This window comes from Plantactinospora sp. CA-294935 (assembly GCF_050936445.1).
Classification (GTDB): domain Bacteria; phylum Actinomycetota; class Actinomycetes; order Mycobacteriales; family Micromonosporaceae; genus Plantactinospora.
The window spans coordinates 4399644-4457314 of record NZ_JBNJMU010000001.1; the positions used below are offsets into that span (position 1 = coordinate 4399644).

46 protein-coding genes (1 of these 46 only partly in view) are annotated in these 57671 nt (G+C 73.6%); 29 read left to right on the forward strand and 17 right to left on the reverse strand.

What is annotated here, in order from left to right:
• Positions 1-108: the 5' portion of an EamA family transporter gene (locus ACQEVC_RS19695; RefSeq protein ID WP_432879518.1), read on the reverse strand. Its footprint begins 864 nt before the window's first position; only the first 108 of its 972 coding nucleotides appear in the window; its start codon is at positions 106-108; its stop codon lies beyond the left edge, outside the window.
• Between the two features lie 330 nt (positions 109-438).
• Here ACQEVC_RS19695 and ACQEVC_RS19700 point away from each other — a divergent pair, with 330 nt between their 5' ends.
• The 5 genes from ACQEVC_RS19700 (at position 439) to ACQEVC_RS19720 (ending at position 8682) form a co-directional block, all read left to right on the forward strand.
• On the forward strand, positions 439-1698 hold the full coding sequence (locus ACQEVC_RS19700) for a hypothetical protein (protein ID WP_432879520.1): 1260 nt from the start codon (positions 439-441) through the stop codon (positions 1696-1698).
• A 476-nt stretch (positions 1699-2174) separates the two neighbouring features.
• Positions 2175-2624, forward strand: coding sequence for an SAV_6107 family HEPN domain-containing protein (locus ACQEVC_RS19705; RefSeq protein WP_318394409.1), 450 nt, complete (start codon positions 2175-2177; stop codon positions 2622-2624).
• A 161-nt stretch (positions 2625-2785) separates the two neighbouring features.
• Positions 2786-3535: a hypothetical protein gene (locus ACQEVC_RS19710; protein ID WP_432879523.1), complete on the forward strand. Its 750-nt coding sequence runs from the start codon at positions 2786-2788 to the stop codon at positions 3533-3535.
• Between the two features lie 65 nt (positions 3536-3600).
• Positions 3601-5265: a DNA polymerase Y family protein gene (locus ACQEVC_RS19715; RefSeq protein ID WP_432879525.1), complete on the forward strand. Its 1665-nt coding sequence runs from the start codon at positions 3601-3603 to the stop codon at positions 5263-5265.
• A 57-nt stretch (positions 5266-5322) separates the two neighbouring features.
• Positions 5323-8682, forward strand: coding sequence for an error-prone DNA polymerase (locus ACQEVC_RS19720; RefSeq protein WP_432879527.1), 3360 nt, complete (start codon positions 5323-5325; stop codon positions 8680-8682).
• A 16-nt stretch (positions 8683-8698) separates the two neighbouring features.
• Here ACQEVC_RS19720 and ACQEVC_RS19725 read toward each other — a convergent pair whose 3' ends face one another.
• The 5 genes from ACQEVC_RS19725 to ACQEVC_RS19745 all read right to left on the reverse strand — a co-directional run bounded on the left by ACQEVC_RS19725 (position 8699) and on the right by ACQEVC_RS19745 (position 12791).
• Entirely contained in the window at positions 8699-9316 is a 618-nt protein-coding gene (locus ACQEVC_RS19725; RefSeq protein WP_432879529.1) for a hypothetical protein, read from the reverse strand.
• A complete protein-coding gene (locus ACQEVC_RS19730) occupies positions 9313-10581 on the reverse strand; it encodes a hypothetical protein (RefSeq protein WP_432879532.1) in 1269 nt (422 codons plus the stop codon). Before ACQEVC_RS19730 ends, ACQEVC_RS19725 begins: the two co-directional genes overlap by 4 nt.
• Positions 10578-11330, reverse strand: coding sequence for an ABC transporter ATP-binding protein (locus ACQEVC_RS19735; protein WP_432879534.1), 753 nt, complete (start codon positions 11328-11330; stop codon positions 10578-10580). Before ACQEVC_RS19735 ends, ACQEVC_RS19730 begins: the two co-directional genes overlap by 4 nt.
• Before the next feature lie 115 nt (positions 11331-11445).
• Positions 11446-12261, reverse strand: coding sequence for a zf-HC2 domain-containing protein (locus tag ACQEVC_RS19740; RefSeq protein WP_432879537.1), 816 nt, complete (start codon positions 12259-12261; stop codon positions 11446-11448).
• Entirely contained in the window at positions 12258-12791 is a 534-nt protein-coding gene (locus ACQEVC_RS19745; protein WP_432879540.1) for an RNA polymerase sigma factor, read from the reverse strand. The genes ACQEVC_RS19740 and ACQEVC_RS19745 overlap by 4 nt, the downstream gene beginning before the upstream one ends.
• 269 nt (positions 12792-13060) lie before the next feature.
• Here ACQEVC_RS19745 and ACQEVC_RS19750 point away from each other — a divergent pair, with 269 nt between their 5' ends.
• From ACQEVC_RS19750 to ACQEVC_RS19785, 8 genes are all read left to right on the forward strand, one after another.
• On the forward strand, positions 13061-13810 hold the full coding sequence (locus ACQEVC_RS19750; RefSeq protein ID WP_432879542.1) for a methyltransferase domain-containing protein: 750 nt from the start codon (positions 13061-13063) through the stop codon (positions 13808-13810).
• A complete protein-coding gene (locus ACQEVC_RS19755) occupies positions 13807-15180 on the forward strand; it encodes an alkaline phosphatase family protein (RefSeq protein WP_432879545.1) in 1374 nt (457 codons plus the stop codon). The genes ACQEVC_RS19750 and ACQEVC_RS19755 overlap by 4 nt, the downstream gene beginning before the upstream one ends.
• Before the next feature lie 121 nt (positions 15181-15301).
• Complete coding sequence (locus ACQEVC_RS19760; RefSeq protein WP_432879547.1) at positions 15302-15838, forward strand: MauE/DoxX family redox-associated membrane protein; 537 nt, start codon at positions 15302-15304, stop codon at positions 15836-15838.
• 9 nt (positions 15839-15847) lie between these two features.
• Positions 15848-16417, forward strand: coding sequence for a hypothetical protein (locus ACQEVC_RS19765; protein WP_432879549.1), 570 nt, complete (start codon positions 15848-15850; stop codon positions 16415-16417).
• The gene (locus tag ACQEVC_RS19770) at positions 16414-16719 is read left to right on the forward strand and encodes a hypothetical protein (protein ID WP_432879552.1); all 306 of its coding nucleotides are present in this window, start codon (positions 16414-16416) and stop codon (positions 16717-16719) included. Before ACQEVC_RS19765 ends, ACQEVC_RS19770 begins: the two co-directional genes overlap by 4 nt.
• 88 nt (positions 16720-16807) lie before the next feature.
• Positions 16808-17380 carry a hypothetical protein gene (locus tag ACQEVC_RS19775; RefSeq protein WP_432879554.1) on the forward strand — a complete coding sequence of 191 codons (573 nt, stop codon included), beginning with the start codon at positions 16808-16810 and terminating at the stop codon, positions 17378-17380.
• Between the two features lie 14 nt (positions 17381-17394).
• A complete protein-coding gene (locus ACQEVC_RS19780) occupies positions 17395-17763 on the forward strand; it encodes a hypothetical protein (protein ID WP_432879557.1) in 369 nt (122 codons plus the stop codon).
• Positions 17764-17833: 70 nt separating this feature from the next.
• Positions 17834-18100 (forward strand): hypothetical protein, encoded by a 267-nt coding sequence (locus tag ACQEVC_RS19785; protein ID WP_432879560.1) that lies wholly within the window; start codon positions 17834-17836, stop codon positions 18098-18100.
• A gap of 39 nt (positions 18101-18139) precedes the next feature.
• Here the strand turns inward: ACQEVC_RS19785 and ACQEVC_RS19790 are convergent, their stop codons facing one another.
• The gene (locus ACQEVC_RS19790; RefSeq protein ID WP_432879563.1) at positions 18140-18721 is read right to left on the reverse strand and encodes a hypothetical protein; all 582 of its coding nucleotides are present in this window, start codon (positions 18719-18721) and stop codon (positions 18140-18142) included.
• A gap of 59 nt (positions 18722-18780) precedes the next feature.
• Complete coding sequence (locus ACQEVC_RS19795; RefSeq protein WP_432879565.1) at positions 18781-19785, reverse strand: aldo/keto reductase; 1005 nt, start codon at positions 19783-19785, stop codon at positions 18781-18783.
• 119 nt (positions 19786-19904) lie between these two features.
• On the opposite strand from ACQEVC_RS19795, the gene ACQEVC_RS19800 reads away from it, so the two are divergent.
• Together ACQEVC_RS19800 and ACQEVC_RS19805 are read left to right on the forward strand one after the other, a co-directional pair.
• Positions 19905-21164, forward strand: a complete 1260-nt coding sequence (locus tag ACQEVC_RS19800) for a DNA polymerase IV (RefSeq protein WP_432879568.1) — start codon at positions 19905-19907, stop codon at positions 21162-21164.
• A gap of 115 nt (positions 21165-21279) precedes the next feature.
• On the forward strand, positions 21280-21666 hold the full coding sequence (locus ACQEVC_RS19805) for a DUF3040 domain-containing protein (protein ID WP_101367165.1): 387 nt from the start codon (positions 21280-21282) through the stop codon (positions 21664-21666).
• A 454-nt stretch (positions 21667-22120) separates the two neighbouring features.
• Here ACQEVC_RS19805 and ACQEVC_RS19810 read toward each other — a convergent pair whose 3' ends face one another.
• From ACQEVC_RS19810 to ACQEVC_RS19820, 3 genes are all read right to left on the reverse strand, one after another.
• Positions 22121-24601 (reverse strand): transglutaminase TgpA family protein, encoded by a 2481-nt coding sequence (locus tag ACQEVC_RS19810; RefSeq protein ID WP_432879571.1) that lies wholly within the window; start codon positions 24599-24601, stop codon positions 22121-22123.
• 86 nt (positions 24602-24687) lie between these two features.
• The gene (locus tag ACQEVC_RS19815) at positions 24688-25986 is read right to left on the reverse strand and encodes a DUF58 domain-containing protein (RefSeq protein WP_432891560.1); all 1299 of its coding nucleotides are present in this window, start codon (positions 25984-25986) and stop codon (positions 24688-24690) included.
• Between the two features lie 2 nt (positions 25987-25988).
• Positions 25989-27047, reverse strand: coding sequence for an AAA family ATPase (locus ACQEVC_RS19820; protein ID WP_318394423.1), 1059 nt, complete (start codon positions 27045-27047; stop codon positions 25989-25991).
• A gap of 410 nt (positions 27048-27457) precedes the next feature.
• Between ACQEVC_RS19820 and leuS the strand changes: the two genes are divergently transcribed.
• Positions 27458-30301 carry a leucine--tRNA ligase gene (gene leuS, locus ACQEVC_RS19825; RefSeq protein ID WP_432879574.1) on the forward strand — a complete coding sequence of 948 codons (2844 nt, stop codon included), beginning with the start codon at positions 27458-27460 and terminating at the stop codon, positions 30299-30301.
• A gap of 306 nt (positions 30302-30607) precedes the next feature.
• Positions 30608-32089 carry a pentapeptide repeat-containing protein gene (locus ACQEVC_RS19830; protein WP_432879576.1) on the forward strand — a complete coding sequence of 494 codons (1482 nt, stop codon included), beginning with the start codon at positions 30608-30610 and terminating at the stop codon, positions 32087-32089.
• A 168-nt stretch (positions 32090-32257) separates the two neighbouring features.
• On the opposite strand, the gene ACQEVC_RS19835 is transcribed toward ACQEVC_RS19830, so the two are convergent.
• The 6 genes from ACQEVC_RS19835 to ACQEVC_RS19860 form a co-directional block, all read right to left on the reverse strand.
• Complete coding sequence (locus ACQEVC_RS19835) at positions 32258-34501, reverse strand: xanthine dehydrogenase family protein molybdopterin-binding subunit (RefSeq protein WP_432879578.1); 2244 nt, start codon at positions 34499-34501, stop codon at positions 32258-32260.
• Between the two features lie 13 nt (positions 34502-34514).
• Positions 34515-35531, reverse strand: a complete 1017-nt coding sequence (locus tag ACQEVC_RS19840) for an FAD binding domain-containing protein (protein ID WP_432879580.1) — start codon at positions 35529-35531, stop codon at positions 34515-34517.
• Positions 35518-35973: a (2Fe-2S)-binding protein gene (locus ACQEVC_RS19845; protein ID WP_432891563.1), complete on the reverse strand. Its 456-nt coding sequence runs from the start codon at positions 35971-35973 to the stop codon at positions 35518-35520. The genes ACQEVC_RS19840 and ACQEVC_RS19845 overlap by 14 nt, the downstream gene beginning before the upstream one ends.
• A 335-nt stretch (positions 35974-36308) precedes the next feature.
• Positions 36309-37055: a TVP38/TMEM64 family protein gene (locus tag ACQEVC_RS19850; RefSeq protein ID WP_432879582.1), complete on the reverse strand. Its 747-nt coding sequence runs from the start codon at positions 37053-37055 to the stop codon at positions 36309-36311.
• 120 nt (positions 37056-37175) lie between these two features.
• Positions 37176-37910, reverse strand: a complete 735-nt coding sequence (locus ACQEVC_RS19855; RefSeq protein WP_432891565.1) for a type 1 glutamine amidotransferase — start codon at positions 37908-37910, stop codon at positions 37176-37178.
• 13 nt (positions 37911-37923) lie between these two features.
• A complete protein-coding gene (locus tag ACQEVC_RS19860; RefSeq protein ID WP_432891567.1) occupies positions 37924-39171 on the reverse strand; it encodes a MurT ligase domain-containing protein in 1248 nt (415 codons plus the stop codon).
• A 278-nt stretch (positions 39172-39449) separates the two neighbouring features.
• On the opposite strand from ACQEVC_RS19860, the gene ACQEVC_RS19865 reads away from it, so the two are divergent.
• The 12 genes from ACQEVC_RS19865 to ACQEVC_RS19920 all read left to right on the forward strand — a co-directional run bounded on the left by ACQEVC_RS19865 (position 39450) and on the right by ACQEVC_RS19920 (position 57542).
• Positions 39450-42377: a DEAD/DEAH box helicase gene (locus ACQEVC_RS19865; RefSeq protein WP_432879584.1), complete on the forward strand. Its 2928-nt coding sequence runs from the start codon at positions 39450-39452 to the stop codon at positions 42375-42377.
• Positions 42378-42773: 396 nt separating this feature from the next.
• Positions 42774-43205, forward strand: a complete 432-nt coding sequence (gene mraZ / locus ACQEVC_RS19870) for a division/cell wall cluster transcriptional repressor MraZ (protein ID WP_318394432.1) — start codon at positions 42774-42776, stop codon at positions 43203-43205.
• Positions 43206-43406: 201 nt separating this feature from the next.
• Complete coding sequence (gene rsmH, locus ACQEVC_RS19875; RefSeq protein ID WP_432879587.1) at positions 43407-44543, forward strand: 16S rRNA (cytosine(1402)-N(4))-methyltransferase RsmH; 1137 nt, start codon at positions 43407-43409, stop codon at positions 44541-44543.
• Positions 44540-45214 carry a hypothetical protein gene (locus ACQEVC_RS19880; RefSeq protein WP_432879589.1) on the forward strand — a complete coding sequence of 225 codons (675 nt, stop codon included), beginning with the start codon at positions 44540-44542 and terminating at the stop codon, positions 45212-45214. The genes rsmH and ACQEVC_RS19880 overlap by 4 nt, the downstream gene beginning before the upstream one ends.
• Before the next feature lie 4 nt (positions 45215-45218).
• Positions 45219-47453 carry a peptidoglycan D,D-transpeptidase FtsI family protein gene (locus ACQEVC_RS19885; protein WP_432879592.1) on the forward strand — a complete coding sequence of 745 codons (2235 nt, stop codon included), beginning with the start codon at positions 45219-45221 and terminating at the stop codon, positions 47451-47453.
• A 52-nt stretch (positions 47454-47505) separates the two neighbouring features.
• On the forward strand, positions 47506-49077 hold the full coding sequence (locus ACQEVC_RS19890; RefSeq protein WP_432879594.1) for a UDP-N-acetylmuramoyl-L-alanyl-D-glutamate--2,6-diaminopimelate ligase: 1572 nt from the start codon (positions 47506-47508) through the stop codon (positions 49075-49077).
• Positions 49074-50480, forward strand: a complete 1407-nt coding sequence (locus tag ACQEVC_RS19895) for a UDP-N-acetylmuramoyl-tripeptide--D-alanyl-D-alanine ligase (protein ID WP_432879596.1) — start codon at positions 49074-49076, stop codon at positions 50478-50480. The genes ACQEVC_RS19890 and ACQEVC_RS19895 overlap by 4 nt, the downstream gene beginning before the upstream one ends.
• A gap of 49 nt (positions 50481-50529) precedes the next feature.
• Entirely contained in the window at positions 50530-51660 is a 1131-nt protein-coding gene (gene mraY, locus ACQEVC_RS19900; RefSeq protein ID WP_432879599.1) for a phospho-N-acetylmuramoyl-pentapeptide-transferase, read from the forward strand.
• Between the two features lie 564 nt (positions 51661-52224).
• Positions 52225-53703 (forward strand): FtsW/RodA/SpoVE family cell cycle protein, encoded by a 1479-nt coding sequence (locus ACQEVC_RS19905; RefSeq protein ID WP_432891570.1) that lies wholly within the window; start codon positions 52225-52227, stop codon positions 53701-53703.
• Positions 53703-54809, forward strand: a complete 1107-nt coding sequence (gene murG / locus ACQEVC_RS19910) for an undecaprenyldiphospho-muramoylpentapeptide beta-N-acetylglucosaminyltransferase (protein WP_432879601.1) — start codon at positions 53703-53705, stop codon at positions 54807-54809. Before ACQEVC_RS19905 ends, murG begins: the two co-directional genes overlap by 1 nt.
• A 277-nt stretch (positions 54810-55086) precedes the next feature.
• A complete protein-coding gene (gene murC / locus ACQEVC_RS19915; RefSeq protein WP_432879604.1) occupies positions 55087-56598 on the forward strand; it encodes a UDP-N-acetylmuramate--L-alanine ligase in 1512 nt (503 codons plus the stop codon).
• Positions 56595-57542, forward strand: a complete 948-nt coding sequence (locus tag ACQEVC_RS19920; protein WP_432879607.1) for a cell division protein FtsQ/DivIB — start codon at positions 56595-56597, stop codon at positions 57540-57542. Before murC ends, ACQEVC_RS19920 begins: the two co-directional genes overlap by 4 nt.
• Positions 57543-57671 lie beyond the last annotated feature (129 nt).

A 57671-nucleotide genomic window follows, 5' to 3' on the forward strand; every position in this document is an offset into this window, starting at 1 on the left:
CTCGATGCCGGCCCGGAGTACCAGCTTGGAGGCGGTGCCGTTGACGGCGAACAGCACGCCCGAGGAGAGCACCATGGCCACGCCGAGGGCAGGTCTGCGAGTCGTCACCGGGAGAGGGTAGCCGGATACCGGTCAGGAGCCGAATAGCTTTTGGTCATTACCACGCCGGTCCCCCTCGACGCCGGGCCGCACTACGGGCCGGTCGGGGAGGACGTCGACCTCGACGTGTCGGCCGGGCAGTCTCATCCATCGATGACATTGACTTAATTGAAACGATTCGATACGTTGCCGACGTCGGGAAAGGCCTTTCCGATCCGGCCCTGTCCTGCCGGCGCGTCACCTCGGCGTACCGGCTCCGGTGGTTGTCCTGGCGGGCCCTTTCGGACCGTCGTCGACACGGGCTTTCCCGGCCACCGTTCCCCCAGCTCAGGAGGACCAATGACGCTCACCACCACCACCGACCGGAGACCACCCGACCGCCGGTCACGACGGCGCGGCTGGCAAACCGGCCTGGTGCTGGCGCTCACGACCACGCTGGCCGGCGCCGGCACCGCGGTCGGGCTGCCCCCCGCGGCGGCGGCCACCGGCGACCACCACGTCTCCCGGCACAGCGGCGAGGCGCCCGACCTCTACGATCTCGCCGACTGCGGCAGCGGCTCGTACAACGCCGAGGCGGTGCTGAACGGCAGCACCTGGACCGCCCGCAACGGCAGCAGCACGGTCTACACCGGCAGTGACATGCGCTCCGCGGTGCAGGCCGCGGTGAACAGCCTGTCGTCGGGGCGTACCTCGAAGCAGCGGGTGGTCGTCCGGGGGTCGGGTTCGGTGAGTGCCAACTCCCGGATCTCGCTGCCGAGCTACACGATCCTGGACGTCTGCGGCACGATCAACGTGACCGGCTCCGGCTCCGGCGACCAGGCCCCGGTGTACGCCCGGGGCGCCACCGACATCGAGGTGCAGCACCTCAACCTGACCGGGGCGCCGCTCTACGGCATCTTCATGCGCAACGTGAACAACCTGACGCTGGGTCAGATCGACATGCGGCTCTCCGGCGGTCTCGGGGTGCGGATCGACAACCACGGCGGCGACCGGGCGGTGAAGGTCCGCAACATCCGGATCGACAACGTGTACGTGCAGGGCACCCGCAGTCAGGGCGTGGAGACGTACGGGGTGGACGGGCTGACCGTCGGCACCGTCACCGCCCGCAGTGTCGGCGAGTCCGGACTGCTGCTCAACGACACCATCAACGCCACCATCGGTACGGTCGACGCGGACAACGCCGGCGCCGGCACCGGGTACGCGGCGTTCCGGATGGCCAACCGCAACGGCCGGGTGGGCAGCAGCTACCCGACGAACATCCGGGTCGGCAACGTGATCGCCCGGGGCGGCGGGCGCGGCATCTTCTGCGTCTCGGAGAGCGGCGGCGCGGTGATCGACCGGGTGACCATCTCGAACACCGGCAACAACTCGATCCTGATCGAGAACTGCTACAACGTCACCATCGCCGGGCAGTCCGGGACGGTGACCGGCGGTGGCGAGGTCCGGATCGCGGCGCGTACCGAGTTCCCGCTCTCCTCGAACATCACCTTCCAGAACCTGACGGTGACCAACACCAACATCCGGCAGAGCCCCTGCGGCGGCGCCAACAACGTGATCCGGAACGTCACCCGGAACAACTCCACGCTGACCTGGTGCTGACCCGTACCCGTCAACTGCGCCGACGGATCGCGTTCGCTTGCGTTTTTGTCGGTGCCGGGGTGTACTCTCTCCAGTAGTTAGAACGAGTGTTCGATTGGGCGGGGATCGATGCGAGTCGGTCCGCCGGCCGGATGCTCGGGCTGATGCCGGGGGTGGCGTTCGCGGCGTAACCCCCGAGTGCGGTTTCGCGGACCGCACGGGATCCGGATCCGCGAGTCCGGACCCACCAGGCAGGATCGTCGTTCGCCGCCCACGACCCCCGGGCGGCGGACGACGAACCCGCCGGTTCGGCCGGCCGGGTGTGGTGTGGGGAAGCGTCCACATCCGGCCGGCTACACACCGGTGCGTCTTCCTCCGCAGCCGGCTAGTTCGACGTGGTGCGTCGCCCTCGGCCGCCGCGCTGGCGCTGACCAGCGTGGTCGTTCCGGCCGGCAACGGTGACGCGGTGAATGGGTTGACGCGGAGGAGACAGTCCCATGCCGACCAGCCAGGCTCAGGCGCCGACGGTGCCGTCGCACGTGCTGCCGCACCGCACCCCGGCCCAACTACTGACGATCGCCCGGATGGGGCTGGCGGAGGCCGCCGAGACCCGCCCCGACGGCCTGCGATACGCCGCCGCGCACCTGGCCGCGCTGCGCGCGGCAGCGGCGATGCTCGCCGCCCGGGCCCGTCCCGCACCCACCCGCCGAAACCGGGTCACCAGTGTCTGGGCGCTGCTGGTGGTCGTCGCCCCGGAGTTGGGGGAGTGGGCCAACTACTTCGCCACCGGCGCCACCAAGCGGGCCGCCGCCGAGGCGGGCATCCCCCGGGTGGTGAGCGCCCGGGAGGCCGACGACCTGCTCCGCGCGGCCGAACAGTTCGTCGCGGTGATCGAGGTGGCACTCGGGGTGGCGCACCAGCCCGTCCTCGACGGGATCGCCGCCTGACCGCTGTCGCACCGATCGGTAGGGCACACGGCTCGATAGGGCACACGACGTAGCAGCCGGGGCGCCCGGTCCGCAGGGCCGGAGGACCGGTCCGGCCGAGGCTGCGCACGGTACGACGGGTCGCAGACAGCAACGGAAACGCGCGGGGGGCAGGGGTCGAGATGGCGGGGCGGATGGTGGTCGGTTCCGCCGCCCTGACGGAGCTGGTACGCCCGGCGAGCGGCTCCGACCCGGCCGGCGCACATCGACTGCTGCCGGTGCTGCCCGAGTTGGCCGGACTGCTGCCCAACCGAGGACTGCGCCGGGGCAGCACCGTCGCGGTCGGTCTCGGTCATCCGGCCCGGGGCGGCAGCACCTCGCTGATGCTGGCACTGCTCGCCGAGGCGTCCCGGTCCGGATCGTGGTGTGCCGTGGTCGGAGTACCGACCCTTGGTGCGGCGGCCGCCGCCGACCTCGGCATCGAGCTGGACCGGCTCGCCCTCGTCCCCCATCCCGGCCCGGAGTGGGCGACCGTGGTCGCCGCGCTGATCGACGGGGTCGACGTCGTGGTCGCGGCGGTGCCCGACACGGTCTCCGCCTCGGTGGTCAGCCGACTGGCCGCCCGGGCCCGGCAACGTGGCAGCGTGCTCGTCCCGTACGGCCGCTGGACCGGTGCCGACGTGACACTCCAGGTGATCCGGGGTGCCTGGGAGGGGCTGGGGCAGGGCCGGGGCAGGTTGCGCCGCCGGGAGGTGACGATCTCCGCCCGGGGCCGGGGCGCGGCGGCCCGCCCCAAGGAGATCCGGGTCTGGCTGCCCGGCGACGGGTCGACCCGAGCGCGTGCGTCGGCACCGTCGGGGGCGGCGGCAGCGCGCCGAGCCTCGCTCACCGTGGTCGGTAGGGCAGGCGCGTCGAGAACCGCGGAGGGGTAGGGGCAACCTGAGTCGAACACACGTTCTAAGATCCGCATAACTGCTGGTCGAGGGAGGTGTGTGCGGTGGCGCCGGTGCGGACGATGCTGCTCTGGTGCCCCGACTGGCCGGTGATCGCCGCGGAGATCGTCGACGGGGTGCCGGCGGCCGCTCCGGTCGCGGTGCTGTACGCCAACCGGGTCGTCGCCGCCTCCGCCTCCGCCCGCGCCGAGGGGATACGCCGGGGGCTGCGCAAGCGGGAGGCGCAGAGCCGCTGCCCCCGGCTGACCGTACTGGACCACGACCCCGGCCGGGACGTACGCGCCTTCGAGCCGGTGGTCGCCGCCGTCGAGGAGGTGGTGGCCGGGGTCGAGGTGATCCGTCCGGGAGCGTGCGCGGTCGCTGCGCGCGGCCCGAGCCGGTACTTCGGCGGCGAGGAGCAGGCCGCCGAGCGGATCGTCGAGCACGTCGCGCAGAGCTGCGAGGTGGAGAGCCAGATCGGGATCGCCGACGGGGTCTTCGCCGCCGGGCTGGCGGCCCGGTCCGGTCGGGTCGTCCCGCCCGGCGGCACCGCCGGGTTCCTCGCCGAGCTGCCCGTCGAGGCGCTGGGCCGGCCGGGGCTGACCGACCTGCTGCGCCGGCTCGGGCTGCGTACCCTGGGCGACTTCGCGGCGCTGCCCGCCGGGGACGTGCTGGCCCGGTTCGGGTTCGACGGGACGCTGGCCCACCGGCTGGCCGCCGGCCAGGACCACCGCCCGCTCGCGGTCCGGCGCCCGCCGCCCGACCTGGCGGTGACCGAGACGTACGACGATCCGCTCGACCGGGTCGACGCGGCGGCGTTCGCCGCGCGGACGCTCGCCGAGCGGCTGCACGACACGCTCGCCGGGCACGGGCTGGCCTGCACCCGGCTCGGCATCGAGGCGGTCACCGCGCACGGCCAGGAGCTGCGCCGGGTCTGGCGGCACGACGGGCTGCTGACCGCGGCGGCGATCGCCGACCGGGTGCGCTGGCAGCTCGACGGCTGGCTGACCGGGACCAGCCGGCGTCCCGGCTCCGGCCGGGCCGGCCCGCCCCGGCCGACCGCCGGGATCATCCGGCTGCGCCTGGTCCCCGAAGGGGTGCTGGCGCACGTCGGCCTGCAACCGGGGCTGTGGGGTGAGACCGGGGCGGAACGGGAGCGGGCACACCGGGCGCTGAGCCGGGTGCAGGGCATCCTCGGCCCCGAATCGGTGCTGACCGCGGTGCTCGGCGGCGGGCGTTCCCCGGTCGACCAGACCCGGCTGGTGCCCTGGGGTGACGAGCGGGTGCCGAGCCGGTCGGCGGCTCCGCCGTGGCCCGGCCGGTTGCCGTCTCCCGCACCGGCGGTCGTACTGCCCGAGCCGCTGCCGGCGGCGGTCTACGACGCAGGCGGGGAACTCGTCCGGGTGACCGCCCGGCTGGAGATCAGCGCCGCACCGGCCCGGCTGGAGGTGCTCGTACCATCGGCCCGGCCGGAGGCGACCGTTTCGGTGGCCCGGGCGGAGGGGGTCGTTCCGGCGGTGCGCCCGTCGGCCGACGGGCCCGGAGCCGTCGCGGCCGGAGCGCCGGTGGAGATCGTCAGTTGGGCCGGTCCGTGGCCGGTCGACGAGCGCTGGTGGGCCCCGGCGGAAGCCCGACGGCGGGCCAGGTTCCAGGTGGGACTGACCGACGGTACGGCGCTGCTGCTCTCCCTGGCCGGCGGCCGATGGTGGGTGGAGGCCGTCTATGACTAGGCGGGCGGTGCGCAGGCGGACCATGAGCGGGCGGGCTGTGACCGGGCGGGTGGCGCGGTGAGCTTCCACAACCCGGACATGCCCTGGTCGGAGCTGGAACGCGCGCTCTCCGGCCGGCCCGGCGGTCCGGGCGAGCCCCGGCTGCGCGTGGTGGATCCGCTCGCGGTCGACGCCGACGGCGGAGACTCCCCGGCCTGGACCCGCAAGCGCCCCGGCTACACCCCGGCCGAGCTGCCTGCCCCGGTCGAGGGTGCGGTGCCGTACGCGGAACTGCACGCGCACACCAACTTCAGCTTCCTCGACGGGGCCAGCCATCCCGAGGAACTGGCCGAGGAGGCGGCCCGGCTGGGCCTGACCGCGCTGGCGGTGACCGACCACGACGGGTTCTACGGGGTGGTGCGGTTCGCCGAGGCGGCCCGGGCACTGCGGCTGCCCACCATCTTCGGCGCCGAGTTGTCGCTCGGGCTGCCCGGGCCGCAGAACGGCGAGCCGGACCCGCTCGGCCGGCACCTGCTGGTGCTCGCGCACGGCCCCGAGGGGTACGCCCGGCTGGCCAGCACCATCGCCCGGGCACACCTGCGCGGCGGCGAGAAGGGTCGCCCGGTCTACGGCGAGCTGGAAGAGGTCGCCGGGGAGCTGAAGGACCACGTACTGGTGCTGACCGGGTGCCGGAAGGGGACGGTGCCGGCGGCGCTGCTCACCGAGGGGGTCGAGGCGGCGGCCCGGGAGCTGGACCGGTTGACCGAGCTGTTCGGGGCGGAGACGGTGGCGGTGGAGCTGACCGACCACGGCGACCCGTACGACGGCGACCGCAACGACGCGCTCGCCGAGCTGGCCGCCACCGCCGGGCTGCCCACCGTGGCCACCAACAACGTGCACTACGCCACCCCGTCCCGCCGCCGGCTGGCCACCGCACTGGCGGCGGTACGCGCCCGGCGCAGCCTGGACGAGATCGACGGCTGGCTGCCGGCGGCCGGTACCGCCCACCTGCGCAGCGGAGCCGAGATGGCGGCCCGGTTCGCGGCCTATCCCGGCGCGGTGGCCCGGGCCGCCGAGTTCGGCGCCGAGCTGGCCTTCGACCTGAACCTGGTGGCGCCGAGGCTGCCGGACTACCCGGTGCCGCCCGGGCACACCGAGATGAGCTGGCTGCGCGAGCTGACCATGGACGGCGCGCTGCGGCGGTACGGCCCCCGCGACGCGCACCCGGAGGCGTACCGGCAGCTCGACCACGAGCTGGGGATGATCGAGGCGCTCGGCTTCGCCGGCTACTTCCTGGTGGTCTACGACATCGTGAAGTTCTGCCGGGACAACGACATCTACTGCCAGGGCCGGGGTTCGGCGGCAAACTCGGCGGTCTGCTACGCGCTCTGGATCACCAACGTGGACGCGGTACGCCACCAACTCCTCTTCGAGCGCTTCCTCGCCCCGGAACGGGACGGCCCACCGGACATCGACGTCGACATCGAGTCCGACCGCCGGGAGGAGGTGATCCAGCACGTCTACGCCAAGTACGGCCGGGAGCACACCGCGCAGGTCGCCAACGTCATCTCGTACCGGCCCCGGTCGGCGGTGCGGGACGTCGCCAAGGCGTTCGGCTTCTCGCCCGGCCAGCAGGACGCCTGGAGCAAGCAGATCGACCGGTGGGGCAGCGTGGCGGCGGTCGACGTGGACGACATCCCCGAGCACGTGGTCGCGTACGCCAACGAGTTGCAGACCTCCCCGCGTCACCTGGGCATCCACTCCGGCGGGATGGTGATCTGCGACCGGCCGGTGATCGAGGTGTGCCCGGTGGAGTGGGGGCGGATGCCCGGCCGCACCGTGCTGCAGTGGGACAAGGACGACTGCGCCAGCGCCGGACTGGTCAAGTTCGACCTGCTCGGCCTCGGCATGCTCTCCGCGCTGCACTACGCGTACGACATGATCGAGTCGACCCTCGACCTGAGTTCGATGTCCCTGGACGACCCCGAGGTCTACGCGATGTTGCAAAGGGCCGACTCGGTCGGGGTGTTCCAGGTGGAGAGCCGGGCGCAGATGGCCACCCTGCCCCGGCTCAAGCCGGCCTGCTTCTACGACCTGGTGGTCGAGGTGGCGCTGATCCGGCCCGGCCCGATCCAGGGCGGCTCGGTGCACCCGTACATCCGGCGCAAGAACGGGCTGGAGGAGGTCACCTTCCCGCATCCGCTGATGCGCAACGCGCTGGAGAAGACTCTCGGGGTGCCGCTGTTCCAGGAGCAGTTGATGCAGCTCGCGATCGACCTGGCCGGCTTCGACGCCGGTGGCGCCGACGAGCTGCGCCGGGCCATGGGCTCGAAACGCTCGGCCGAACGGATGGCGCAGATCCGGGACCGGCTCTACGCCGGGATGGCCGAGCGGGGCATCATCGGCGAGGTCGCCGACGACGTCTATCTCAAGCTCTCCGCCTTCGCCAGCTTCGGCTTCCCGGAAAGCCACGCGATGAGCTTCGCCTACCTGGTGTACGCCAGCTCCTGGCTCAAGCGCTACCACCCGGCGCCGTTCCTGGCCGCGCTGCTGAACGCCCAGCCGATGGGCTTCTACTCGCCGCAGACCCTGGTCGACGACGCCCGCCGGCACGGCGTCGAGGTACGCCGCCCGGACATCAACGCCAGCGGTGCCAAGGCCACCCTGGAGTCGACCCCGGAAACCCGGTGGGGGAGTGCGCCCGGCGAGCCGCCGCACCGGTGGGGGCTGGGCGGCCCGGCGGTCCGGCTCGGGCTCTCCGGGGTGCGTACCCTCGGCGACGACCTGGCGGAGAAGATCGAGCGGGAGCGGACCGCGCACGGGGCGTACCGGGACATGCCCGACCTGGCCCGCCGGGTCGGCCTGACCGCCGCGCACCTGGAGGCGCTGGCCACTGCGGACGCCTTCGCCTGCTTCGGGCTGACCCGGCGGGCCGCGCTCTGGGCGGCCGGTGCCGCCGCGCAGGACAAGCCGGACCGGCTGCCCGGCACCATCGCCGGGGCGGAGGCGCCGACCCTGCCCGGGATGGACGCGGTGGACCGGCTGGTCGCGGACGTCTGGGCCACCGGGCTCTCCCCGGAGAGTCACCCGGCCCAGTTCGTCCGGCCCCAGCTCGACGCGGTCGGCGCGGTGCCGATCGCCAGGCTGGCCCGGCTCGACCCGGGGCAGCGGGTCCGGGTCGGCGGCATCGTCACGCACCGGCAGCGCCCGGCCACCGCCGGTGGGGTCACCTTCATCAACCTGGAGGACGAGACCGGCATGCTCAACGTCACCTGCTCGCCGGGGCTGTGGCAGCGCTACCGGAAGGTGGCCCGGACCAGCACCGCACTGGTCGTGCGGGGAATGCTGGAGAAGCACGACGGGGTGACCAACCTGGTCGCCGACCGCCTCGATGCGATCACCCCACCGGTCACCCCCGCCTCCCGCGACTTCCGTTGAGCCGTGCGAAAGAGGGCTACCTGGCAACGGTGCCGATCCGACAGCCCCGGCGCAGGTAGCCGGCCGCGCCCAGGACGAAGACCACGGCGACCGTCAGCCAGGAGGCGGTCACGCTGGACGGCTGTAGCGGCCAGGCCCACACGCCGGCGAACCCGCCGACCTGCCGAGGGGTCGCGGCGTAGACGGCGCAGGCGTACCCGAACGCGGGCAGCCAGGCCAGGCGGGCGCCGAGGAGCACCGCGGCCGCGGCGACCAGTCCGGCGTAGCCGAGGGTGTTGCGGACCAGGGCGTACGCGCCGAAGACCCCGGGTGCGCGCAGCCCGGTCACCGCCAGCGCCGCGCCGATCGACGCGACCCCGAGCAGGAGGTGGCCGGCTCGCCAGCCGGGCCAGGGCAGCGGGGTGCCGCGCTCCAACTCCTCGTCGGCCCCGCCCAGGGTGGGCGCGAGCAGCAGTACGGCGAGCAGCGGCGCGAGCGCGACGACCGGTATCCGGGCGGCGGGTCCGTCGAAGTAGGGCCGGCTGGCGAGCCAACTCCCGGCGACCCAGGCCAGTGGCGCCACGACAGCGACCCCGAGCACGAATGCCGGGCCGCCCCTGGCCCGGGTGTGCAACAGCAGGAGCCGGCCGTTCACGGCAGTTCCCCCAGCGCGACCAGGCGCGGAACGTCGCAGCGGTGCGCGGCGTCGAGGAACGCGGCGAACCAGGCGCGCTGGTCGTCGAGGGAGAGCGCGTAGAGCCGTCCGACGCGGGTGTCGGGGGCCGGGCGTTCCTCGAACAGCCACGCCCGGGCGGCGTCGAAGGTCGGATAGATCCGTCTGTCGGGTCTGCTGAACTGCCGGTGGCAGTTCGGGGTGACGACCTGGCGCAGGTCGGCGCGGAGCCAGCCGAGGTTGGCCAGGCCGTCGCCGGTCGCGGTGGACTGGCTCCCCAGATTCAGCCAGAGGGTGCCGTCCGCCGGCCCGGTCGGCTCACCGTCGACTTGCAGGGCCACGTCCGCCGCCCGGGTCGGCGCCCCGGGGATGCCGGTCATCCGGCGCAGCACCGGCTGGACGAGCGGTGTCAGGTCGTCCAGCAGGAAACCGTTGATCCGGGCCACGCATACCGGCGGCCCCTCCGTGGTGCAGGTCGGCTCGACGGCACCCGGGTCGGCGCGGAGGTGGCCGGCACCGGCTCCGGTGGCGATCGGCACCGCCACGGCGACGGCGAGGAGGCCGGCGAGCAGGGCGGCCCGACGCAGCCGGGCCGCCAGCGCGAGGAGCGTGCCGGTCAACGCCAGTAGCCAACCGGCCTGTAGGGCGTGCGTTCCGGCCGGCAGCAGCCGCTCGGGGCCGGAGCCGGGGTGGACCGGGGACAGCCAACTGACGCCGCTGGTGTCCCAGTAGGTGAGCACGGCGAGCCCGAGGTAGGTGCCGAGGCCGGCGACGGGGGCGACCACCCGCAGCGGGACGAGCCGCCCGACCAGTACCCCGAACGCGGCGGCCGCGCAGAGGGCGAGGACGCCCACCGCCAGGGTCCACCACCATCCGCCGCCCGCGTAGGTGGCCACCCGGCCGACCAGCACCGCCGCGCCGAGGAAGGCGGTGAGCAGCCCGGCGGTGCCGGCGAGCGAGACCGCCAGCCAGGCCACCACCAGCGGTTGCCAGCCCGGCCGGGCCGCCGAGCCGAGCAGCTCGTCGATGCCTCGACGCCGCTCCCGACCGGCCTGCCAGGCACCGGCGGCGACCATCAGCGCGCAGAGCACCATCAGCGACGTCCGCAGGTACTCGGCGAGGCCGGCCCACCGGCCGCCCCAGTCCTCCGGGTGTACGGCCAGCAGCCACCCGCCGACCCCGAACATCAGCAGAGCCGCACCCGGTGCGGTTCCCCGGCGCAGTTCCACCCGTAGCGGACGTCTCACCGGCGCACCGTCCGGGCACCCCGCAGCACTGCGGTGTAACCGCGCTCGATCGCCGTGTCGCCGCTGCCGCCGTCCACCCCGGCGGCGACCAGTTCCTCAGGCGTGCCGGTGAAGACCAGCCGGCCACCCTCGACCAGGCTCACCCGGTCGCACGCCGTACCGATGTCCTCGACCAGGTGGGTGCTGACCAGTACGCAGGCGTCGACGCCCAACTCCCGCAGGAGTGCCCGGAAGTCCACCCGCTGCTCCGGGTCCAGGCCGGCGGTCGGCTCGTCCAGCAGGACCACGCGCGGATCGTTGACGATCGCCTGCGCGATGCCGGCCCGGCGCAGCATGCCGCCCGACAGGCGCTTCATCCGCTCGTCGGCCCGGTCCAGCAGTCCGACGCGTTCCAGCGCCCGCTCGACCGCGAGCGGTACCCGGGGTCGGGGCATCTCCTTCAGCCAGGCGAAGTACTCGACGAACTCCCGGACGGTGAACCGCGGGTAGTAGCCGAACGCCTGCGGCAGGTAGCCCAGTTGCCGGCGTACCTGCCGGAGTGCGGTCCGGTCCGCGATGTCGTGACCCAGCAGCCGTACCCGGCCACGGTCCGGGCGGGCGACCGTGGCGAGTACCCGCATCAGGGTCGTCTTACCGGCGCCGTTCGGCCCGAGCAGCCCGTGTACGCCCACCGCCAGCTCCAAGTCGAGGCCGTCGAGGACGACCCTTCTGCCGTAGCCGACCCGCAGGCCCTCGATGCTGACCGTCATCGTGCCCCACCTCTCCGACGTGCTTCCCAGCGCCGACGACGCGTCGTCTCCGACGTGCTTCCCGTCGCCTGTGCCGGCGTCAGGTCGTCGACGACCGCCCCGGGCCGCCGCCGGGTCACGGCGCCACCTCGCCGCCCAGCCGACCCTGCCGGGCCAGCAGCAACGCCACCGCCGCCGCGATGACGGCCAGCCAGACCGGTACGGCCGCCGGAGCGACCAGCCATCCGTTGCCGACCGGCGGGACCGGTGACGCGTCTCCGGGTGGCACCAGCACCAGCACGGCCCACCCGGCCGCCACCGCCAGCCCGGCCCGGGCCGGCTCGATCAGCGAGCCGAGCCCGAGCGTCAGACCGGTCAACCCGAGGCAGGGCAGCAGCCACATCGCCGGCGTACCGATCCCGGATACCGCGCCGGTGAGGAACGCGACCGGAACGGTGACCGCCAGTACCGACAACGTCCGCCACAGGATGATCCGCAGCCCGGCGTACGGGCTGGCGGCGACCAGTTCGTGCAGCGGATCGGTGTGCCGGCCGTAGGAGACGGCAACGCCGAGCACCGGCAGCAGCGGCGCGACCAGCAGAAGTATCCAGGGTCGGACCGGCAGTGAACCGATCTCGATCGCCACGGCCAGTGCCAGGGTGGTGACGACCGAGCCGAGCCAGCCGACCCGGGCTGCCGGTCCCGCGCCGAGCAGCACCGCGACCTGCCGCCGTCGGGTACCCGGGCGGATCCGTCCCTGGCCCGGCAGCCGCGCGGCGAGGGTCGCGCCGACCGCGGCGACGAGCCGTCCGATCGGCTCGTCCAGCGGCAACCGGGCCCGGCAGGTTTCACACCGGTCGAGATGTGCCTCGACCGACCACGCGTCGGCGTCGGCGAGCCGGTCCTCGGCGTAGGCCCGCAGGGCGACCTCGGGGATGTGGAACGTACTCACGACAGTGCCGCCCGCAGCTCCCGCCGGGCCCGCATGGCCCGGGTCTTGATCGTTCCCTCCGGCAGCCCCAGCAACAGGGCGGCCTCCCGCACCGTGAAGCCGTCGAGGACGGTCGCCTGCACCACCGCCCGCAACTCGGGCGACAGTCGGTGCAGGGCATGCTCCAGCCTCGCGTCGTAGGTGCCCAGCATGGCCTCCTCCTCTGCCGACGGTGACCAGGCGAGAAGGATCTCGTCGGCCGGGGCGGCGGTCCGTGGCCGGGCGAGGGCCCGACGGCTCGCGTCGACGAGGCGGTGCGCGGCGATGGTCCAGACCCAGCCCACCACCTCACCGCTGCCGCGATAGGTGCCCGCCGCCCGCCAGACCGCCAGGAAGGTCTCCTGCAACAGATCGGCGACGAGTTCCGGGTCCCGGCATCGGCGGCGCAGCCGCAGGGCCAGCCAGGGGGCGTGTCGGGCGTAGAACACCTCGAACGCCCGCCGGTCCCCGGTACCGACGAGGTGCAGCAACTCCTCGTCGCCAACCTCCATCACGTGAAGGTAGGACGCGGCCCGGCCGGAAACGGTTCTCCCGGGCCGGACGCTCCGGCGGGACCGCCGAACGCGAGCCCGTGGGCCGCGCGTGCGCCCGGCCCGGCGTGGGCTCAGACCGCCGCCCGGTGGAGCGTGAGGAGAGCCGGGGGTTGCGAGCCAGGCGGTCGCGCACGGCAAGCAGCAAGACCCGGGCCGCCCGGGGTTGCCGGATCGGCCGGCGCGGCAGCCGGCGATCAGGTCGGGGCCGGGTGGCTTAGGCTCGTCGGGTGGAGCGAACTCAGAGCCGTCCGTCCGGCCCGGCGACCGGCCCGCGTACCGCCGTGGTCTGGACCGTGCTGCGCCGTGAGCTTGCCCGGCAGCAGGGCAGGACGCTCACCGTGCTCGATGTCGGCGGCGGGACCGGCGGCTTCGCGGTGCCGCTGGCCGAGGCCGGCCACCGGGTGACGGTGGTCGACGCCAGCCCCGACGCGCTCGCCGCGCTGACCCGGCGGGCCGCCGAGGCCGGGGTCGCCGATCGGGTACGCGCGGTGCAGGGCGACGGTGACGCCCTCGCCGGGCTGGTCGAGCCGGCCAGTGCCGACCTGGTGCTCTGCCACGCCGTACTGGAGGTGGTCGACGATCCGGCCGGGGTGGTCGGGGCGATCGGCACCGCGCTGCGCCCCGGCGGCGCGGCGAGCGTACTGGTGGCGAACCGGGCCGCCGCCGTGCTGAGCCGGGTCACGAACGGGCACCTGGACGTCGCCGCCACGCTGCTCGGTGATCCGGACGGGCACGCCGGGCCCCGGGACACCCTGCGCCGGCGTTACGACGCCGACGGCGCCGCCGCGCTGCTGGAGGCCGCCGGGCTGGCGGTCGAGCAGACCCACGGGGTACGCGTCTTCGCCGACCTCATCCCGGCGGTGGCCGCCGAGGCGGACCCACCGGCCCTGCTGGAGTTGGAGTTGGCCGCCTCGGCCCAGCCGCCGTACCGGGACATCGCCGCCCAGTTGCACCTGTTCGCCCGCCGTCTGGCATGACGAGCCCCCTCGACCTGGTCCGGCCGCACTACTTCGGCGGCAGCCTCGCCGACGTGCTGCCGAGCGCGCTGTCGGTGCTCGGCGTCGACCGGGCCGACCCGCTCGGGCTGGCCGGCCAACTGGCCGGGGTACGCCGGATCGCGGTGCTGCTGGTCGACGGGCTCGGCTGGTACCAGTTGCCGACCGCCGCCCCGCACGCGCCGGCACTGACCGACCTGACCGGGCGGTTCGGACGCCCGCTCACCTGCGGTTTTCCCTCCACCACCCCGACCAGCCTGGTCAGCCTCGGCACCGGGGCCGCGCCCGGTGCGCACGGGGTGCTCGGCTTCCGGGTCAACGTGCCCGGCACCGACCGGGTACTCACGCACATCGACTGGCCGAGGTCGCCGGTCGACGGCCCGAACTTCCCCGGTGGCGGCCCGGGCTCGCCGGTGGGCGGCGACCGGGCCAGCGGCTCCTGGTCCTCCGCCGGCACCGCCGAGTTGCCCGGTACGGCCGACCCGCTCGGCAGCGGCAGCCCGTCGCACCCGGCCGGGCCGACACTCCCCGGCTCTCCGGCCCGGGCACCGGTGCCCACTCCCGCCGCCGGATCGGGCGACGATCCGGATCCGCGCCGGTGGCAGCCGTTGCCGACCCAGTTGCAGCGGGCCGAGGCGGCCGGAGTCGCGGTGACCGTGGTGAGCCGGCCGGCGCTGGCGAACACCGGCCTGAGCGTGGCGGCCTACCGGAGCGGGGCGCATCGGGGCGCGGAGGACGTCGACGCGCTGGCCACCGAGATGCTCGCGGCGCTCACCGCCGGGGACGGCCCGACCCTGGTCTACGGCTACCACCCGGACGTGGACCGGCACGGGCACCTCAGCGGCATCGACTCCGCCGACTGGCGCTCCGCGGTCGCCGAGGTCGACACGCTGGTCACCCGGCTGGTCGACGGGCTGCCGCCGGACGCCGCACTGCTGGTCACCGCCGACCACGGCCAGCTCGACATCCCGGCGCAGGGGCGGTACGACCTGGACACCGATCCCCGGTTGCGGGCCGGGATACGGGTGGTGGCCGGCGAGGCCCGGGTCCGCTACCTGCACACCCTGGCCGGGGCGACCGCCGACGTGGTGGCCGCCTGGTCGGAGGTGCTCGGCGAGCAGGCGTGGGTGGCGACCCGGGAGGAGGCGGTCGCGGCCGGCTGGTTCGGCCCGGTACCCGAGGCACACCTGCCGCGCATCGGTGACGTGGTGGTGGCCTGCCTGACCCCGACCGTGGTACTCGCCTCGAAGACGCACAACCCGATCGAGACGACGCTGGTGGCGTACCACGGCTCGTGTACGGCGACCGAGATGACGATCCCGCTGCTGGTCGTACGTTCGCTCGGCGCCTGACACCCGCTGTTGCCGAAGAAGATCTAGGTAGGTCTATTGTCCGGCGTGCCGTTACCTCGTACGCTTCCGATCACCGCATGTGAGCGTTCATCTCAATCGGGCGGACACCACGGGGGTGCCGATGGGCGTCGACGGCTTGCTGTTTGTCTCGCTGAATGCCCTGTTCGTGGCAGTCCTTCTGGTTGCCGGCGTCACCAAGGCGGTGGTGCCGCAACCGGTCCGCCGCGCGGTCGAGGAACTGCTGGATGGCAGCGCTAACACCATTTCCGCCGGTGCGGTCCGGGTGTTCGGGGTCGCGGAGGTCCTGATCGGTCTGGGCTTGCTGATCCCGGCCGCCCGGGCCGCCACCGGATTCGCGGTGGTCGGCCTGGGTGTGCTGTTCGGACTCGCGGGTGCCGCCGGCCGGTGGCGGCGGAGCGCACTGCCGTGCGGCTGTCTCGGTGGCGGCCCGCACCCGCTCGGGGCCCGCAACGTGCTCGTGGGCGCGGCGTTCGTCGCGCTCGGCGTACTCGATGTCGTCGCGGTGCCGACCGGACCGGCGCCCGAGGCCCGCGCTCCGGCGATCACGGCGGCCGCGATGGTACTGCTCTGTCTGTGGCTGCACCGGCGCCTGGCGTGGCGGTTGCTGCGCGCCGCCCCCCGACCCGACGCGACGTGAGGGGTGTCGATGGAGCTGTTCTTCGGACTCGTGCTGCTGGTGCTCGCCGCCGGCATGGTGGTGCTCTTCGCGATGGTGGGCGAACTGGCGTCCCGGGTCGGTGACCCGGCGAGCCGGAGCCGGTCGGCCGAGGTACTGCTGTTGGACCAGGCGAGGGCCGGTCATGTCCCGGCCGGCTGGCCGGACCGGTTGGCGCCGCTGGGTGCGGCCGACCGGGGAATCCTGCTCGTACTGAGCACCGTCTGCAACACCTGCCGGCAGCTCGCGCCCGAGGTCGCGGCACTCGCCGACACCGGCGGCGTCGACGGCCGGCCACTGCTCGGTGTCGTGGTCACCTGCGGCAACGCCGACAGCGGGGCCGAGTTCGTCGCGACGTACGGCCTGGACCGGCTGGCGCACCACGTCGACGTGGCCGGCGACTGGGTGCAGGGCGAATTTGACATCCACACCAGCCCGGCCGCTCTGCTCCTCGCCGCCGGCCGGGTCCGGGCGGCGTTGCTGTTCGACGACATCGCCGCGCTGCTGGCACGCAGTGTCCAGATCCTTGACGAGCAGCAACCCGAGGAGGTCGCGCGATGAGTACAGACGACGATGCCGGCAGCCGGCAGCGCAGGACCGGCCGGCGCCGCCTCTTCGCCGGGATCGGAGCCAGCGGCCTCGCCGCGGCGGTCGCGGTGTTCGGCCGCAGCACGCCGGCGGCGGCCGCCTACGTCTACGCCTGCTGCAACCTGGAGTTCCATCCGACCATCTCGGTCGCCCAGTGCAAGAGCGGGTCGCACTACGTCTGGCACTGCTGGCACGCCGGATACGTACGCTGCCAGTGCTGCGAGGCCAAGGACTCGTACGGGCACACCGTCGCCTCCGCCTACAGTTGCCAGTAACCGGAGGATCGGCGTGGCGTCCTGGGCGATCCTGGCGGTCGGGCTGCTGGGCGCGGTCCTCCAGGCGTTCAGCCCATGAGGACTGTCCATGGCTGGGGTCGCCAGCCCGATGCTGCGGCGCTCCCGGGCGGACGGGATCCGCTTCCTGGCCGGCCTGATCGCGGGTGCGGCGGCGGGTGCGGTCGTGGTGGCCGTGCCGGTGTACCTGCTGGGGCGGCTGCTGGAGCCGCTGCCGGGCCCGGTCGCGCTCGGGGTGCTCGCCGGGGTCTGCGTGCTGCTCGGGCTGGCGGACCTGGCGCAGCGGACACCGCACGTGTGGCGCCAGGTGCCGCAGGCGCTGTGGCACCGGCTGCCGCCGGCCGCGCTCGGCGTTGCCTGGGGGTTCGACCTGGGACTCCTGTTCACCACTCAGAAGACCACCTCGCTGATCTGGGTGGCCGTGGCGGCGGTGGCCCTGCTGCGACCGGCGCTGGCCGCCACGGTGCTGACCGCCATCGCGGTGGGGTCGACGGTGGTGGTCGTGGTCACCACGCTGACGGCCGGAGCCGACCGGCGTACCGAGGCGGGATGGAGCGGATCATGGGTGACGTGGGCGAGACGCGGCTCGGGGCTGCTGATCCTGTCGGCGGCGGCGGCGAGCGTCGCGGGGCTGCTGACCTGACCCCGCTGTTCGAGTTGGAACCCGGCGGTGGCCAGGTCGTGGTGACCCGGTTCGAGTGCGGCAGCCTCGCCCGGCTGCTGGTGCTGCTGGTGCTGCACCACCGGGTCAAGCGGGACGTCGCGCGGCTCGGCGAGGGTCTGATCGGCAGCCGGGTGGTGGTCGACTGGCGGCGGCGGGTCGTGCTCAGCGTCTCGCTCTGGCCCGACATCGCCAGCGTGTACTCGATGGGCGGCGTGCCGCGGCACGTGGCGGCGGCCCGGCTGCCCGGCCTGTTGGGCATCCGCACGACCTGCGGGGTGTTCTGCTTCGCCGGTGACTGGCGGCGGGTGATGTTCCACAGTCCGGTACCGGCCCGGAGCCCGTTCGAGCCGGTCGTCCCCTGAAACGTCCCGGAAGATTCTCCGCGGGTGACGCCTCCTGGTTTCCTGCGGTACGAGCAGAGAGGACCCGCTCATGCCTCCGACGGATCGCGGCATCGTCGCCGTCCGGCGCAACGCCGACGGCACCACCACGATCGACGTGTGCGCCGAGGTGCGCCACGGCGTACCGGTCGGCACGTTCGCCCGGCACGTGCGCATTCCCACCGAGCTGGTGCGGATCGAGGTGGCGATGGAACAGGCCGGCGACCTCCGGTTCACCGGCGGCGTGGTCGAGGTCGTGCCGGACGGCAGCGGCAGCGTGCACATCCGCCCGCTGTCCGGCGGCGGCGAACTGTCGTGACGCCGCACCGGGCACCGGTCATCGGCCGGGACCCGCCCGTCATGACCCTTCCGGGGCGGCGCGGAACACGATCGTCAGACTGAACGTGGTCCCGTCGACCTGGTAGGCGTAGCAGCCCGGGCCGCCGACCGTCGTCGTCCCGGGCAGGTCGCTGTCCGGGTTGGTCAGCACGGCGTAGTGCCCGCCGTCGCGGGGGCCACCGGTGTACGCGAACGAGGCGGCGGCGCTGCCCGGCGCGTCGATCCGCGCCGCCCGCAGCAGCACCGGGCCGGTGTAGCCGGTGGCGATCCACCGGACCTTCTTCCGGTACGTGCCGTCCGGTTGCCGGTCGTCCTCGCGCAGCCGCAGCACCGCGCCGTCCCGGAAGTAGTCCGCCACCGGGTACACCGGACCGGGGCCGAGCACCTGGGTCGCCTGACCCGGCCCGGACCAGGGTTGCGGTGCGGTGGTCGGGCACTGGTCCCTGGGCGCCCCGCTGGGCAGCCGGAGCGGGCCGGCGGACAACTCGGCGGGCGACGTCGGGGTGGCGGCCGGCGGGGCGGCCTCGGGTGCCGGGCCGTCACAGGCCACCGACGCCAGCAGGAGCGCGACAGCCGCCGCTGCCCGGAGAATTCTCGGCACACCCGCAGTATCGACCATCACCGGGGTGATCTGCGACCTGCGCTGTCGCGTCGCCCGGGTCAGACCCCGGCGGCGGCGAGCCGGCCGAGCTGCCCGTCGGTGAGGGTGAGGTCGAGCGCGGGCAGCGCCGCGGCGTACTGCTCGGGGGTGCGCGGGCCGAACAGCGTGACGAACTCCGGATCCCGCTGGTGCAGCAGCCAGGCCAGTACGAGCTGGTTGCCGGTGACCCCGAGTTCGGCGGCCAGCTCGGCGACGGCGGCGAACCGGGCCTCGGCGTCCGGCCCCCGGTACGACTCCATCACGTGGTGGTCGCGCCGTTTCGCCAGGTCGTCGTAGCTGCCCTTGAGGATCGGCGAGTATGCCACCAGGGTCACCGCGTCGTTGGCCCGCAGGTAGTCGAGCTGTTCGTCGTCCACGATCGAGAGCGTGTCGGCACCCGGCCGGGGGCGCAGGTAGGAGTGCTGCTGTTGCAGGGCGACCGGAGCCGGCCAGCCGTACCGGTCGGCGAGCTGCCGGATCCGCTCCAGCCGCCAGGTCCGGACGTTGGACCAGCCGACGTACCGGATCTTGCCGGCCGAGACCAGCCCGGCCAGGGCCTCCAGGGTCTCCTCCAGCGGGGTGTTCCGGTCGTCGACGTGCACGTAGTAGAGGTCCACGTGGTCGGTGCCGAGCCGGCGCAGGCTGTCGTCGAGCGCCCGGCGCAGGGTGTCCCCGCCGGCGCCCTCGTACTGCCGGCTCGCCGCCCGCGGGTCGTGCGGGTTGTTCCGCACCGCCTCCACGTCGCGGATCCAGGCGCTGCCCTTGGTGGCCAGGAACACCTCGTCACGCCGTCCGCTGCGGTGCAACCAGCGGCCGAGCAGGCTCTCGCTCTCGCCGCCGACGAAGGGCGGGCCGGGCCACCAGGCGTAGCAGTTCGCGGTGTCCAGGAACGTGCCGCCGCCGTCGAGGTAGCGGTCGAGGATCGCGTACGACGACTCGTCGTCGGCGAGCGTGCCCATCAGCATGCAGCCGAGGGCGAACTGGCTGACCCGCTCGCCGGTCTGCCCGAGTGGCACCGTCTTCATCGGATTCCTTCCCCGTGTCCGGTGCTGTGCCGGACCGCAATGGTAAAGAGCCGTACCCGTTCGGTGCCAACCGGAATTGTCGGCGCGGTTGCGTCGTACCCCCGGGTTAACCTGCCGCTATGGGTCGCAGCCAGTCCGTGCCACGCGGCGGTGATCCGCGCTTCGGCGCGGACGCCGACGACTCCGGCTCGCCGATCCTGCACGTCGACATGGACGCGTTTTTCGTCGCGGTCGAGGTCCGACGCCGGCCCGACCTGCGGGGTCGGCCCGTCGTGGTCGGCGGGATCGGCCCGCGCGGCGTGGTCAGTTCGGCCAGCTACGAGGCCCGGACGTACGGCGTGCGCAGCGCGATGCCGACGATGCGGGCCCGGGCGCTCTGCCCGTCGGCGGTCTTCCTGTCGCCCGACTTCACGCAGGTCACGGCCGCTTCCCGGGCGGTGATGGAGATCTTCCGCGACGTGACTCCACTGGTCGAGCCGCTCTCGCTGGACGAGGCGTTCCTCGACGTCGCCGGGGCGCGCAAACTGCTCGGCCGGCCGGCCGAGATCGCCCGGCTGATCCGGGCCCGGGTCGCCGAGCAGGAGGGTCTGACCTGTTCGGTCGGGGTGGCGCCGACCAAGTTCGTGGCCAAGCTCGGCTCCACCCGGGCCAAGCCGGACGGGCTGATCGTGGTGCCGGCCGACCAGGTGCTGGAGTTCCTGCATCCGCTGCCGGTGGAGGCGCTCTGGGGGGTGGGGGAGCGGGCGGCGGAGACGCTACGCCGGCTCGGGCTGCGGACGGTCCGGGACATCGCCGAGGCGCCGGTCGGGATGCTCCGGGGCAGCCTGGGCGACGCGGCCGCGACCCACCTGCACGAGCTGGCCTGGGGGCGGGATCCCCGCCGGGTGAGCCCGGAGCACGCGGAGAAGTCGATCGGGGCCGAGGTCACCTTCGACACCGACCTGGCCGAGCCGGAGACGATCCGGCGGGCTCTGCTGGCGCTCGCCGAGAAGGTCGGCGTCCGGCTGCGCCGGGCCGGGCAGGTCGGTCGGACGGTCTCGATCAAGGTACGGTTCGCCGACTTCCGGACGGTCAACCGGTCCCGCACGCTCGGCGGGCCGACCGACGTGACCCGGGAGGTGTTCGACACCGCCTGGGCGTTGTTCGACGCTCTCGGCCCGGGTGACCGGATCCGGCTGATCGGCGTCCGGGTCGAGGGGCTCAGCGACGGCGACCAGACTCCCCGACAGCTCGCGCTGGGCGCGCCCGAGCACGGCTGGCGGGAGGCGGAGGCCGCGGCGGACGCCGCGGCTGCCCGATTCGGGCGTTCCATGGTGCGCCCAGCGAGTCTGTTGGGGCACGGCGACCTGCGGCGGACGGAAAATCCGGCGCGGCCATAGGTCGTCCCGCTTTCCGACCCGCGACCCCCCTCGTAGACTGGCGGGTAAGCAGCCGGTTGGCTGCCACGGTCTGTCGGTCCGAGCGGACCGACCAACGTGACCGGGGAGGAGTGCCGTGCCGCTCTCGGAGCACGAGCAGCGGCTGTTCGAGCAGATCGAGCAGTCGCTTGCCGAGGACCCTAAGTTCGCCTCGGCTGTGCGCGCCAGCGATCCGCGTTTCCACGCGCGGCGTCGCCTGCTCGTCGCGGTCAGCGTGATCATCGCTGGCCTAGCATTGGTCGTCTACGGCACGGTGAGCAAAACTCCGCTGCTCGGAGTGGCGGGCTTCGTGGTGATGCTCGGTGCGGCCGCGTTCGCGATGCTGTCGCAGCGTAAGGCGCAGTCACCGGACCTGCACGTGGTCGGCGGCACCACCAGCCGCCGTGTCCGCAGCGGGCGACGCTTGTCGTTGATCGACCGACTCGAGGAGAGGTGGCGTCAGCGGCCGGAAGGCCACCGCTGACCGTCTCCCGTCCGTGGGGGCACGCCCCGCTGACGGTACCGCCGGGTTCCGTCCCGGCGACCAGTGGCGTTTCTCCATGCCTACACACTGCTGCCTACCCACTTGCTGCCGGCGTGCGTCTCCGCCGGCCGTTCGCGTCCCCGGCGCGGGTGCCGGCTCGCCGTGATCCGCCTCACGACCTCGCTGGGTGACGTCGCGCCGATCTGATCTCCCGGCGGATCCGTCAGGCGCTTCCGGTCTGATCTCCCGGCGCATCCGCCGGACTCTCCCGGCAGATCCGTCAGGCGCTTCCGGCAGATCCGTCAGGCGCTTCCAGCGGATCCACCCACCAGGCGCTTCCGGTGGATCCACCAGGCGCTCTGCCGGCGCATCCGGCGGACCGCAGGGCCCACCCCGCGACTCGCGGGGTGGGCCCTGTGACGCCTCCGGTCGGGGTCGACCGGTACGGCTCGGATCAGCGGGACGTGCGTCCGGCGAGCACCCGTCGAGGGCTCCACCGCAGCAGCCGGTCCCGGAGCCGGCCGGTCAGCCCGACGAACCCGGCCGACAGATCCATGATCGCCAATCGCCAGCGGAACAGTACCGACGGCGGCAGGGTGGCCGCCACCAGCCGGGTACGCCGGTCGGCTCCGGCGTTCAGCGCCCGGCGTACCGAGCGGAGGGCCTCACCCAGCGGACCGTGCCGCAGCGGCTCCCGGGCGTACCTGGCGCGTTCCTCGGCGTGCCCGAGCAGGCGGATCGCCTCGTCGGCGTCGCCGGCGGTCAGCCCCTCCCGGACCAGCCGGTCGGCCGTGGCCCGGGGCGTCTCCGCCGGATCCACCCGGACCCGGAAGTCGACCAGGGTGTCGACCAACTCGTCCCAGGCCGCGTGCGCGTCGGCCCGGGCCCGGGCCAGCTCGGAGTCGCTGAGCACCACCCGGGCGACCCCGGGGGCCGCGGTCCCGTCCGCCGCCACCGAGGCGAGGGTGCTGGCCGCGGCCGCGGCCCGGGTCTGGCGGCGCCGCCGGAGCAACACCCGCCGGAGGGCGGGCACGGTGAGCAGCAGGACCAGCAGCACCGCCCCGGCCAGCACCCAGAGCGGCCAGTTGGGTCCGCTGTCCGGGGCGACCCCGGCGGCGCCGTCGAACGCCTCGTCGAGCGGGCGGTCCGACCCGTCCGTCGCCTGCGGGCCGGCCGACGGGTCGGTGGTCGGGCCGACCGGGGTGTCCGGAGTGGTCGAGGTCTGCGCGGGCGCGTCCGGGTCCGGCGCCCACTGGGAACGCCACGAGCCGGTGATGCTGGCCGCCGGCGTCGCGTCGAACGGGACCCAGCCGATGCCGGTGAAGTAGACCTCGGTCCAGGCGTGCAGGTTGTTGTTGGTCAGGGTGTAGGTGTTGCCCGACCGGTTGGCGCTGGTGAAGCCGAAGGCCACCCGGGCCGGGATGCCGGCCTCGCGGACCAGCCAGGTCATCGCGGCGGCGTACTGCTGACAGAAGCCCACCTTGTTGGTGAGGAAGTTGACGATGTCCTGCCCGCTGGTGCCGCCCTCGGTGTTCAGGGCGTAGCTGAACCCGTTCTTCCGGGAGAAGTGGTCGTAGATCGCCCGGACCCGCTCGTAGTCGTTCCGCTTGCCGGTGGTCAGCCGGTCGACGAGTTCCTCGACCTCCCGTACCGGCTCCACCGTGGTGTAGAGCTTCCGGAACGCGTGCTCCGGTGCCAGGGTCGGTGCCGCGGCGAGCGCGCTCGGGGTGTATTCCGAACGGACGAAGTCGAAGGAGTACCTCCGGTTCCGCGACGACGCCCGTTCCGAGTAGACGACCTGCATGGTCGCGTCGTAGCGCCAGTTCGCGTCGATCTGGCGGGTACTCACCGGTGCGGTGTAGACCGGCAGGAACGGCATGGCGAAGTCGAGGATCTCGACGTCCGCGTTGTACTGATCGCGGGTGATGCCCGGGGCCTCCCGGGTCACCTCGCGCGGATCCGGCAGGCCCTGGGTCACCGGAGTCCCCTCCGGGGAGCGCGGCCCGAACCCGGTCCGCTCGAAGTCGTCGGCGACCGCGAAACGCAGGTAGAACGGATCGGGGTCGTTGGTGCTCACCCGCACCATGTCGCGCTGCTCGGAGCGGTTCAGCTCGCCGCTGAGCTGGGCGAAGAGGTTCACCCGGCCCGGTGATCCGCCGGGGCCGGCCCGGCCGCTGCCGTCGCCGCCGCCACCACCGGAGTTGAACTGGCTGAGCAGCCCCGAGGTCATCCCCGGTACGGCCAGCGGCAGCAGTACGGCCACCGCGACGCCGATCACCGCCAGGCGGCGGCCGGCGGCGGCCAGCGGCGACGGCTCCCAGACGTCCACGTCCCGGCCGTCGCCGGTGAACCGGCGTCCGAAGTGGCGTACCCGGTCCACGTTGTCGGCGGCGAGCAGCCACAGGAAGCCGACCGCCCCGATCACGAACGGCACGGCCGAGACGCTGTCGACGTGCACCGCCACCGGCACCGAGTAGATCGCCAGCATCGGCAGCCCGGCCAGGGCGGGACGGCGTATCCCGACGGTGAGCAGGTCCACCACGATCGCCACCCCGCCGACGCCGAGCGCCGTCAGGAAGAGCAGCGAGTCGAGGTCCTGGACCGGTACGCCGTACGAGCGCATGTCCTCGCCGGAGCTGGCCAGCAGCGAGCCGAAGTGGGTCACGGTGCCGGGGGTGGGCAGCAGGGAGATCATCTCCTGGCCGCTCGGGAAGATCCAGGTCAGCCCGAGCAGCAGTGCCGCCACCATGCCGAGCCCCTGGGCCCAGACCGGTGCCCGCCACCAGCGGGCCAGGGTTGCCGTACCGGCGATCAGCGCGACGACGACCGCGCACTGGATCAGCCAGGTCCACCGCTCGTAGATGGTGGACATCGGCGCGGCGGCGAGCAGGGTGGCCGCGGCCGCCACGAACCCCAGGTGTCGGCGTCCCCTCATCACATCTTCCCGTCGGTGCCGGTGCTGCCGTTCCGGTTCATCCCGTCGCCCTCATCCGCCTCGTCGGTCCCGTCTCCGGCGACCGGTCACCGCACTCCGCCGGCGACCGTCTCGGCCAGCACGGCCCGCCAGGCGAAGCCCTGCGAGCCCCGGGCCGCCTGCGGCCAGAGCGCCGGTAGCTTGCTGCCGTGTTCGACCCCGACCACCCGCCAACCGCTCTGCATCAGCGCGAGCGCGGCGGCGCCGTGCGCGTGGTTCGCCTCCTCGCGCGCCTGCGGGGTCAGGTTGAGCCAGGTCGAACTGTCCACCAGGAACGCGATGCAGGTCGCGCCGCTGCCGCGCAGTCCGGCCAGCAGGTCCGCCTCGGCGGTGGTCAGCGTGCCGAGCAGTGCGATGACCAGCCCGCCGTCGGAGCGCTGCCGGACCCGCTCGACCAGCGTCGCCACGTCGCCGCGCTGGCTGAGCCGGACGTCGGCGAGGTAGTCCAGCAGCAGACCCTCGCCACCGGCGTCGTTCGCGCTGGCGTCGATCCCCGAGTCGCTGACCAGCCGGAGCTTGTATCCGGCCTGCCGCAGGTGCACGGCGATGCTGGCCGCCGCCGACACCGCCCACTCGAAGCTGGCGGTCGGCCCCTCGCCCCGGTGCGCGAACGCCCGGGTGTCCAGCACCACCGTCGCCCGGCTCTCCCAGGGCTGCTCCTCCCGGCGCACCATCAGCTCACCGGTGCGCGCGGTGGACTTCCAGTGCACCCGGCGCAGGTCGTCGCCGCGCCGGTACTCCCGGGTCGCCGCGTCGTCCTCGCCGTGTACCGCCACCGAACGGGCCCGGCTCTCGCCGGTGCCCGCGTACTCGCCGGCCAGCCGGACCGAGGGGAGCGGGGTGACCTGTGGGATGACGGTGAGCGGGTCGACGCTGGGGAACGCCCGGGTCAGCTCGCAGAGCCCGAACGGGTCGGTCAGCCGGATCACCAGCGGGCCCACCTCGTAGCGACCGCGTACGTCGGCCCGGACCGTGTACGCCACCGAGCTCGCCTGGTGCGCGCCGAGACGTTCCAGCACCACCCGGGGACGGCTGCCGAGCGCGTACGGCAGCCGGTCCTCCAGCAGCAGCGTCCCGGTCGGCAGCCGGGACATGTTCTGCAACCGGAGCACCACCCGGGAGCTGGCGCCGACCGGCACCCGTTGCGGCTCCAGCGAGCGGCTGCAGGCGAGCTTGTAGCGGCTGCGCCCGACGTAGAGGGCGGCGAGCAGCGGCAGTACGCCGAGCAGGATGGCGACCCGGAGCAGGTCCTTCTCGCCGAGGATCAGCGCGGAGATCGCCGCTGCCACGGCGGCGGCCAGGAACGACCGCCCCCGGGTGGTGAGGCCGCGCAGTGCCTCGCGCACCGTCACCGCCTCCGCGGCTCGTACTGGGAGCGCCCGGTGCCGTCCTCGGACGACGGCCGGGTGTCGTACGGCGAGCGCTGCCGCTCGTGCGGCAACGGCAGCCGGTGCACCAGGTCGGAGACGATCGCGTCGGTGGTACGCCGGGCGAGCTGCGCGTCCGCGGTGGAGATGATCCGGTGCGCGAGCACCGGCACGGCCAGTGCCTGGAGGTCGTCGGGGAGGACGTAGTCGCGTCCCTCCAGTGCGGCGACCGCCCGGGCGGTGCGCAGCAGTTGCAGAGTGGCCCGGGGGGAGGCACCGAGCCGCAGGTCGGGGGCTTCCCGGGTGGCGGTGACCAGGTCGACGGCGTACTGCTTGACGGCGTCGGCGACGTGCACGTCACGGACCGTCGCGATCAGCTTCCGGACGGTGGCGGCGTCGGATACCGGTCGCAGTTCGTGGATCGGGTCCCGGCCGCCGTGCACGTCCAGCATGGCCAGCTCGGCGCCGGGGTCGGGGTAGCCCATCGCGATCCGGGCGGTGAACCGGTCGCGCTGCGCCTCCGGCAGTGGATAGGTCCCCTCCATCTCGATCGGGTTCTGGGTGGCGATCACCATGAACGGGGTCTGGAGCTCGTAGGTGACGCCGTCGACGGTGACCTGCCGCTCCTCCATGCTCTCCAGCAGCGCGGACTGGGTCTTCGGCGAGGCCCGGTTGATCTCGTCGCCGACCACCAGGTTGGCGAAGACCGCGCCCGGCTTGAACTCGAAGTCGTGCGTCTCCTGGTTGTAGACGCTGACCCCGGTGACGTCGCTGGGCAGCAGGTCGGGGGTGAACTGGATGCGCCGGACCGAGCAGTCGATCGACCGGGCGAGCGCCTTGGCCAGCTTGGTCTTGCCGACGCCCGGTACGTCCTCGATCAGGAGATGGCCCTCGGCCAGCAGGACGGCGAGCGCGAGCCGGACCGTCGCGGTCTTGCCCTCGATGACCTCTTCGATGTTGGCCACGATCGCGTCGCTGGCGGCACGGAACTGGTCGCTCGGCAGCGTGCCACCCAGTTCGTCCCAGGTCTGTTGAGTCACGGGCCTCCTCCTCGTCGGTCACGGCCGCCGCCTAGTAAGAGTCCCTGGGCCAGCCGTATGGTTCGCGGGAGAATACGTCCGTCCGGAGTAACCGGATCACCCGCATCACTCAGGCTAACCGCATTCGGCGGGAGAGCCGAGCACACCGGGAGAGCCCGGGGTCGGATCTCCGGGCCGGTATCGGGTGCGACAGCGCTGCCGGGGGCGCGGTACGATGGCCGCATGTCCAGGGTCTACCTGCTCCTTAGCGAGCCGTGCTGACGCGACAGACAGCGACAGCACGGCCACCCCTCCTGCGTGAGGGGCTTTTTTATGCCCGCAGAACGGACCCGGCCCACAAACCTGAATCTGATGCTCAGCCAGCCCGGTCGACCAGGGCGGAGCGACGGCGGACGTAGCGAGGAGACGACATGACGACCGAGGCAGCCGAGCCGACGGCGGACATCCCGCCGTTCCGGTACACGGCCGAGCTGGCCGGCGAGATCGAGATCCGCTGGCAGGACCGGTGGGCCGAGCGGGGTACCTTCCGGGCGCCCAACCCGGTCGGGCCGCTGGCCGATCCCGGCCATCCCCGGGCGGATGCCGAGAAGCTGTTCGTGCTGGACATGTTCCCGTACCCGTCCGGGGCGGGGCTGCACGTCGGGCACCCGCTGGGCTACATCGGCACCGACTGCTACGCCCGCTACCAGCGGATGGCCGGCCGGAACGTACTGCACACGATGGGCTTCGACGCCTTCGGGCTGCCGGCCGAGCAGTACGCGGTGCAGACCGGCACCCACCCCCGGACCACCACCGAGGCGAACATCGGCTACTACCGGTCGCAGCTACGCCGGCTGGGGCTGGGGCACGACGACCGGCGCTCGGTGGCGACCATCGACACCGACTACTACCGCTGGACGCAGTGGATCTTCCTGCAGATCTACAACTCCTGGTACGACACCGCCGCCGGTAAGGCCCGGCCGATCGCCGAGCTGGTGGCGGAGTTCGAGGCGGGCACCCGGGCCACCCCGGACGACCGGCCATGGGCCGAGCTGTCCCCGGCGCAGCGGCGGCGGATCGTCGACGACCACCGGCTGGCGTACGTCTCCGAGGCGCCGGTGAACTGGTGCCCGGGCCTGGGCACGGTGCTGGCCAACGAGGAGGTGACCCCGGACGGCCGGTCGGACCGGGGCAACTTCCCGGTCTTCAAGCGCAACCTGAAGCAGTGGATGATGCGGATCACCGCGTACGGTGACCGGCTGATCGAGGACCTGGACGCGCTGGACTGGCCCGAGCCGATCAAGCTGCAACAGCGGAACTGGATCGGCCGGTCGACCGGCGCGCACATCGAGTTCCCGACCGCCGACGCGCCGATCCGGGTCTTCACCACCCGGCCGGACACCGTCTTCGGGGCCACCTACATGGTGCTGGCCCCGGAGCACCCGCTGGTCGAGTCGCTGGCCGCCGACGCCTGGCCGGAGGGGACCAGGGACGCCTGGACCGGCGGGCAGGCGACTCCCCGGGCCGCCGTGGACGCCTACCGGAAGGCGGCCGGCGCCAAGACCGACATCGAGCGGCAGGCCGAGAACCGGGAGAAGACCGGCGTCTTCATCGGGGCGTACGCCACGAACCCGGTCAACGGCGCGCAGATCCCGATCTTCATCGCCGACTACGTACTGGCCGGCTACGGCACCGGCGCGATCATGGCGGTGCCCGGGCAGGACGAGCGGGACTGGGAGTTCGCCGAGGTCTTCGAACTGCCGATCGTGCGTACCGTGCAGCCGCCGGAGAACTTCGACGGCAAGGCGTACACCGGGGAGGGCCCGGCGATCAACAGCGCCGCACCGGATCGCGGCCTGGACCTGAACGGGCTGTTCGTCGCCGACGCCAAGACGAAGACCATCGAGTGGCTGGAGGCGAACGGGTACGGCGCCGGCGCGGTCACCTACCGGCTGCGGGACTGGCTGTTCAGCCGGCAGCGCTACTGGGGCGAGCCGTTCCCGATCGTCTACGACGAGCAGGGCAACCCGGTGGCGCTGCCCGAGTCGATGCTGCCGGTCGAGCTGCCCGAGGTGGACGACTTCGCGCCGCGCACCTTCGACCCGGACGACGCCGACTCCGACCCGGAGACCCCGCTGTCCCGGCGCAAGGACTGGGTCGAGGTCGAGCTGGACCTGGGCGACGGGCCGAAGCGGTACACCCGGGAGACCAACGTGATGCCGCAGTGGGCCGGCTCCTGCTGGTACGAGCTGCGCTACCTGGACCCGACCAACCCGGAGCGGTTCGTCGACCCGGCCAACGAGCGGTACTGGATGGGCCCGCAGTCGCCGGGCGACCCGGGCGGCACCGACCTGTACGTCGGCGGCCAGGAGCACGCCGTGCTGCACCTGCTGTACGCCCGCTTCTGGCACAAGGTGCTGTACGACCTGGGCCACGTCTCGTCGTTCGAGCCGTACCGCCGGCTGTACAACCAGGGCATGATCCAGGCGTACGCCTTCCAGAACGACCGGGGCAGCTACGTCGAGGCCGCCGAGGTGGAGGAGGTCGACGGCAGGTACTACTTCGCCGACCAGCAGGTCACCCGGGTCTACGGCAAGATGGGCAAGTCGCTGCGGAACGTGGTGACCCCGGACGAGATGTGCGAGGCGTACGGCGCCGACACGTTCCGGGTCTACGAGATGTCGATGGGCCCGCTGGACGTCTCCCGGCCCTGGGAGACCCGGGCGGTGATCGGGGCGTACCGGTTCCTGCAACGGGTCTGGCGGACCATCGTCGACGAGCACACCGGCGAGCTGCGGGTCACCGACGCCCCGGCCGACGAGCAGACCCGGCGACTGCTGCACCGGATCATCGACGGGGTCCGGGGCGACCTGGACGGCATCCGGATGAACACCGCGATCGCCAAGCTGATCGAGCTGACCAACGGTCTGACCAGGCTGGAAGCGACGCCCCGGGAAGTGGCCGAGCCGCTGCTGCTGATGCTGTCGCCGTTCGCCCCGCACATCGCCGAGGAGCTGTGGCACCGGCTGGGGCACGCCGAGTCGCTGGCGTACGAGCCGTTCCCGGTGGCCGACCCGAGCCTGCTGGTCGCCGAGACGGTGACGTACCCGGTGCAGGTCAACGGCAAGGTCCGGGGGCGGGTCGAGGTACCGGCGGAGGCGGCCGAGGAGGCGATCCGGTCCGCCGCGCTGGCGGCGGTCGCCGACCAGTTGGCCGGTCGCGAGCCGCGCAAGGTGATCGTGGTACCGGGCCGAATGGTCAGCGTCGTCGCCTGACCCCCGTCGGCAACCCGCCGTCGGTGCCGGGCGGCGGGTTCCGGTCCCGGCCTGTTCCAGGCTGGGCCTGTTCCGCTGGGCCTGTTCCGCTGGGCCTGTTCCGGGCTGGACCTGGACGTCGGAGGCGTTACCCAGCATCGGTAGCGCATCTGGCGTCCAGGTGAGCGGTCCGGGCGCGCGGTTGCCGGCGATGCCGGGGGGCGCCGGCGGCGGCCGGAGTTGCCCGCTGCGGCTAGGGTGCGTTCCGGCGCCGCCGGTGCGGCGGCACCGTGGGCCGGAGCAGCCGGGGAAGGGGAGCGGGCGGGTATGGCGGATCGGGACCTGGACGAACACCGGGCGGACCTCGCCGAACTGGCGGCGGAGCCGTCGCCCGAGCGGCTCCCGGCGGTACGCCGGCTGCTGGCCCGCGCCGACGGCCGCCCCGAACTCCGGCAGCCGGTGGCGGACGCGATCTGCGAACACCTGCGGACCACCGGTCCGGCGGATCGTCCGGCGGCGCGGCTGGGGTCCACCGACGACGGGGAGACCGACCCGCGGCGGGCCGCCCTCGCCCTGCTCGCCGACCGGCTCCGCCCCGGCGACCCGGGGCCGTGGCCGGAGATCAGCCTCGACCTGTCCGGTACCACCCTGGTCGACGTCGACCTGCGCGGTTGCGAGCTGGCCGAGGGGCGGTTCGCGGACACCCGGTTCGTCGGCACGGCGTCGTTCGAGGGGGCCAGCTTCGACGGCGAGGCGCTCTTCCCGCGTACGGTTTTCGAGGGCGACGCCCGGTTCGACGGCGTCCGCTTCGGCGACGAGGCGGTCTTCGGCCGGGCCCGGTTCCGGGGCGAGACCGGGTTCGTCGGGGCGGAGTTCGGCGACATTGCCTGGTTCGGGCGGGGCGAGGAGACCCTCTGGGAGGACGACCCGGCCTGGGAGACGATCGAGGAACTCACCCCGCTGCCCTGGGACGAGCCGAACGAGACCGATCCGCAGTGGCCGGTCGCCGTCCTGATCGAGGACTACCAGGACTGGGAGGAGGGCGGCGACGGGGCGCGCTTCGCCGGTCCGGTCTCGTTCCGGGGTGCCCGCTTCGCCGGCCCGGCCTGGTTCTACAAGGCCCGGTTCGGCGCCGAGGCGGACTTCCGGGAGGCCGAGTTCGCCGCCCGGGTGCACCTGGACCAACCCGCCGTGGAGCTGACCGGTGCGCACTGGTCGGACGAGGACGACGAGGACGGATACGGCGAGACGTACTGGCCGCTGGGCTGGGCGGCGGAGCCCGACACCGGCCGGCTGGTGCCGGACGAGGGCGTCCGCCCGTACACCCGGCAGCTCGCCGACCCGGACCCCGACACCCGGCGTGCCGGCCTGCGACTGCTGGCCGAACTCGGCGACACCCGTCCGGAGCTGCGGGAACGTGTCGTCGACGCGCTCTGCGCCTATCTGCGTACGCCGCTGCCGTTCCTGGTCGGTGGCGAGCTGGATCCGGCTCAGGCCGAGGAGCTGGACCTGCGCCGGGACGTCCAACAGGTGCTCGCCGAGCGGCTGCGCCCGGCCGCCGAGCCGTACTGGCCGGAGACCAACCTCTGGCTCTGCGGCGCCACCCTGGTCGATCTCGACCTCAGCGGCGGCGAGGGCGGATACGCCGACTTCGTCGGAGCCCAGTTCCACGGCACCACCAGCTTCGCCGGCTGCCGCTTCGAACGGGCCACCTTCGACCTTGGCGGCGGCAGCGGTGTCGCCACCTTCCACGGTCCGGTCGACGCCGCCGGGGCCCACCTCGGCACCCGACTGCCCCTCGGCGACTAGCCCGGCGGCGACCTCGCCCGGGGCCGAGCACGGAGTGGAACCGGGGCAGGCGGCGACCTCGCCCGGGGCCGAGCACGGAGTGGAACCGGGGCAGGCGGCGACCTCGTCCGGGGCCGAGGACGGAGTGGAGCCTGGAGCAGGCGGTCGGCCGGCGGGCCCGGCCGGTCCTCAGAGCAGGTCCTCCAGGGTGATCGGCAGGTGCCGGATACGTCGGCCGGTGGCGTGGTACACGGCGTTGGCGATCGCGGCCGAGGTACCGACGATGCCGATCTCGCCGACGCCCTTCACGCCGAGCGGGTTGACCACGGAATCGGGTACCTCGATGACGTCGACCGTGACGTCCGGGGCGTCGGCGTTGAGCGGGAGCAGGTAGTCGGCGAGGCTGGCGTTGGCCCAGCGCCCGGTGTGCGGGTCCATCCGGGTCGCCTCCAGCAGCGCCTGACCCAGCCCCCAGAGCATCCCGCCCATGAGCTGGCTGTGCGTGGTCTTGCGGTTGAGTACCCGGCCCGGGGCGAAGACGCCGACCAGCCGGCGTACCCGGACCAGGCCGAGTTCGGCATCGACGGCCACCTCGGCGAACTGGGCCCCGAAGGTGTGCATCGCGTAGTCCGTCATGGGCGGCAGGACCGGCATCCAGGTGCCCACCGTCTCCACGTCCGGAATGTGGTTACGGGTGAGCAGCTCGGCGTACGTCTCGCCGGCCTCGGGCCGGTCGCGCAGGCACATCCGGCCGTCCCGGACCACCACCCCGGCGGGGTCGGCGCCGTGCAGCGGCGAGTGCTGGTCGGCGACCGCCTGCCCGACGAGCTGGTCGCGGAGCTGGGTGCAGGCCAGGTGTACCGGCGAACTGGTCGCCCCCGAGCCGGCCGAGCCGACCGCCGAGGCGACGTTGGGCAGGTCGGTGGTGCCGCCGAGGAACCGTACCCGATCGACCGGCAGGCCGAGGCCGTCCGCGGCGACCTGGGTCATCGCGGTCAGCGCGCCGGTGCCGAACTCGGAGATGCCGGCCTCGACGACCGCGCTGCCGTCGATGTACATCCGGGCCCGGGCCCGCTGCGGGCTGATCGGGGCGGCCACCGGATAGGCGGCGGTGGCCATGCCGGTGCCGATCAGCAGGTGGCCGTCCCGCCGCGCGCCGGGGGTCGGGTCGCGGTCGGCCCAGCCGAAGAGTTCGGCGCCGCGCTGGTAGCACTCCTTCAGCCCCTTGCTCGACCACGGCTTGCCGGTGTCCGGGTCGACGTCGGCGTGGTTGCGCAGCCGCAGCTCGACCGGATCGACCCCGGTGGCGTACGCGAGTTCGTCCATCGCGGATTCCAGCGCGAACATCCCGGTCGCCTCGCCGGGGCCACGGGTGAAGGTCGGGGTGATGGTGTTGCCCCGGACCAGCCGGTAGCCGCCGGCGTAGTTCGGCGCGGCATACGTGATCGCGGCCGACTCCAGGGAGGTCTCGGCCCAGTCGTCGAAGTGCGAGGTCAGTGAGATCTTGTCGTGGGTGAGGGCCGTCAGCCGCCCGTCCCGGCCGGCGCCGAGCCGGATCCGCTGCTCCTGCTCCTCCCGGTAACCGCAGGAGTGGAACATCTGGTCGCGGCTGAGCGTGAGCCGGACCGGCCGGCCGACCCGGCGGGCGGCGAGCGCGGCGAGGGTGACGTGCGGCCAGATCAGCGCCTTGGACCCGAAACTGCCGCCGACGTAGTGGCTGACCACCCGGACCTGGGTCGGTGGCAGGCCGAGCAGCTCGGCGACGCTGAGCTGGGTCGCGGTCGGCCCCTGGGTCGAGTCGTAGAGGGTGAGCCGGTCGGTGTCGTCCCAGACCGCCGTGGTGGTCCCCGCTTCCAGCGGGTTCTGGTGGTTGGCCGCGAACAGGTACGTCAGGTCGAGGCGCACCTCGGCGTCGCGCAGTGCCGTCTCCGGGTCACCCCGGGTCGGGTTCCGGCCGGGAACCAGCCCGCCGAAGATCCGTTCCGGCTCGTACGCCTGGTCGCGCCCCTGGTCGAGCAGGGTCACCGACGGCGTCTCGGCGTAGGTCACCTGGACCAGGCTGCCCGCGTACTCGGCCCGCTCGACGGTGTCGGCGACGACGATCGCCACCGGCTGGCCGGCGTAGTGCACCACGTCGTCCTGGATCGGGAAGAAGCTCTGCCCGTGCGCGGTCAGCCCGGCGAGCGACGGGAAGAGCTTCGGCCGGGCCGCGACCCGGGGCAGGTCGAGATGGGTCAGCACCGCGAACACACCGTCCGCGACGCCGGCCTGCCGGCAGTCGATCCCGATGATCCGGCCGCTCGGTACCCGGGCACCGACCAGCACCGCGTGGGCGAGGTTGGGCAGGTTGAGTTCGCCGGAGTACCGGGCCGCGCCGGTGACCTTGGCGCGGCCGTCCACCCGGTCGAGGGCCGCCCCCAGCACCGGACTCATCTGCGCACTCCGCTCATGGGGGGTTCCCGTCGTCGCTGACCATCCGGGCGTCGCCGGTGACCATGCGCAGCGCCCGTACGACCGTGCGCCGGCCTAGTTCGATCTTGTATCCGTTCATCCCGTGCGACACCGCGTCGGCCAGCTCCGCGTCGGCTGCCGCCCGGAACGACTCGACGGTGGCCGGGGCGCCGACCAGCACCGACTCGGCCCGGCGGGCCCGCCAGGGCTTGGTCGCCACGCCGCCCAGCGCCAGCCGTACGTCGGTGACCACTCCGGCGTCCAGCGAGACGGCGACCGCCGCCGAGGCGAGCGCGAACTCGTACGACTCCCGGTCCCGCACCTTGAGGTAGATCGAGGTACTGGCCATCGGCAGCGGCGGGATCTCCACCGCCACCACGAGTTCGCCGTGCGCGGTCGGGTGCTCGCGATCCGGGGTCTGGCCGGGTGCCAGGTAGAAGTCGTCGGCGGGGATCTGGCGGTGCCCGGCCGGGCCCTGGGTGAACACCACCGCGTCCAGCGCGACCAGCGCGACGGCCAGGTCGGAGGGGTGGGTGGCGATGCAGTACTCGCTGGTGCCGAGGACCGCGTGACCCCGGTTGATCCCGTTCATCGCGCTGCACCCGGTGCCCGGTTCGCGCTTGTTGCAGGGCGCCGCCACGTCCCGGAAGTAGCCGCAGCGGGTCCGCTGCATCAGGTTGCCACCGATCGAGGCCATGTTGCGCAGTTGCGGGGAGGCGCCGAGCAGCAGGGCCTGGGAGACCATCGGGAACCGGCGCCGGACCGGCAGGGCCTGGGCGACGTCGCTCATCCGGGCGACGGCGCCGATCCGTACCCCGCCGCCGGGCAGCTCCTCGACCTGCCGCAGCGGCAGGTCGTTGATGTCCACCAGCCGCTTCGCTCCGGCGACGTGGATGCGTTGCAGGTCGACCTCGGTGGTGCCGCCGGCCAGGAAGGTGCTGACCGGGTCGGCGGCGACCGTCCCGATCGCGGTGGCGACGTCGGCCACCCGGGAGTAGCTAACCGGTCGCATCGGGCCCACCCGCCCCGGCCTCGTCCCGGACCTGCCGGATGGCTGCCCGGATGTTCGGGTACGCCGCACACCGGCAGATGTTGCCGCTCATCCACTCCCGGATCTGCCCGTCGTCCGCGGCATGCCCCTCGGCGAGGAACGCCACCGCCGACATGATCTGGCCTGGGGTGCAGTATCCGCACTGGAAGGCGTCCTGGCTGATGAACGCCTGCTGCATCGGGTGCAGTTCCACCCCGTCGGAGAGCCCCTCGATCGTGGTGACCTCGCGGGTCTCGCAGGTGATCGCCAGGGTGAGGCAGGCCAGTACCCGCCGCTTGTCCACCCAGACCGTGCAGGCACCGCAGGCGCCCTGGTTGCAGCCCTTCTTGGTGCCGGTGAGGTCGAGCCGGTCGCGCAGCGCGTCCAGCAGGCTGACCCGGGGCTCGACCAGGATGTTCCGCATGGTGCCGTTGACGGAGAGCCGCACGACGACCGCGTTCGGGCCGCGTACGACGGCGGTGTCGGCGACCTCCACCGCACCGGCTGTCTCGGCGTACGACTTCACCCGTCACCTCGCTGACCATCGCTGCCCGGGATACCGCGCTCGGCGGGAACGCCCACCGCCGGGGCCGGGGATCGCCCGGCCCCGGGGTGAGGCGCAGCCATCCGTCCTCCGGGGGCTGCCGCTGAAGGAGAACGGTGGTGCGATCAGCCTATCGACGAACAGTCCTTATAGGGCAAATACCGCGAAATGCGCAGCCGGCACGGCAACGCGTCGGAGCGGCCCTCCGCTACCGGTTACTCCGGGTTCGATGCCGGGCGGTCGGCCGGGACGTGCCGGTCGCCGTTCGCGGCACCACCGGACCGACGGCCCTGCCCGGCGGCGCGTTCCGCCCGCCACCAGCGCAGCGCCAGCACCACGCTGGCGACCAGGCCCAGCGCGCCCGGGGTGACCGCCAGCCAGTTCACCTCGTCCGGCGAGACCGCCGCGGCGCCCACCGCGGCGTAGCCGAACGCGGACGGGGTGGCCGCCAGCACGCTGCCCAGCAGGAACGGTGCCAGCCGCGCGCCGGTGGTGCCGTAGCCGTAGCTGATCAGCCCGAACCCGCCGATCGGGATCAGCCGGACACTGACCACGCCGAGCACGCTCTGCCGGGCGAACCATCCGTCGAGCCGGGCCAGCCGGCCGCGTACCCGTTCCGCGACGAACTCCCGACCGAGCAGCCGGCCGACCGCGAAGCCGGCGAGCGCGGCGAGCAGGGCGGCGGCCAGCGTGTAGCCGGCGCCGAGCAGCGGCCCGAAGATCGCTCCCCAGACCACCGTGATCGCGGTCCGGGGCACCAGTGCGACCAGCAGCAGCGCGCCGCCGCCGATCGCGGCGACCGGCGCGAGTGCACCGAGCCGGTCAGCCAGCCGGGGCAGTTGTGCCACCTCGGGCCGGGGCACCAGCAGCAGCGCCAGCCCGAGGAGGCCGAGCACCAGGAGCAGTACGGTGAACCGCGCGACCGACCGCTGCCGGAGCAATCGCCGGACACGTCCAATCATGAACCTATTTCAACCTCTCCGTGCGGTCCGCCGTGGCCGCAGGTGAAAGTCGAGGCGCTCGCGCCGCTCTGGCTCGCCGCGATCCGGCGGGCGCAGCGGCAACGTTCGGATGGTAGAGGCTCACTGCCGGGCGGCGGCCAGGGCCCCGTTGCGTTCGGCCCGCAGCCGGTCCGACCAGGTGTCGTCCAGCGGCGGAAGCTGCTGCATCCCGATCGCCCAGCGCAGCAGCAGGTCAGCCAGGGCCGGGTTGCGGGCCAGCGCGGGACCGTGCGAATACGTGCCGAGCAACTTGCCCCGCCATGCCCCCTCGGTGGCGCCGTCGTTGCCGACCCCGGTGCTGACCCGGGCCAGCGGCGACACCCCGGGGCCCAGGTGGGTACGCCCACCGTGGTTCTCGAAGCCGCTCAGCGGCGGCAGCCCGAGCCGGGGGTCGATGGCACCGGCGATTTCGCCGACCGCCCGGGACGGCCCCCGGTCGGAGTGCAGGTCGAGCAGGTCCAGGCCGGCGCACTTGGCGCCCTTGGCGAAGAACGAGCCGCCGAGCAGTTGGTAACCGGCGCAGACCGCGAAGACCACCGAGCCCTGCTCGGCGGCCCGGCGCAGCCCGCCGTCGGCGATCAGCCGCTGCGCGCCCAGCGCCTGCGGGCCGTCCTCGCCGCCGCCGAGCAGGTAGATGTCGGCCGAGGTGGGCAGCCGCTGGTCGGAGCGGATCTCGATGCACTCCACCGGCAGGCCACGCAGCTCGGCCCGGCGGGCCAGGATCAGCATGTTGCCCCGGTCGCCGTAGGTGGAGAGCAGGTCCGGATAGATCCAGACGATCCGCAGGTTGCTCTCTCCACCGGCCTGGCCCGGCATGCGGTAGGCGGGATCAGTTGACACGGTCCAACTCCGCTCGGATGTCCTGGAACGCCGTGTAGTTGGCAATGACCTCAAGCCGGCCCGGCGGGACGCTCGTGATCGCTTCGGTGAAGGTCCTGACGTGCTGGAACGGTACGCCGTTGATGTCCAGCCGGACGGCCAGGTCGTACGCCCGGTCGCCGGTGATCAGCACCTGCCGCCCGCGCAGCGGGGCGAAGTCGACGTCGAACAGCCAGGAGGTGTCCAGCCCGTCGGGGTCCCGGGCGTTGATCGACAGCAGCGTCGGCGCCTCCTCCGCCATGTCGAACGCCTCCAGCCAGCTCGCCGGGTTCTTCGCCAGCAGCAGCCGGATCGTCCGGCCGTCCTTGACCACCTGGGCGTACCGGCCGGCGACCGAGGCGACCCCGCCGAGCCGGGACACCGCGTCGGTCGGGCGTACGCCGAACTCGGCCGCCACCGCCAGCGCGGTCGCCGCGTTGCCGAGGTTGACCCGGCCGGGCAGTTGCAGGACCACCTTGTGCCAGTCACCGGCGGGGTCGACCACCCCGTCGTCCTCGACCACCCACTGCGGCTCCGGCCGGCGCAGCCAGCAGCCGGTGCACCACCACTGGTCCGCCATCCGCTCGATCGGGGAGCCGCACTCGGGGCAGACCCAGGAGTCGTCGTGCCAGCGCTGGCCGGCGCTGAACCAGGTGACCGGTGCCGGGGCCAACTGCGGGCTGCGGGTCGCCGGTGGGGTCGCCGCCCAGACCACCATCGGGTCGTCGGCGTTGGCGACCACCCGTACCGAGGGGTGCCGGACCAGCGCGGCCCGCCAGAGCTGGGCCATCATCGCCACCTCCTTGGCCCGGTCGAGCTGGTCCCGGGAGAGGTTGAGCAGGGCCACCACCCGTGGCTCGGTCGCCTCCAGCACCTGGGCCAGGTAGTGCTCGTCGACCTCGAGCACGGCGTAGGGAGTGCTGCCGGCCTTGGCCAGTGCCGAGGTGTGTCCGGTGGGCATGTTCGCCCCGAAGGAGTTGGTCGCCACCGGGCCGAGTACGCCGACCGCCGCCGCGGTCAGCCGGGTGGTCGTCGTCTTGCCGTTGGTGCCCGAGACCAGCGCGATGGCCCGGCCGGACGCCAGATGGGCGAGGAGATCAGGATCGATCTTGAGACCGATCCACCCGCCGATCACCGAGCCGTCGCCCCGGCCGGCCGCCCGGGACAGGGCTGCGGCGGTGCGCGACACCGAACTGGCCACCTTCGCCCGGAGAGGCATCTTCCCGTCCGTCACGCGAGCGAGGTTACCGGACGACGCCGGGCAGGTGACCGCCGCACGAAAGTACCCGACGGCCCGGGATCCGCTCCGGGGTCGGCCCGGCGCACCCGGAACGGCCCCGGACCGGGACTTGCCCGGCCCCGGGCACCGGCCGCGGGCGCCCGGGCACGGCTGTCCGGTACCTGCTCGGGCATCCGATCCGGTCCGGTGGCGGTGTACCGGGCGCCCCGGGCCGACGCCCCGCCCCGGCGTGCCCGGGTTGCTAACCTCGGCTGCCGATGAGCCCCTCCGTCGCGTCCGTGCTGCGGGCCCTCGCCGACCTCGCCCCGGCCGCACCCGAGCGGGTGCTCGACGTGACCCGTCCCGGCCAACCGCTGATCTGGCTGGCCGACCCGCAGTCCTGCCGCCCGTCCCGCGAGGTGGAGCGGCTGGCCGCGGCCGACCTGCTGCACCGGGACGTTCGGACGCTGCGCCGCGGCTGGGGCCTGGTCGCCGGAGTGGTGGAGACCGACGGCGTGACCAGGAAGGTGCGCTTCCCGCTGCTCAGCGAGCCGGTCCGGCTGGAGCGCACGCTGCGCGGGTACCGGGTCGTCCCGGCCGGCGACTTCGAGGTCACTCCGCTGGTCGAGGACCGCGACCTGGCCGCCCGGCTGGAGGTGGCGCCGGGCCTGGGCGGATCCGGGTGGCTCGCCAGCACCGGCGCCGAGGCATGGTTGCGCACCGTCGCCCAGGCCGCCGGCGTGCGGGTACGCGAGGTCGACCGGACCCGGCGTACCGGTCGGGCGAGCTTTCCGGCCCGGCCGCCGGTGCTCTACGTCTCGGCGGTGCTGTTCAGCGTGCGGGACGTCGCCGGGCTGGCGCTCGGTGACCGGCTGCGCGCCTGGGCCGCCCGGCCCGACGTCGAGTCCACCGCCCTGGCCGTGGTGTACGGCACCGCCCCGGACGCACCCGCCGCCCCGGCCGACTCCGGACCGGTCGACTCGCCGCTGCCGCTGAACGAGGCCCAGACCGAGGTGGTACGCCGGGTCCGGCACCAGCCGGTGACCGTGGTCTCCGGGCCACCGGGCAACGGGAAGAGCCACGCCGTGGTCGCCGCCGCGCTCGACGTGGTCGACCGGGGCGGCAGCGTACTGGTCGTCACCCAGTCCACGCACGCCGCCGACGTACTCGGCGAACTGCTGGAGCGCTATCCGGGCCCGCGACCGGTGCTCTTCGGCGACGCGGAACGCCGGGCCGCACTGGCGGCCTCCCTCGACGTGACCGCCGAGGCGGAGGTGACGGCGGCGACCCTGGACGCGGACCGGGCCGCCGTGGCCGAGGCGACCGCCGAGGTCGAACGGGTGACCGGGCAACTCACCGAGCTGCTCGACCTCGAACTGCTGGCCGGCGAGGTGCAGCGCTGGGCGCCGGTGGTCGGCGGGCTGCGACTCGACGTACCCGGTGCCTTCGAGCCCGGTGCCGACCTGCTGGCGGCGGCCCGGGCGGCCGGGCGGGCCCGGGCGTCGGCCGGCGCGTGGTGGCGGCGCTGGCTGCCGGGGCGACCGGGTCGTCGGCTGCGCCGCCGGCTCGGCGCGGCGGAGACGGTGTCGCTGGACCGGCTCGACGACGCGATCGCGGCGGCCCGGGCGGAGGTGGCGGCGGCCCGGTTGGCGACCGTCGGCGGCACCGACCCGGGCCCGTTGTGGCCGGTGCTGGCGCAGGCCCGCCAGCGGTTGTCGGCGGCGCTGGGCACCGCGATGCGGCATCGCAGTCGTGGCCCGGACCGGTGGGACGCCGCGGGCCGCCGCAGCGCCGCCGCGCTGGCCGGTGCGCTGCGGGCGGGCCGCAACCGGCGCCGGGAACTCCTTGCCGAACTGAGCGGGGAGTCTCTGGTCCGGGCGCTGCCGCTGTGGATCGGCACGGTCACCGACGTCGAGGAGCTGCTGCCGCCGATCGCCGGGCTCTTCGACCTGGTGATCCTGGACGAGGCGTCGCACACCGACCAGATCCGGGCGGCGCCGGTCCTGGCCCGGGCCCGTCGGGCGCTGGTGGTGGGCGATCCCCGGCAACTGCGGTTCGTCTCGTTCGTCGCCGACGTCGACGTGGTGGCGACCCTGCACCGGTACGGCCTCGACAACCGGGTCGACGTACGCCGGATCAGCGCCTTCGACCTGGCCGCCGGGGCCGCCCCGGTGACCTGGCTGGACGAGCACTACCGCTGCGCCCCGCACCTGATCGAGTTCTCCGCGCACCGCTTCTACGGTGGCCGGATCGCGGTGGCCACCCGGCATCCCGGCAACGAGACGGCGGACGTGATCGACGTGCGGACGGTGCCGGTGGAGGGTACCGAGGCGGGGGTGAACCGGGCCGAGGTGGCGGCGGTGGTGGCCGAGGTCCGCCGGCTGGCCGAGGCGGGTCGGGTCGGCATCGGCGTGATCACGCCGTTCCGGGCCCAGGCCGACGCGCTGGAGTCGGCGCTGGTGGCGGAGTTTCCGGTGGCCGAGATCGAGCGGCTGGGGCTGCGGGTGGGCACCGTCCACTCGTTCCAGGGCAGCGAGGCGGAGACCGTACTGGTGTCGCTGGCGGTGACCGATCCGGTTCCCGCCGGGCGGATCCGGTTCCTGACCGACCCGAACCTGTTCAACGTGATGGTCACCCGGGCACGGCGCCGGATGGTCGTGTTGACCTCGCAGTCCGCGCCGAACGGCCTGCTCGGCGACTATCTGCGGTACGCGGCGCTGCCGCCGGAGCCGCGCGGCGAGCCGGTCGTCGTTCCGGGCATTTCCGCCGCCGGGCGGGCAGGCGGTAGCGCGTCGTGCAGCGGGCAGGCCCGGCCCGCTGCCGCGGCAACGACAGCGGGCAGCCCGGCGGGGGCCGGAAGCCTGGCGCCGATCGCGGCCCGAGGCCCGGCGCCGGTCCGAGCCGACAGCCCGGTGCCGGGCGGCTGGGCGGGCGAGTTGGCCATCGAACTGGCCCGGATCGGGCTGCCGGTCCGGCGCCACTATCCGGTCGGGCGCTGGACGGTGGACCTCTGTGTCGGCGCCGGTGCGTCGGCGGTCGGGCTGAACTGTGCCGTCCAGCCGTCCGGCCCGGCAGCACACATCGCCCGGCACCGCGCGCTGGTCCAGGCCGGGTGGGTGGTGGTCGACGCGTTCGCCAGCCGGTGGGGCGGAGATCCGGTCCGGGCCGCCCTCGACGTCGCGGCCCGGTGGCCGGAGCTGACCTGAGCCGTCGCCACCCGGCCGCGGGCGTCGCCCGGGCGATCGCGGCGGAGTGGGGCCGCCGCAGCGAATTTTTCCTCCACTTTCCTCCCGCACCGCTTCGGCGGGGCGGTGGGGGCGACCGGATTAGTCGGAAAAAGCGCGTATTTCCGGGCGTCGCGCGTCCGGCGTACCCGTGTCGGATAGTGGACCTTCGCGGCGGGGGGGCCACTTCCCTCCACCGCCGGCCACCCCTTCTGACGTGCGGTTTCATCTGGGGGGCAGCCGGTCTTTCCGGGCGATTCCGGTTGCGGGTGGAGGGAAGTGGAGTAGAGTGGGGCGCGATGGGGGGCCAGGAAGGCCCGCCGGCCCGGGGGGCAGCGGCGCCGCGAACGCCGCTGGTAGGGCGAGGGGGTTGGGCCGGTGTTTCTCGGCACGCACACCCCGCGCCTGGACGACAAGGGCCGGCTGATCCTTCCGGCCAAGTTCCGGGACGAGCTGGCGGGAGGTGTCGTGATCACGAAAGGGCAGGAGCGCTGCCTCTACGTCTTCCCGATGCCCGAGTTCCAGCGGATCGCGGGGCAGTTGCGCGAACAGCCGATGACGCACAAGGCGGCCCGGGCCTACGGCCGGGTCTTCTTCGCCAGTGCGCACGACGAGATCCCGGACAAGCAGGGTCGGGTCACCATCCCGATTCACCTGCGGGAATACGCCGCACTTGATCGGGAGCTGGTGGTGATCGGGGCGAGCACCCGGGTGGAGATCTGGGACAAGCGATCCTGGGAGACCTACCTCGCGGAGAGCGAAGAGGACTTCGCCGACATCGAGGAGGGGGTGCTGCCGGGCGGACTGTAGGGCGGCGCGTGCCGACGCCCGACGTACTGCGAGATCTCCACCCGCTCGAGGTTCCTGGCGCCTCTTCCCCGGTGCCAGGCGCGATCCACCGACGGTCCGACGGTCGGCCCGGAGGAGCAGAGCGGATGGGGATCTGGCGGTACGACGAGCGCGACAGATACCGGGCACGTCCGGACGAGACAGGGGTCACTGGGGGTCGACATGGGGGAGCTACGCGGTACGCACGTGCCGGTGCTGCTTGAGCGGTGTCTCGAGCTGCTCGCCCCCGCCCTGGACCGGGCCGACGACCGGACGACCGTGTACGTCGACGCCACGCTCGGGCTGGCCGGACACGCCGAGGCGGTGCTCGCCGCGCATCCGCGTACCGTCCTGATCGGACTCGACCGGGACACCGAGGCACTGGCACACGCGCGGGCCCGGCTCGACCGGTACGCCGACCGGACCCACCTGGTACACGCGGTCTACGACGAGCTGGCCGAGGTGCTGGAGCGGCTCGGTTACGACCGGGTGGACGGCGTGCTGTTCGACCTGGGTGTCTCCTCGCTGCAACTCGACGCGCCCGATCGCGGGTTCGCCTACGCGCAGGACGCGCCGCTGGACATGCGGATGGACCAGTCGGCCGGTACGACCGCCGAGGAGGTCGTCAACAGCTACTCGCACGGCGAGCTGGCCCGGGTGCTCAGGGTCTACGGCGAGGAGCGGTTCGCCGGCCGGATCGCCTCGGCGATCGTCCGGGAGCGGGAACGCAACCGGCTCACCTCGTCGGCCCGGCTGGCCGAGCTGGTCAAGGAGTCCATTCCGGCACCTGCCCGACGTACCGGGGGACATCCGGCCAAGAGGACGTTTCAGGCTTTACGGATCGAGGTAAACCGGGAGCTGGCCGCGCTGGAAACGGCGCTGCCGGCCGCCCTGGACGCGCTGTCCGTGGGCGGTCGCGCGGTGGTGCTGTCCTACCACTCACTGGAGGACCGGATCACCAAGCAGGTGTTCGCCGGCCGTGCCCGGAGCACCGGGCCGGTCGACCTTCCGGTCGAACTGCCCGGTACCGGGCCGATGCTGCGGCTGCTCAGCAGGGGAGCTGAGCTGCCGGGCGATGCGGAGGTCCAGGCCAACCCGCGGGCCGCATCGGTGCGGCTGCGGGCGGCCGAGCGGATCGAGCGGGACGGTGGAACGAGCACGACGACGAGGCGGGCCAGCCGCGAACGGCCCGGCCGAGTCGTCGGGGCAACAGGCCCGGCCGGTGCGGGGGCACCGGGCGGGTCCGACGGAGCGCGACGGGAGATGTCGCCGCCGGCATCCGAGGGCGGCGGCACGACAGTACAGGGGGAGGGAAGATGAACGTCAACAAGCGCGAGCGCCGGGAACAGCCCGACGCGACGCGCGACGCGCAGCAGCGCACACCGCGGTCGGGGGGCCGGACCACGGTGCAGCGGGCGCAGCGGGCGGGCGACGGCCGGTCGAACCCGGCGTCGGAGGCCCGGGTGCGGGGGGCACGACGGTATCCGACCCAGGGCAGTGCCGCACTGCGTGAGCGGGACTGGGAGCAGCCGGCGGAATCCGCCCGGGGGCTGCGGGTCTGGGACAGCTCCGAGGAGCGGCCGGACGGGGCAGCGGAGTCGGCGACGCCGGCCCGGCGCTCCCGGCTCCGGGTGGCGCCACCGCTGCCGGTGGCCCGACCCCGGGTCTCGTTCGTGGCGCTGATCCTGGTGCTGGTGGTCGGCGGGATGCTCGGCATCCTGGTGGTCAACAGCAAGGTCAACGAGAACGCGTTCCGGCTGGAGCGGTTGCAGCAGCAGCAGTCCACGCTGGACATCCAGGAGCAGGAGCTGAAGCAGAAGATCGCCGACGCCGAGGTGCCGGGCAACCTCACCGCCCGGGCCCGGCAACTGGGCCTGGTCGACTCGGGCCCACCGGCCTTCATCCGGCTGCCGGACGGCCGGGTGATCGGAGTGCCGCAACCGGCCGGTGGCGAGCCGGCGATCACCAGCCAGCAGGGTGCCGGGGGATGACCCGGTGACGCCGCGGTCCGACGAGCCGCGCCGGGACGCTTCGGTGTCCCGGCGCGGCTCGTCGCGTGCCGGTCGGGACACCGAACGCGGTGCCGACTCCGGCGGCCGGTCCGGTTCCGGGCTGGGCGGCATCTCCGACGCCCGGGCGTACACCCCGCGCGGCCGGACCGTGCGGGACAGTCCGGAACTGCGGCGTACGCCCGGAGTCGCGGGCGGCTCCGGCGACCCGGGCGGCCGGTCCCGGCGTACCCCCAGGACCGAACGGTCGGCGGACCCGTTCCGGCCGGCGTTGCAGGTGCTCGACGGCGGCCGGGCCGGCGCGGCCCGGACCGCCCGGCGGACCGTGCCGACCGGGGCCGGTCGCACCATCACCCCGCGCCCGGTCCGGGGCGGCGGCGACGTCGCCAAGCCGGCCCGACGGCGGCCGGCCGAGCCGGCCGGCGGCGGGACCCGGACGGCCGGTGCGCCCGCGCGGCGCCCGGCCCGGCGACCGCGCCGGCCACCCCGGCTGGCCGACCCGCACCGGCGGCTGCGCCTCGGCACGCTGCTCGCGCTCGCCATGTTCACCACCATCGGCATCCGGCTGGTGGCGCTCCAGGTCGTCGATGCCCCGGAGTACGACGGCGGCGGCGTCGGCGACCGGCTGCGTACCGTCGTCCTGCCGGCCCCCCGGGGAGCCATCTACGACCGCTCCGGAGCGGCGCTGGCGCACAGCGTCGAGGCCCGGTACGTCTACGCCGACCCGGAACTCATCGACGACCCGGCCGCGGCGGCTGCGGCGCTCTCGCCGCTGCTCGGCATCCCCGCCTCCACGCTGACCGAGGAGATGCGGAAGCAGAAGCGGCCGGACGGGCGCCCGTCGAACTTCGAATACCTGGCCCGGGGCGTCGAGGTCGGCACCGCCGAGAAGATCATGGAACTCAACCTGAAGGGCATCGGCACCGGGCGGGACGAGCGGCGCGAGGTCCCCGGCGGCGACCTGGCCGCCAACCTGCTCGGCTTCACCAGCCAGGACCGGGTCGGCCTGGAGGGGATCGAGGCCCGCTACGACGAGCTGCTGCGCGGGGTGAACGGCGAGCGGGAGTACGAGGTCGGCAAGGGGGACCTGGCCGCCGAGATCCCCGGTGGCCACAACAAGGTCACCCCGGCCCGGCCGGGCAGCTCGCTGCAACTCACCATCGACCGGGACCTGCAATTCATGGTGCAACGGATCCTCGCCAAGCGGATGCAGGAGGTCAACGGCACCACCGGGGCGGCCGTGGTGGTCGACGTACGCACCGGCGAGGTGCTGGCCCAGGCGAGCTATCCCACCTACGACGCGGCCGACTGGAAGAAATACGAAGCCAGCGACCGCAACGACGCCGCCACCAGCTTCGTGGTCGACCCCGGGTCGGTGCACAAGGCCATCGTCTTCGGCGCCGGGCTGGAGGAAGGGGTGATCACCCCGGACACCGCCTGGCCGACGCCGTCCAGCATCCGCAAGGGTGACCAGCCGTTCCGGGACACCCACCCGGTGCAGGGCCGCAAGCTCAGCGTCGCCGGCATGCTCGGGTTCTCCTCCAACGTCGGCACCATCCGGGTCGCCGACAAGCTCGGCGCGGAGAAGCTCTACGAGTACCAGCTCCGGTTCGGGCTGGGCCGGCCGACCGGGGAAGGGGTGCTCGGCGAGGCGTCCGGCCGGGTGCTCAAGCCGTCGGAATACAGCGGCTCGACGTACGGGTCGGTGCCGATCGGGCACAGCGTCGACGTCACGCCGTTGCAGATGGCCGCCGCGTACGCCGCGATCGCCAACGACGGCACCTGGATCCAGCCCCACCTGGTACGCGAGATCATCGGCCCGGACGGCAAGCGGAAGCCGGTACCCGCCCCGGAGACCCGGCAGGTGCTGCGGCCGGAGACCGCCGCCGCCCTGCGTACCCTGCTGGAGGCCCCGGTGACCATCGACGGCGGCACCGCCACCCAGGCGGCGATCAAGGGCTACCGGGTCGCCGGCAAGACCGGCACCGGGTCCCGGGTGGTCGACGGCCGGTACGCCCCCGGCGAGGTCGCCTCGTTCATCGGGATGGACCAGGCGGACGACCCGCGTTACGTCATCGCGGTCTTCGCGCACACCCCGTCCGGTGGTGGCGGCGACGTCTCCGCACCCGCCTTCAAGGAGATGATGGAGTACGTACTCCGTCACTATCGGGTGCCCGCCACCGGCACCGAGCCGCCGAAGTTCGTCGTCTATCCGCGATGACCTGCCGAAACGGGACATCATCGGTGGGTGCGGGCAAACCACCGGGGCGGCTGTGCGGGGTGGACCCCCCGACGGGGTAGGGTCTGACGCCGTGCCCGGCAATCCCCGTCCCCGCGCTGTGACGCCGGTCCGGCTCGCCGATCTCGCCGCGCGAGTCGCCGCCGAGTCGCCTCCGGACGCCGCCGACCTGGTGGTCACCGGGGTGACCCATGCCAGCGGTGAGGTCCACTCCGGCGACCTCTACGCGGCGCTCCCGGGCGCCCGCCGGCACGGCGCCGAGTTCGTGGCCTCGGCGGTGGCGGCCGGCGCGGTGGCCGTACTCACCGATCCGGCCGGCGCCCCGGCGGCGGCGGAGGCCGGGCTGCCGGCCCTGGTGGTGCCGGAGCCGCGGGCGGTGCTCGGCGAGCTGGCCGGCGCGGTCTACGGCGATCCCACCGCCGGGCTGACCGTCATCGGCATCACCGGCACCGCCGGCAAGACCAGCACCACCTACCTGATCGAGTCGGGGCTGCGGGCCGCCGGGCACGTGACCGGGCTGATCGGCACCGTGGAGTGCCGGCTCGGCGACCTGGTGGTGGAGAGCGTCCGGACCACTCCGGAGGCCACCGACCTGCACGCGATGCTGGCGGCGGCCCGGGAACGCGGGGTCACGGCGGTGGCGATGGAGGTCTCCAGCCACGCCCTGGCGATGGGCCGGGTCGGCGGGGTCCGGTTCACCGTCGGCGGCTACACCAACTTCGGCCACGACCACCTGGACTTCCACGCCGACGTCGCCGACTACTTCGCGGCCAAGGCGCGGCTCTTCGACGGCCGGTGCGACGTCGAGGTGCTCAACCACGACGACCCGGCGCTCGCGCCGCTGCGCCGGGCCGGCACCGTCACCTACTCCGCCGCCGGTGATCCGGCCGCGACCTGGCGGGCCGGAGCGGTCCGCGAATCCGGCTACACCCAGACCTTCACCGCGTACGGCCCGGACGGCGTGGCGGTCGAGGCAGGGGTGGCGCTGCCCGGCCGGCACAACGTGGCGAACGCGCTGCTGGCGATCGCCACGCTGGTCGGTGCGGGGGTCGATCCGGCGGTCGCGGCCCGGGGCGTGGCCGCCTGCCCGGGAGTTCCCGGCCGGCTGGAGCTGGTCGAGGCGCCCGGCCCGGTGCGCGGGGTGGTCGACTTCGCGCACACCCCGGACGCGGTGGTGGCCGCGCTGACCGCGCTGCGCGACCTGACCACCGCCGGCAACCGGCTGATCTGCGTGCTCGGCTCCGGCGGCGACCGGGACCACGGCAAGCGTTCGCTGATGGGCGCCGCCGCGTCGGCCGGAGCCGACCTGGTGGTGGTCACCGACGACAACCCGCGCAGCGAGGACCCCGGGGTGATCCGGGCCGAGGTGCGGCGCGGGGCCGAGCGGGACGGCCGGCCGGACCGGGTACGGGAGGTGGCCGGCCGCCGGGCCGCGATCGACGAGGCGGTCCGGCTCGCCGAGCCCGGTGACGTGGTCGCGGTACTCGGCAAGGGGCACGAACGCGGCCAGGAGATCGCCGGCCGGACGTACCCGTTCGACGACCGGGTGGAGCTGGCCGCCGCGCTCGCCGCCCGGTTCGGCAACCTGGTGGAGGGCCGCCGATGATCCCGCTGACCCTGTCCGAGGTGGCCACCGCGGTCGACGGCCGGCTGGTCGCCGCCGATCCGGCGCTGCGGGTCACCGGCCCGGTCGAGTTCGACTCCCGCAAGGTACGCCCCGGCGGGCTCTTCGTGGCCTTCCCCGGCGAGAAGGTGGACGGGCACGACTTCGCGGCGGCGGCGGTCGCCTCCGGCGGTGCGGTCGCGGTGCTCGGCTCCCGGCCGGTCGACGGGGTGCCGATGGTGCTGGTCCCCGACGCCCGGGCCGCGCTCGGCAGGCTGGCCCGGGCGGTGCTGGACCGGCTCCCCGAACTCACCGTGATCGGGCTGACCGGGTCGTCCGGCAAGACCACCACCAAGGACCTGGTCGCCCAGCTCACCACCCGGCTCGGCGCCACCGTGGCGCCGCCGGGCTCGTTCAACAACGAGCTGGGGCACCCGTACACGGCGTTGCAGGCCGACGCCGACACCCGGTTCCTGGTGCTGGAGAAGGGCGCCCGGGGGCTGGGGCACGTCCGCTACCTGTGCGAGATCGCGCCGCCCCGGATCGCGGTGGTGCTCAACGTGGGTGTGTCGCACATCGGCGAGTTCGGCTCGCAGGAGGCGATCGCCCAGGCCAAGGGCGAACTGGTCGAGGGGCTGCCGGCCGACGGGCTCGCCGTGCTCAACGCCGACGACGAGCGGGTACGCGCCATGGCGGCCCGCACCGCCGCCCGGACGGTACTGGTGGGCGAGGCCGCGGATGCCGAGGTGCGGGCCGAGGAGGTCGGCCTGGACGATCGCGGGCGGGCGTCGTACACCCTGGTCACCCCGGAGGGACGGGCGGCGGTCCGGCTCGGGATCAGCGGCCGCCACCAGGTCGGCAACTCGCTCGCCGCGGCGGCGGTGGCCCGGGAGCTCGGCATGCCGCTGGCCGAACTGGCCGAGGCGCTCGGCCGGCTCGGCCTGCCCTCGACCCGCCGGATGGACGTCTTCGACCGCACCGACGGGGTGACGGTGATCGACGACTCCTACAACGCCAACCCCGCCTCGACGTCCGCGGCGCTGCGGGCGTTGGCCGGGATGGGCGAGCGGCGGCGCACCTTCGCGGTACTCGGCTACATGGCCGAGCTGGGCGATTTCGAACGGGACGGGCACGAGCAGGTCGGTCGGCTCGCGGCCGAGTTGGGCGTCGACCGGCTGATCGTGGTCGGCGAGCCGGCCGCGCCGATCCACGACGGCGCGGTGGCGATGGCGAATTGGGGAGGAGAGTCGGTGCTGGTTAGCGATCAGGCGGCGGCGGTCGAGGCGCTGCGCCGCGAGTTGCGGCCGGGTGACGTCGTCCTGGTGAAGGGCTCGCGCTACCGCACCTGGGAGGTGGCCGACGCGCTGCGCGCCGAGGCCGTCGAGCCCGGGAACGGGTCCCGGTGAGCGGGTCGGTCGTGGTCGTCGGGTCGGCTGCGGCGGAAGGCGTTGCGGCGTGAGGGCGGTCATCGTCGCCATCGGTGTGGCGTTCCTGATCTCGCTCTTCACCACGCCAATCGCCATCAAGGTGTTCACCCGGCTCAAGGCCGGCCAGCCGATCCGGGCCGAGGGCCCGGTGATGCACCAGGGCAAGAAGGGCACGCCGACGATGGGCGGCGTGGTCTTCATCGTCGCCACGGTGATCGCGTACGTCGCCGGACACGTTGCCCTGACCACCCTTCCCGACCAGCAGATCGCTCAGGTCGAGCCGACCATCACCGCGCTGGTGCTGCTCGGGCTGATGGTCTTCTCCGGCGCGGTCGGGTTCATCGACGACTTCCTCAAGGTACGCAAGCGGAACAGCGCCGGGCTGAACAAGCGGGGCAAGCTGCTCGGCCAGATCCTGGTCGGTGCCGTCTTCGGGGTGATCGCCCTCTACTTCCCGAGCACCATGACCGACGCGTCGGGCGTGGCGACCAACACCGAGACGGTCGGCAGCACCACGCTCTCCTTCATCCGCGACATCGACGCGCTGGAGGTCGGCAAGGTCGCCTCGATCATCATCATCATCTTCGTGGTGATGGCGGCGACCAACGGCGTCAACCTGACCGACGGACTGGACGGGCTGGCCACCGGCGCCTCGGTGATGGTGCTGGCCGCGTACGCCCTGATCGCGTTCTGGCAGTACCGGCACTGGTGCGCGGACCCGGACTACGTCCAGGGCGGCGCGTACTGCTACACCGTCCGGGACCCGTTGGAGATCGCGCTGATCGCCGGGGCGGCGGCCGGGGCCTGTGTCGGCTTCCTCTGGTGGAACACCTCGCCGGCCCGGATCTTCATGGGCGACACCGGGGCACTCGGGCTGGGCGGTCTGATCGCCGGGATGGCGATGTCCACCCGGACGCTGCTGTTGCTGCCGATCCTCGGCGGGCTCTTCGTGATCATCACCATGTCGGTGGTCATCCAGATCATCTCGTTCCGGACCACCGGTAAACGGGTCTTCCGGATGTCGCCGCTCCAGCACCACTTCGAGTTGGCCGGGTGGAGCGAGGTCAACATCGTCGTCCGGTTCTGGATCATCGCCGGGATCGGGGTGGCGATCGCCCTCGGCCTGTTCTACAGCGAGTTCCTCGCCGCCGTCACCTGACCTCGCCGGTCACCTGACCTCGCCGCCGTCCGACCTCGGCCCGGAGCGGACCAGCTCCGGACCCGCCCCGGCGGCGAGCACCGGAGCCGCTCCCCGGCCCGGGACACGCCGTACCGGTCCGACACGCCGGCCGGCCACCCTGCGCCAGGGTGGCCGGACCAGCGTCGATGATGGGCGGATGGGGGAGGACGAGGGGGCGGCGCGGTGACCGGGGAGCAGCCACGACGGCCGGCGGGCTCCGCCGGCTCCCGCGCCAGCGGTCGACCGGCCGCCGGTGGCCGGTCCGCCGACGGCGGCGGACGGCCGGCGGACGACATCGGGCGTGACCCGGCGGGCGGCGGACGCCCGGGCGGCGCCACCGAGCGCCCCGAGCCGACCGGCGGCGGGCGCCCGCGTAGCGGTACCGGACGGCCGGAGAACGCCGCCGACGGCGACGGCCCCGCCGGGGTACGCCCGCAGAGCGGGCCGGGCGGCACCCGGGGTGCCTCCGCTGGGGGGCGCCCACCGGACGCCCCGGCCGGGGTCGACCTGGCCTCGTCCAGGATTGACCTGGCCTCGTCCAGGATTGACCTGGCCTCGTCCAGGGTTGACCTGGCCCCGGCCGGGGTTGACCTGGCCGGTGGGCTGGCCGCGCTGCGCGGGCTGCTGGCCCGGCCACTCGCCTCCTACTACCTGCTCATCTCCAGCTCCGGGCTGCTGCTGCTGATCGGGCTGACAATGGTCTTCTCGGCCACCAGTGTCCGGGCGTCCGCCGCCGACGGCAACGCCTTCGCGATGGTCGCCAAGCAGGCACTCTTCGCGCTGATCGGGCTGGTGGCGTTCTGGATCTGCCAGCGCCTGCCGGCCCGCACCTTCCGGGCGCTCGGGCTGCCGACCCTCGGCGTCGCGGCGTTGCTGCTGGTGGTGCTGGACGTGCTGCACCTGTGGGACAAGCTCAACGGCGACCGGGACGCCGTCCTCGGCCCGCTGGAGGCCCGGCTGCTCTGGCTGTACATCGGCCCGATCCAGGTGCAGCCCTCCGAGCTGGCGAAGTTCGGGCTGGTGCTCTGGGGTGCGGACATGATCGCCCGCAAGGGCGCCGCGCTCGGCTGGTGGCGGGAGTTGACCACGCCGCTCTTCCCGGTGGTCGGCCTGCTCTTCCTGCTGGTCGGCTACAACGACCTGGGCACCATGCTCTGCCTGCTCGCCGTGGTGGTCGGGCTGCTCTGGGCGGCCGGCATCCGCAAGCGGGTCTTCGCCACCCTCTCGGTCTTCGGCCTGATCGGGGTCGGGCTGTTGGTCGCCGCCGCCTCGATCGGCGCCGGATCCAGTGAGGAGGGGGCCAGGAACTACCGGCTGGCCCGGCTCACCATGTTCTTCAACCCGCCACCGCCGGACGAGTGCGGGCTGACCGACTGCTACCAATACCTCCAGGCCCGGTACGCGATCGACAACGGCGGCTGGTTCGGCGTCGGGCTGGGCAAGAGCAGCCTGAAGTGGAACTGGCTGCCCGAGGCGCACAACGACTTCATCTTCGCCATCCTCGCCGAGGATCTGGGGGTGGTGGGTTGCGCCGTGGTGCTGACCCTGTTCGCGGTGCTGGCGTACACCGGGTTGCGGATCGCCCGCCGGGTCGCCGATCCCTTCCGCCGGCTGGCCGCCACCGCCGCGACCGCCTGGCTGGTCAGCCAGGCCGTGATCAACATCGGCGGGGTGGTCGGGCTGCTGCCGATCACCGGCCTGCCGCTCCCGTTCATCTCCGACGGCGGCAGCGCCCTGGTGGTGACCCTTGCCGCGATCGGCATGCTCGCCTCGTTCGCCCGCGCCGAACCGGACGCCGCGCGGGCCCTGCACGCCCGTCCGGCGCCCCGATGGGTACGGCTACTCTGGGCCCCGTTGCCGCCGCTTCCCTCGGCGCGCCGCCGTGGGAAGCTACCCGCGCCGGCCCCCCGGGAGCCCGGGTCCGGGTCCGGGACCGGGAGGCGGCGGGAGCCTGAGGCCGGGCCAGCAGGTGGCCGGGCAAGGCGAGGGCGCGCCGGTACGGCGAGCGAGAGGAGACGCTGATGGGTCCGCTGCGGTCGGTGCTGCTAGCGGGAGGAGGCACGGGCGGGCACATCTACCCGTTGCTGGCCTTCGCCGACTGCCTGCGCCGGCACGACCCGGGAGTACGGATCACCTGCGTCGGCACCCCGAAAGGGTTGGAAAACGACCTGATTCCGCCGCATGGCTACGATCTGCGGCAGATCCCGGCCTATCAGCTCCCCCGGTCGGTCAACATGAACCTGATGCGTACGCCGGACCGGATGTGGAAAGCCGCCCGGGCCGCCGGAAAGGTGATCGACGAGGTACGCGCCAACGTCGTGATCGGGTTCGGCGGCTACGTCTCGGTACCCGCCTACCTGGCGGCGTGGCGGCGGGAGCTGCCGATCGTGATCCACGAGGTGAACGTGCCGCCTGGGGTGGCCAACCGGCTCGGCATGAAGTTCACCAAGCACGTGGCGGTCGGCTTCCCGCACCAGCCGGCCCAGGCCGAGTCGCTGCGCAACGCCCGGGTGGTCGGGGTGCCGCTGCGGCGCGGCATCACCACGCTCGACCGGGTGGCACACCGGGCGGCGGCACGCCGGCAGTTCGGCCTGCACCCGGATCTGCCGACCCTCTTCGTGGCCGGCGGTTCGCAGGGCGCCCGCTCGATCAACCTGGCGGTGGCCGGGGCGGCCAAGTCGCTCGCCGCCGCGGGCGTGCAGGTGCTGCACGTGATCGGCGCCCGCAACGAGCCGGTCCACGTCCCGCACGACCTGCCGGTGCCGTACGTGACCCTGCCGTACCTCTCCCAGATGGAGCTGGGCTACGCGGCCGCCGACCTGATGCTCGGCCGGGGCGGCGCGATGACCTGCGCCGAGGTGGCGGCGATCGGGCTGCCCACCGTCTACGTGCCGTACCCGCACAGCAACCAGGAGCAGAAGCGCAACGCCCTGCCGGTGGTCGAGGCCGGCGGCGGGCTGCTGGTCGACGACTCTGAGATGACGGCCGCCTGGGTCGAGCACACCGTGATCCCGCTGATCCGCGACCCGCGCCGGCTGGCCGCGATGGGTGCCGCCGCGGCCGCGTACGGCCGGCGTGACGGCGACGAGGCGCTGCTCGACTTCGTCTACGAGGCGGTGGCCCAGTGAGCGCGAGGAGTGAGCCGGGGTTGCGAGCCCCGCAGTCGCGATCGACAGTCGGCCCAGTGAGCGCGAGGAGTGAGTCGGGGTTGCGAGCCCCGCAGTCGCGATCGACAGCCGGCCCAGTGAGCGCGAGGAGTGAGCCGGGGTTGCGAGCCCCGCAGTCGCGATCGACAGTCGGCCCGATGAGCGCGTCGGGCGTGCGCAGCGGGGTGGTCGCCGGATCGGGTGCGGCCGAGCTGGGCAAGCCGGTGACCCGACGGATTCCGAGTGGAAGGCTGGTGTCATGAACACCGCGCAGTTCAGCCCGGTCGGCACGCTGTCCGCCGAAGACCTGGGCAGCATCCACCTGATCGGGGTCGGCGGGGTCGGCATGAGCGGGCTGGCCCGGCTGCTGCTCACCCGGGGCCTCCGGGTCTCCGGCAGCGAGCTGCGGGAGTGGCCGGCGCTGGCCGGGCTGCGGGCGCTGGGCGGCACCATCCACATGAGCCACGCGCCGACCAACCTGGACGGCGTCGACACGGTGGTCTACTCCACCGCGATCCCGCAGGACCACCTGGAGCTGGTCGCCGCCCGGGAGCGCGGGCTGCGGGTGCTGCACCGGTCGGAGGCGCTGGCCGCCGCGATGACCGGCCGGCGCACCATCGCGGTCGCCGGTACGCACGGCAAGACCACCACCACCTCGATGGTGACGCTGATCCTCCAGCACGCCGGCCAGGACCCGTCGTTCGTGATCGGCGGCGAGATCTCCGAGGTCGGCTCGAACGCCCACCACGGCAGCGGGGAGTACTTCGTCGCCGAGGCCGACGAGAGCGACCGGTCCTTCCTGCTCTACCGGCCGTACGTCTCGATCATCACCAACATCGACGAGGACCACCTCAACACCTACGGCGACTACGCCGGCCTGGAGGAGGCGTTCGCCGACTTCGCCCGGCTGACCGACCCCGAGGGGTTCGTGGTGACCTGCGCGGACGACCCGGGCACCCGACGGATGGCGGAGCGGCTGCGCGCCGAGGGGCGGACCGTGTACACCTACGGCACGGACCCCGACGCCGACCTGCGGCTGACCGACGTGGTCTCGTCGGCCGGCGGCGTACGCTATCTGGCCACCCTGCACGGCCAGTCGCTCGGCGAGGTCCGGCTGCCGGTGCCCGGCGCGCACATCGGGCTGAACAGCGCCTCGGCGGTGCTCGTCGCCTGCAAGCTCGGCCTGCCGATGGACTCCGTGACCTCGACGCTCGCCTCCTTCCCCGGAGTACGCCGTCGGTTCGAGCGCAAGGGGGTGGCGGCCGGCGTCCAGGTCTACGACGAGTACGCCTACCACCCGACCTCGATGACCGCCGCGCTGAAGACCCTGCGCGAGGTGGCCGGCGACGGTCGGCTGGTCGTCGTCTTTCAGCCGTACCGGGTCTACCGGACCCGGGACCTCCAGGCCGAACTGGCCACCGCGCTCGCCATCGCCGACGAGGTGGTGGTACTGGAGGTCTTCGGCCCGGGCGAGGTCCGGGCGCCCGGCGAGGGCGGGGCGGCGCTGACCGACGCGATCGACCTGCCGGCCGGGCAGAAGATCTTCCTGCCCTCCTGGGAGGACGTGCCGGCCGAGGTGGCCCGCCGGGCCCGCCGGGGTGACGTGGTAGTGACCATGGGCGCACCGCCGATCTCGCTGATGGGCGACGAACTGCTCGACGCGCTGGCCGGCGGCCCGGCCACCGGCCAGCCGACCGGGACGGCGGGCGGGGCCGGGCAGGAGGCCGGGGCGACCCCGCGTGGTGCCGGGGCAGCCAACGACGCCGGATGAGCCCGGGCACGTCCCGGGGCCGGTCCGCGGGTCCCGCTCCGGGTGGTCGCTCCGGCGGACCCGGGCAGGGTGGCCGGGGAGCCGGTGGACGCGGCGCCGGCCCCTCCGCCCGGGGCGGTCCGGCCGGCGGCGGCGCCCGCTCCGGCGCGGGCCGTCCGGGGACCGGCCGGTCGGGTACGGGCCGTGCTGCGGGCCGGAGCTGGCGGCTGGTCCGGGCCGGCGCCGACGCGGTGCCGCCGTCGGTACGCCGGTTCACCCGCCGGGCCCGGCAGCGCCGGGTACGTGCCGCGCTGCCGTGGACGGTGCTCGCCGGGGTGCTGGTGCTCAGCCTGGCCGGTGCCGGGATCGTGTACGGCACCCCGCTCCTCGGCTTCCGCACGCTGCGGGTCGTCGGCGCCACCCTGGTCACCGACGACCAGGTACGGCAGGCGGCCCGGGTGACCGAGGGCGTTCCGCTGGCCCGGGTCGACCTCGACGCGGTCCGGGGCCGGGTCGCCGAGTTGCCGCCGGTGGCCCGGGTGACGGTATCCCGACAGTGGCCGAACACCCTGCGGGTCGAGGTGGTGGAACGGACCCCGGTCGCGGTGGTGCCGCAGAACCGGCGGTTCCTGGTGGTCGACGCGGCCGGGGTGGTCTTCCAGACCCGGTCGGACCGGCCGGCCGGGCTGCCGCTGGCCCGGCTGGGCACGCCCGGCCCCGACGACGCCGCTACCAAGGGGGCGTTGACCGTGCTCGCCAACCTGACCCCGGAGTTGCGGGACCGCCTCGTCGAGCTGGTGGTGGAGGGTCCGGCCCGGATTACCGTCAAGCTGCGCGGCGGCCGTACGGTGCTCTGGGGCGACGCGTCGCGCAGCGATACCAAGGCCCAGGTGGCGACGTCGTTGCTGGCGCGCGAGGGGGACACCATCGACGTCCGGACGCCGGACGTGGTGACCATCCGCTGACCGGCTGTTCCGGTGGCGCCCGTCCGGTTGCCGGTCGGCTCGCCGGTGACGTTTGTCGGCGGGCGTGCCGACACGCCGCGCAGGTCCTTGGGTTCGGCCGCGCGTACGCATACGTTGCCCCGAGAGGAT

Excerpts from the sequence above, each read along its gene's own strand:
- ACQEVC_RS19785 (WP_432879560.1), top strand. The coding sequence starts at position 17,834 with ATGCCTCCGACGGATCGCGGCATCGTCGCCGTCCGGCGCAACGCCGAC.
- ACQEVC_RS19770 (WP_432879552.1), top strand. The coding sequence starts at position 16,414 with ATGAGTACAGACGACGATGCCGGCAGCCGGCAGCGCAGGACCGGCCGG.
- ACQEVC_RS19860 (WP_432891567.1), bottom strand. The coding sequence starts at position 39,171 with ATGCCTCTCCGGGCGAAGGTGGCCAGTTCGGTGTCGCGCACCGCCGCA.
- ACQEVC_RS19755 (WP_432879545.1), top strand. The coding sequence starts at position 13,807 with ATGACGAGCCCCCTCGACCTGGTCCGGCCGCACTACTTCGGCGGCAGC.
- ACQEVC_RS19920 (WP_432879607.1), top strand. The coding sequence starts at position 56,595 with ATGAGCCCGGGCACGTCCCGGGGCCGGTCCGCGGGTCCCGCTCCGGGT.
- ACQEVC_RS19840 (WP_432879580.1), bottom strand. The coding sequence starts at position 35,531 with ATGCGACCGGTTAGCTACTCCCGGGTGGCCGACGTCGCCACCGCGATC.
- ACQEVC_RS19835 (WP_432879578.1), bottom strand. The coding sequence starts at position 34,501 with ATGAGTCCGGTGCTGGGGGCGGCCCTCGACCGGGTGGACGGCCGCGCC.
- ACQEVC_RS19855 (WP_432891565.1), bottom strand. The coding sequence starts at position 37,910 with ATGCCGGGCCAGGCCGGTGGAGAGAGCAACCTGCGGATCGTCTGGATC.
- ACQEVC_RS19895 (WP_432879596.1), top strand. The coding sequence starts at position 49,074 with ATGATCCCGCTGACCCTGTCCGAGGTGGCCACCGCGGTCGACGGCCGG.
- rsmH (WP_432879587.1), top strand. The coding sequence starts at position 43,407 with ATGGGGGAGCTACGCGGTACGCACGTGCCGGTGCTGCTTGAGCGGTGT.
- ACQEVC_RS19830 (WP_432879576.1), top strand. The coding sequence starts at position 30,608 with ATGGCGGATCGGGACCTGGACGAACACCGGGCGGACCTCGCCGAACTG.
- ACQEVC_RS19705 (WP_318394409.1), top strand. The coding sequence starts at position 2,175 with ATGCCGACCAGCCAGGCTCAGGCGCCGACGGTGCCGTCGCACGTGCTG.
- ACQEVC_RS19765 (WP_432879549.1), top strand. The coding sequence starts at position 15,848 with ATGGAGCTGTTCTTCGGACTCGTGCTGCTGGTGCTCGCCGCCGGCATG.
- ACQEVC_RS19865 (WP_432879584.1), top strand. The coding sequence starts at position 39,450 with ATGAGCCCCTCCGTCGCGTCCGTGCTGCGGGCCCTCGCCGACCTCGCC.
- ACQEVC_RS19760 (WP_432879547.1), top strand. The coding sequence starts at position 15,302 with ATGGGCGTCGACGGCTTGCTGTTTGTCTCGCTGAATGCCCTGTTCGTG.
- ACQEVC_RS19850 (WP_432879582.1), bottom strand. The coding sequence starts at position 37,055 with ATGATTGGACGTGTCCGGCGATTGCTCCGGCAGCGGTCGGTCGCGCGG.
- ACQEVC_RS19775 (WP_432879554.1), top strand. The coding sequence starts at position 16,808 with ATGGCTGGGGTCGCCAGCCCGATGCTGCGGCGCTCCCGGGCGGACGGG.
- ACQEVC_RS19845 (WP_432891563.1), bottom strand. The coding sequence starts at position 35,973 with ATGCGGAACATCCTGGTCGAGCCCCGGGTCAGCCTGCTGGACGCGCTG.
- ACQEVC_RS19880 (WP_432879589.1), top strand. The coding sequence starts at position 44,540 with ATGAACGTCAACAAGCGCGAGCGCCGGGAACAGCCCGACGCGACGCGC.
- ACQEVC_RS19710 (WP_432879523.1), top strand. The coding sequence starts at position 2,786 with ATGGCGGGGCGGATGGTGGTCGGTTCCGCCGCCCTGACGGAGCTGGTA.
- ACQEVC_RS19795 (WP_432879565.1), bottom strand. The coding sequence starts at position 19,785 with ATGAAGACGGTGCCACTCGGGCAGACCGGCGAGCGGGTCAGCCAGTTC.
- leuS (WP_432879574.1), top strand. The coding sequence starts at position 27,458 with ATGACGACCGAGGCAGCCGAGCCGACGGCGGACATCCCGCCGTTCCGG.
- ACQEVC_RS19735 (WP_432879534.1), bottom strand. The coding sequence starts at position 11,330 with ATGACGGTCAGCATCGAGGGCCTGCGGGTCGGCTACGGCAGAAGGGTC.
- ACQEVC_RS19810 (WP_432879571.1), bottom strand. The coding sequence starts at position 24,601 with ATGAGGGGACGCCGACACCTGGGGTTCGTGGCGGCCGCGGCCACCCTG.
- ACQEVC_RS19700 (WP_432879520.1), top strand. The coding sequence starts at position 439 with ATGACGCTCACCACCACCACCGACCGGAGACCACCCGACCGCCGGTCA.
- murG (WP_432879601.1), top strand. The coding sequence starts at position 53,703 with ATGGGTCCGCTGCGGTCGGTGCTGCTAGCGGGAGGAGGCACGGGCGGG.
- ACQEVC_RS19800 (WP_432879568.1), top strand. The coding sequence starts at position 19,905 with ATGGGTCGCAGCCAGTCCGTGCCACGCGGCGGTGATCCGCGCTTCGGC.
- murC (WP_432879604.1), top strand. The coding sequence starts at position 55,087 with ATGAACACCGCGCAGTTCAGCCCGGTCGGCACGCTGTCCGCCGAAGAC.
- ACQEVC_RS19745 (WP_432879540.1), bottom strand. The coding sequence starts at position 12,791 with ATGGAGGTTGGCGACGAGGAGTTGCTGCACCTCGTCGGTACCGGGGAC.